The organism is Gottfriedia acidiceleris, from assembly GCF_050457485.1.
GTDB classification, from domain to species: Bacteria; Bacillota; Bacilli; order Bacillales; family Bacillaceae_G; genus Gottfriedia; species Gottfriedia acidiceleris_D.
Genome location: NZ_JBCMJM010000001.1, coordinates 346029 through 403699 on the forward strand (window position 1 = coordinate 346029; position 57671 = coordinate 403699).

Below are 57671 nucleotides of genomic sequence, written 5' to 3' on the forward strand. Positions count from 1 at the left end.
TAGTTGAAGAAATGATATAATATTATAGTAGTTTAAAAAGCAAACTTATTAATTAAACTTTAAGTTGGTGATTCAATGTTTCGTTTCTTTAAATCTAAAAAGAAGGTAAGCTTCAGTGAACAATTATGTGAACTGCTAAAGATTGGTATAGAATTAAATCCAAATTTAAATGAAGAATTAATTCTTGCTGAGTATAGTGAAGAGGAATTTGAAAGAGAACCTTACCTATTATTACTTATTGCATTAGGAAGTGAATTGGAGCTAAACGAAAATTACTGTTCAAATGAAATATGGTATTTGGATACGGAATGTATTGAGGACACAGGAGATTACGTTCGGATTGCAGAAAGAATTAGAGACTTATCAAAAAATTACTTAGATCTTAAAAATATTAAAGATAATGTAGATATTGAAAATCAAGAGGCATCAATTTCTTTTACTTTAGATGAAAAAGATTATTGTTGGAAGTTAGAAGTAAATGATGACTGGATCGATGAGAAAATTATTGTTAAGTTTAATGATTTATTAGAAATAAAAAATATGGATAAGAGAGTTTATATTCTAGATTTAGGAGGACAAGATTGTTTAGTAGGTATTTATTCTATGGAACAAGTAAGGAAGTTAAATAACTTACTTAAAGGATATAAATTTGTATCATTATAAAACAACAAAAACTTAATATTTAACTTATTTTTAAACAATATGATACATCAAGTTGTGCTAATTTATTATTGCTTGATAAAAATTTTGGATAAAAGGAAACAATGTAGTGAGTATGAGAGGAAAGGAAGTGTAAAACGGTGGAATTGGAAACGGTTATGCAGGAACTAGAAGCACTAGGTAAAGAACGGACAAAAAAGACATACATAAGTAACGGTGCACATGAGCCACTATTTGGAGTGGCAACAGGGGCAATGAAGCCGATTGCTAAGAAAATTAAAATGGATCAGCAACTAGCGAATCAATTATATGCAACAGGTAATTATGATGCGATGTATTTTGCGGGGATCATTGCAGAGCCTTTGAAAATGACTGAAGAAGACTTTGAAAGTTGGATTGATGGAGCTTATTTCTATATGCTTTCAGACTATGTAGTTGCAGTTACTTTAGCTGAAGCTGATATTGCGCAAGAGGTAGCCGATAAATGGATTGCAAGCGGAGATGAACTTAAAATGTCAGCTGGTTGGAGCTGTTACTGTTGGCTTTTAGGGAATCGTTCGGATACTGAATTTGACGAAATCAAGATTTCAGACCTGCTTGACCAGGTGAAAGATACAATCCATGAATCTCCTGAACGAACAAAATCTGCAATGAATAATTTTGTTTATACAGTAGCAATTTCATATTTACCTCAACATGAAAAAGCGGTTGAAACTGCAAAAGCAATTGGACCAGTCGAAATGAAAAAGGAAAAGAAAAAAAGCACCATTTTACTTTGCTCTGAAAAAATTCAAAAAGATTTAGATAAAGGTTTATTAGGATTTAAGCGTAAACATGTAAGGTGTTAAAGATGTATTTTTTATTAAACGCATTAAAGCAGATCGATACCTCTTTTTAAAATTGTAAAACCTTGTTTAAATAAAAAAGCCTAACTTTTACTTTAAAGAAAAAAGTTGGGCTTTTTTATTTTTTATGTTGGTTTCAGCTGTAATCGTAAAAATAATAGCCTTGCTAGACTTCTTATTTAAAAAAGGTAGCGCCGATTAAATCAGCGCTAAATTTATGCATTTTGTTTACTGAGATTTCGCTGGGCTGCCATATAGCTCCCAATTATATTTTGATAACCTGGGAGATTACTAGCAAGCAAATTGCCAAAACCTTCGACATCGTTACGCCAATCGCGTTGTAATTCGCAAGCTACGCTAAACCAGTTCAAAAGTTGCACACCACTATGGGCCATACGCGTATTAGCGGCATCTGCAACTTGTTTACTAAAAGTTCCTGAAGCATCAGTAACAGCAAATACTTCATACCCGGCATTTATAGCGGAAAGGGCAGGGAAAGCAACACAAACGTCCGTAACTACGCCTGCGATAATCAGTTGTTTTTTTCTAGTTTCTTCAATTGCTTTTACAAAATCATCATTATCCCATGCGTTAATTTGTCCAGGTCGAGCTATTTTTGGCGCGTTAGGAAAAAGATCAACTAATTCTTGCATAAGTGGTCCATTAGGTCCGTTTTCAAAGCTTGTTGTTAAAATAACTGGTAAATCAAAAAACTTAGCAGTATGAGCAAGAGCTAAAACATTGTTCTTGAATTCATCAACACCATAATCACGCACTAGTCCAGCCATCAGACCAGTTTGATGATCCACTAAAAGAACAACAGCTTCATCTTTATTAATACGAGAATAGAGATCAGACATTATGTATTCCTCCTAAAAAGTAAGTAATTGAAGAAAGTTTAAAACTGGTATATTTTCATAAATTTTTTCGTTTATAACAATCAGAAAAGATAGACTGATTGTTATAAATACTTGGTTTCCTTCTATTAATCTAAAACAGGAGTTTTATCTATCCAATTTATGAATTGGTGTAAATAACGCTGAAGATAACGTTTTGTTTGTTCGTCAGTAAGCACTTTCTGATCGGAATCAATTTTTTCATGAACTTGGGAAATCAGCATTTTTTGAAATGGTAGAACATGAGCTTGCATAGCTTCTAGTATTTCTCTGATTTGGATTTGAGCATAAACAGTACCTAATCCCCCAGGAGTTGCACCAATTAAACCAACCGGTTTTCTACTAAGAACAGCTGATTCACGAGGTCTTGATGCCCAGTCTAATGCATTCTTTAATACGCCTGGAATTCCAGAATTGTACTCTGGGCTTACAATAATGATACCGTCAACTTCCTGAATAGCAGATTTAAATGATGTCACTGCTTCTGGAACACTTATTTCTAGGTCTTCATTGAATAAAGGTAGTTCATTAAGTTCAATCCAACGAAATTGATGGGAATCATCCATCTCTGTTAACGATTGAGCAATGATTCGATTATAAGAGTTTTTTCGTAAACTACCACAAATAAGACCAATTGTATTAGACATATATTCCCTCCTTTGTTAAAATCATTTAAATATTACCATAATATTCCAAAAACTAAAAAGTGGCTTTATACCTTATTATCTTTTTTATTTAATTGGTTATATTGGCTTAAGGGTAGTGGCAGCGATCCAATTTCTTATTGTCCGGAGGTTAGAAACAGGGATTCGTATGCGAGTAGCTATTTTTTAAAGACAATAAATAACTTCGGACAAAGGAAAAAACACCCATTAACTGGATGCTTATGGGAAATCAGTTCCATATTATTGTAAGGTGACAATTACAAAAGATCATAATTTTGAAGTAAGTTACAAAATATATGATAGCAAAACAAGAAAATTAATTTTGGAAAGTAAATAGTTTATTAAAAAACTACTAATTTAGTAAAAAACTCTATGGAAATTTTACACTCGAATAATCGTTAATAAATTTTTACATAAAGAGAATTAATATTATACAGGGCTTTTAATATTAAAGAGAATAGAGCAATTATATCGAAAAGTTTAGCTTCTTCTACATGAAAGATGAACCAACGAAATTAATTGGAGCTAATGGATCATATTGTATATTGTTTAAAAATAAATAAAGCTTAGGTTGTAGAACAAAAAGATTACTAGAAATAAAAAAAATAGAGGAAGATCCTCTATTAATAGTGGAACTTATAAACCGCCAAGTGCTTTAATCGTAGCAGGTCCTACAATTCCGTCTACTTTTAAATGCCGGTCTTTTTGAAATTTGCGCACTGCTTGGTCTGTATTGTTTCCAAAGATACCATCGATCCCTTTTGTACTATAGCCGAGTGATGTAAGCTTTTGTTGAAGCTTCTTAACTGTAGTTCCACGATTTCCCTTTTTTAATACAGTTCCATTTGGGATAACAGCATTTGAACCACCACTACTACTTGTTACTTTGTATCCATTTGCATTTGCAATTGAGTCAAATGATTTACTTGAAGTTGTGATTACAACAGGAGTGCTCAATTTTACTCTATCAAAAAGCCATTCTACTTCATTATCATACATTCTCACACAGCCATGACTGACGTATTTTCCAATCGAACTTGGGTTATTGTTACCGTGGATGGCATATGTAGTTCCCCATGTACCACGAGCATTTAATCCAAGCCAACGGTTTCCGAGTGGATTTCTAGGATCCCCACCAGGAATATGTCCTGTATAGTAAGGTCTATTCACAATCTTATTTACAATTTTAAACTTACCTTCAGGTGTCAGTGATGGACTTTTACCGGTAGCAACTTTAAAAACTTTGTAGAGTTTACCATTTTCATAATAAGCTAGTTGATTTGTTGATTTATTAATTATAATGAATTGAGATGTAGCAGCCTGGCTAGGTTTAATACCAATACCCACAAACATAAGACAGGTTAAAATTAAAACAGCAAGCCATTTTCTTAACAATACCTTCCCTCCCGAACTATATTTTCAAAATCTTAATCAATTAATCCTATGACGGTAGAATTTGTCCAAGTGTCATATTTTTCAAATATGCTTAAAATTATTAAAAAACATGACAAATGTAATGGTGTTCTATAGTGCTTTTGGCTTGTGTAGTTATATTATTAAACTTGTGAAAAAATGGTATATTATTTAAGTAGTGGGGGTGAAAAGATGAAAATTAATAATTATATGACAACTATCATTACTAATCATTATTATTTTTGGTGGGACATTTCTCATTCATTTAATTAAAATGGATGAATTTTTATTAGATCAAATTATTGGATTTTCAGTAGGGATCTTAATCCTATTCTTTACTTTGATTTGGAGAAAATCTAGCAAACTTTCATAATTCTTAATATTTGAGAAATCTAATATAACAAATTTCGAGTTATATAGTAGAATGAATATAAGTTTAAGAAATTATTGTGTTCTTGAATTGTATAAGAAATTAGACTCTATATTTAAGAATTAAAGATAAATATAATAGTCTTTCAAGTATTTATTTAGGGAGGAACGATTTTGTTTAAACGTATTTCTTTCTTTATTTTTGTTAATATTTTAGTGTTAATTACAATTACAACGATTACAACATTATTAGGTGTACCACGTTATATTGGTAATGGGGGATACTGGGCACTGCTTGCATTTAGTGTAATTGCAGGTTTTAGTGGAGCGATTATTTCATTGTTATTCTCACGTATAATGGCCAAATGGGTTATGGGTATAAAATTAATTGATCCTCGTTCTCCACAAATTGATCGTTTAAATTTTGTACTAGAAGAGACTTATCGTCTAGCAAAACTTGCTGGTTTAAAGAAGATGCCACAGGTGGGCGTATATGATTCAGTTGAAGTTAATGCTTTTGCTACAGGACCTAGTAAAAGACGATCTTTAGTAGCTGTTTCTAGTGGAATGATCGAGACCATGGATCGTCCAGCGATTAGTGGTGTTTTAGCACACGAAATTGCCCATATAAAAAATGGAGATATGGTTACTACAACTTTATTACAAGGTATAATTAACACTTTTGTCATTTTCTTCTCCCGATTAGTTGCAAAAATTGTTTCTAATTTTGTAAGAGAAGAGTTATCTTATGTAGTTTATTTTCTTTGTTCAGTAGTATTTGAGATCGTATTTAGTATTTTAAGTAGTCCAATTATTTTCTGGCATTCAAGAAAAAGAGAGTTTAAGGCAGACAGGTATGCTGCAGAACTTGGTGGAAAAGATAACATGATTCATGCTTTAGAATCATTAAGTCGAAATATTAGATTAGTTGACGATCGTCAAAAATCGATTGCAGCTTTTAAAATAAGCGGAAAAGAGAAATTCGCAAGATTATTCTCAACGCATCCACCAATAGAAAAACGAATCGAGCGTTTAAAATCATTATAAAAGTTAAAGGCTTTTTACATTTAACGATGTAAAAAGCCTTTTTTTGCATGAAATTGAAAGAAGGATTTCATTTAGTTTTAGGGAATATAGATACTAAAAAGATGAGGTGTACTTTAATTTGGAGAAAGATAAAATTGAAAAATTGAAGACAGCAGCATTAATTTTAGGTACCTTTGTTATAACTCTCGGAATTATCATATCTATTTCTATAATTAATTTTAATCACGCTAAAGCACATCCCATTATTATCAAAATTCCTAAATCAGAAAGAATAATTACTCTAGTTAATAAAGAAGAATTAATGAACGTAGATTCAAATTTAAAAACTAGTGTTTGTGAAGTAATCGAAATTCCAAAAACAAATAATAAAAATCAGTATCAAAGTGTTTGTGATGATTCTGAGAAATACGGATTTACTGACAAAGAAATAATAGATAAAAATTCTCACCCTGCCTTGAAAGTCGGTGACACGGTTTACTTAACAAATTATAAAGATGGTAAATTAATGGTGAGAATAGAAAATGAATAAGGGTTATAAGTCAAAAAATGTATCTGATTTATAATATGAAGAAAGGAACTTCAGGTTAGCTGAAGTTCCTTTCTGTTTTATTTAAAGTTTTTCTCCATTTGAAGCAATTACGTCTTTGTACCAGAAAAATGACTTTTTCTTCTTTCGTTCTAATGTTCCACTACCGTCGTCATGTTTATCGACATAAATGAAACCATAACGTTTTGAGAACTCACCTGATGATGCACTAACAAGATCAATACAACCCCAGCTAGTATAACCCATCAATTTTACGCCATCTTGCATTGCTTCTCCCATAGCATTAATATGCTCACGTAAATAATCAATTCGATAATAATCATTAATTGATCCGTCATCTTCCACTTTGTCATATGCACCTAGACCATTTTCTACAACAAATAACGGCAATTGGTAACGGTCATACAATTGATTTAAACTAATTCGTAAACCTTCAGGATCAATTTCCCAGCCCCAGTCACTTGCTTTTAGGAAAGGATTTTTAACTCCGCCAATCAGATTTCCTTGTGAGCTTTCTAGATCAGATTTTTCCTTTTTCTCTGTTCTAGACATATAATAACTGAACCCAATATAGTCAACAGTGCCTTCTTTAATTAATTCTAAATCCCCATCTTGCATTTCAATATTAATATTGTTTTCTTTAAAGAAGCGATTAATAAATGACGGATATTCGCCACGAACCTGAACGTCTGCACAGAAGTAATTAAAAAAGCGCTCTTCTTCAAGGGCATACATTACGTTTTTAGGATTCGAATCAAATGAATAAACCGGAGCATATAAAATCATACATCCAATTTGAGAATCTGGAATGATTTCGTGACATGCTTTGACAGCAATACTACTTGCAACAAATTGATGATGAAACGCCTGAAATGTTGGTTGATATTTATCTTTTTCTTCTTTTATCGAAAAACCAAGACCCATAATGGGCATAATTAATCCACTATTAATTTCATTAAAAGTCATCCAATATTTTACTTTGTTTTTATAACGATTGAAGATTGCGTTCACATATCTTTCAAAGAAGGTTACTACTTCTCGATTTCTCCAACCGCCATATTGTTTTACAAGATTTACTGGCATTTCATAGTGTGAAATTGTAACAACTGGTTCAATGCCATATTTGTGTAGTTCGTCAAAAACACGGTCATAGAAAGCCAATCCATCTTCATTTGCTTCTAATTCATTTCCATTTGGAAAGATTCTTGTCCAAGCAATTGACATTCGGAAAACTTTAAAACCCATTTCCGCAAATAAAGCAATATCTTCTTTATATCGGTGATAGAAGTCGATACCTTCGTGGTTAGGATAATTATACTTTGAACGATCAATCTCAAAATTAAATCCAGGTGACTGTAAAATGTTCAGCCTTTGCTTTCCGCCTGGAAGAACATCGGCTATATTTAAACCTTTATTTCCTTCATAAAATCCGCCTTCCATTTGATTAGCAGCAGTAGCGCCACCCCATAAAAAATCTTTAGGAAACTTAAACTGATTCATTTTTTTTACCTCCTAATTTCTTTATAGTTGTTTACATAAATCGATATTTTTAAATAATGAGAATATAAACGAATCATAACGTTAACGGAGATGTTAGTAAATAAGTGAATGGAATCTAGTTTCTATTCACAAAAGTAAATAATTGTTTCATAAATGTAACGCTGTGTTTTTTATTTTGTATGTTAAGATAATAAAATAGATTAAATATATTTAGTACCTAGTTATTAAAGGAGAACTATATAAAATGTTTTCAAATGATCAAATCGCGTCTTTTAATGAGTTAGAGTTATCTTTATATAATTACATTTCACAAAATATGGAAAAAGTCGCTTATATGCGCATACGTGAAATTGCAGATGAAACCCATGTTTCAACTTCAACAATTTTACGTTTTTGTAGAAAACTAAATTGCGACGGTTTTTCTGAATTTAAAGTAAAGTTAAAAATGTATTTGGAAAAGGAGAAACGAACCTTTGTAAAAAGCGCTCAACATATGCTAGTGGAATTTTTTGAGAGATCTTTAAAAGGGGATTTAGAAGATAAAGTGAAAGAGGCTGCAATTGAAATAAACAAAGCTGAAAATGTAATTTTTATAGGAATAGGTAGCTCAGGTATTCTTGCTGAATATGGTTCGAGGTATTTTTCAAGTTTAGGAAAATTTTCACTTTATATAAAAGACCCACATTTTCCAATTCATTCCAAATTAACAAAAAATAGTATAGCAATCGCTTTGTCAGTCTCTGGAGAAACTATTTTCACAGTTAATCATCTGAATTTACTTAAACAAGAAGGTTGTAAAATTATTAGTATTACGAACAACAAATTATCAACAATTGCAAAAATTTCTGATCTAAATATTCCCTATTATGTAACAGAAGAGTATTTTGAAGAGGCAAATATTACTACGCAAGTTCCAGTAGTCTATATAATTGAATCAATAGCGCGCGAAATTTTTCGAATTAATCAATAAGTCAAATGGTCTATGAATATTTTTGCTCATTATAAGAAGGGATTTCTCCTCTTGTGAGGAATGTTATTTATTCTGAAAAAGAATAAAGGAGTATTAATATTTATGAAATTAATCGATCCCACATTACATAAAGATTGGGTAACACCACATTCAAAAATATGGTACGAACAAATAGGCAAGTTATATGGGGAATACACATATCATTGGAATTCAACAATTACAGAGCCGAATGGGGAGTTAATTTTTATTAATGAAGTATTTGAAATGATTAATAAGAAAACTGTTTTAGATGTAGGGTGTGGACATGGAGAATTTACTATTAAATGTAGTGAAAAAGCAAAAGAAATTGTAGGTTTTGATCTTACAAATGATTTTATTAAAAGTGGAAATGAATTGAAAAAACCAAATGTGTCTTTTATAGTTGGCAGCACAAAAAATGGATTAACTTTTGAATCGGAACAGTTTGATTGTGCATATAACCGAAAAGGACCTACATCAGCTTATCAAGAACTTAAAAGAGTAGTAAAAAAAGGAGGCAAAATCCTTGGACTTCATCCTGGTGATGATTTAGGAACTGAATTGCCTAAATTATTTCCTAATCTTTTTGAATCAATTAATAGTGAGAAACCAATTTTAAAAACGATAAAACAAAGAGTTGAATTAAGTAAGTTTGAAAGTGTAGAAATACAAGTTATTAATAGTTTTGAATTTTTACATACGCCACTTGATGTTTTAAAACTAAGATGCTTTGGCCAAAAACCATCACTATTAAAAGATCTAATAGAAAATAATTTATTAGAAGTAAAACGAATATTTGAACAAAATGCAACTAATGAAGGACTACGGATTACTTTTTCGTGTTACATCGTTAGAGCTCAGGTTTAAATTTATTTAAGAGGATAAAAATATCCTCTTTTTTTTGAGTTTGGAGCAACGGGAGTAACAGGTCCAACAGGTCAAAGACCAACTCTAACATTTGCAGAAAATGTAGGATCGATTGCTGTATTCCCACCACTTAATACTGAGGTAACAATTGTAAGTATCACTCAAGGCGTACTGGCAAATCAGCAGCTAAAAATTGACTACGCAACAGCGATTGAATTAGTTGTTACTGCAAACTGGGCGGTTACTTTCGAATTACGACTTTATAGAGATGCGACTTTAATAGATACAAGAACATTTAATAGTAATCAGCCTTCAGCTGGTACTCATCGATATCAATTTGCAAGCACTCAAGTTAATATAGCACCTCGAATGCAACTTCAACGTATAGTCTTAGAGTAATATTTACTGCGATTACAAATGTTACCTCAGCATCGGCAATTAATAGAGATATGAATATCATCACATTTACACCTTAAGTACAGTTAAATTAATAGATTAATTTCCCTTTATAATAGACAGTTTAAAGTGTTAATGCTGTCTATTATAAAGGTTTTTTTTTGAACTAATTGGTAGCTGGATGAAGAGAAAGCCTAATCTTCAACCAAAAACATTTTATTTTTTTTCACATACTTTAATAAAAACGGAAAAAAAGGATGTGGAGAATATGAATCGCTTTAATGGCCGTAAAGTCGATCAGTTACAATTCGATCTTGAATATAGAACCCAATTTACTTTTATAGTAAATGATGAAACTTTAAGTTGTGTTTTAAAAGATATTGCAAACAATTCAGTAAATATTGTGGGGGTTTTAATGACAAAAAGTGGTAAAAATAATAATTTCGTTAGACTTGTACCTGGTACAACTGAATCGCAAAATAAACATGATTTAAAAGTAGTTAGAGAAGTACTTGAATCATTTAATGTGAAATTTAAAGAAGAAACTATTTTCGCTCTATTAAATATTCCCCCTAGTATTCCAGGAGTATTTAGTAAAATTTACGGTAGTTTATGGTGTAAGGTTGGTGTGAAATCCTTCTTTATTGGAGAAAAAGATAGTCTTTTTTTAACCGTATCAAATATAAAGAAAGCAACGGATATTTTAAAGAATGATTACTTGATACAATGCGATAATCATTGTGAATAGCCTAGATCTAGATTTCTGTAGTTTTAAAATAGGTGACTTAAATAGAGCTTAATCATCATTTTTGAATAGTATATTTCTGCAATAATTTGTTCGCTAATTCTATTCCATCCTCTGTTAAGTAAACTGATTTAGCACGATTACTAAAAAATATGAGATTATTATTCGATAATTTATTTAATGTATCGAAAGGATATCCTTTCCAACTTCTGAGTGAAGTTTCACCTAATACTGTGTTTTCTTCAAATGCTGTTAAATATAATAATAATAAAGTTAATTCATCGATCAGTTCTTGCATTTCTAATCGTTCCTTTCTATTTTATATTTAAAAATTAAATGAAATAAGAGGAGACCTTTTTAAGTATAAGGTTTCCTCTTATTTTAATTAATAAACTATAAATTAGTACCCCATATTGGCAGCGAAAATAATTTCATATTTTAATCATTTATAATTGGCATTCGATTTCTATGACCACAAACTGGACATGTAACTAGCCGTTCATTTACTTTACCTGTTTTAAATGCTAAAGCAAAATTTAATTTAGATAATTTAAAGCGACTGCTACATTGAGGACAAACAAAATGAGTAGTTCTTGTACGAATTTCTGAATATTTATAGACAAACACGAAAGCTAAAATTAATATAAGAATCGATTGAAAAAGACCAACAATAAATTGATTCATATGTTATCCCACTTTCATTTTTATTGGTGCTTACTATTTATAGAATGATACCTTTGTAGTTTTTGATTTCAAATAGTTATAAAAATTTGCCATCTGAGATAAAAAGCTAAAAAAAGAAAAATAAAAATGAGGGAAATACCAAAAATAGGAAACAATAGAAACTAAGTACTAAAATACATAAATAAAGATTGAACTAAATACGAAAGGAGAATTTTATGAATATAAAATTCTTGTTTATATTAAATGATTATATACCTACTGAACCGGCTTATGTTGCCAATACTGGTAAATATATAGATGGCTCATTAAATATCTATTTAAATGAAACTTTATTTTTTCATGATCCGAATTTAAATCTTACTGAGTTTGCGAGTCAATTAAGTGAATGGGTTCAAAAGGTAGAAAATGGATCAAGAGATAACATGAATTATGAATCGATTAATCGAAATGAAGATCTTATGAATTTCCTATATAAAGGAGATGACAAGTGGGGGATTTATTCGGTGTGGCAAATGTTTGAACCCACAGAATATATTAATACAGAGGTATTAGTTGAGTCTGTAAATAGATTTCTTGCTGCGTTAAATGATGGACTTATTGAAATCAATTATGATTATACGCTTGATAAATTTAATCAGTAATTTTTATAATAAATCAATTTTGTTTTACTAAAAAGAGTTACAAGAGTAACTCTTTTTTTAGTGCATTTGATCGGAAAAATTTACTAAAAATCTATTTCTTAATCTAGGTACAACTTCTTTAATGGTTTTTCAGATAAAATTGATGAATTTTAACGAACAAGAATGTTGGTGAAATTGTTGAAATGCCAAATGGAAGAGTGTTTAACTTTGCTGATGATGAACAAAATTATTTTGTAGTAATGGAAAAAAAGTAAAAGATTTATGTAATAAAAAAAAGCATAGTGTAAAATTTTACCTTGTGTTTTTTTTATTAATTTTAGTGGAAAAATCACTTTTACCATGAAGATAAAAGTGATGTGTACCTGTTTGCCAATGCCACCAAGAAAACAAGGTTAATACAGGGTATGTTAGGAAATAGGAATAGTTCATTTTTCTTATATGGTAATAATTTCCTTATTGGTTATTCATAAAATTTTTTAGATTGAGGTTGATCTTGGGGACTAATTGAGGTTTTTATTTTTATCAAGAAAGTATCTAATTTTCTAAGTTATCTGTTAAAATAATTCGTAAGATTAATCATAAAAGGAGAAATCAAATTTTGATGAAAGTATTTTCAAAAAAAATCGTACTAATAGTCACATCATTGATGATTCTACTAATGATAAGTGGGGCGATAATTTCTTTAACTTATATTCCTTTAAAGGTCAAAGAAAATCAAGAGAACATGAAAATAACAGAAAGTAACTGATAAATCTTTTAACAAAAAAGCTCTGAATAAGGGCTTTTTTGTACTTTCGAAATTAAAATCACTTAATTTACTGCTACTACATTTGTTGAATATGAAGTTGGAGGGAAATTTTAATGAGTCAAAAAAGAATTAGAGATTATGGTGTTAATATTGGGTACCTAGAAACTGGCAAACTAAATTCTATTACGGATGTCGAAGGGGTAACAGTAGGTCATGTCACGATCAGCGATCTAGACATCCAAACTGGTGTTACAGCAATATTTCCTCATCAAGGTAATCTATTTAAGGAAAAGTTAATCGCGTCATCTCATGTTATTAATGGGTTTGGTAAGTCAATGGGAACGATTCAGATTAATGAGTTAGGAACGATTGAAACGCCAATTATTTTAACAAATACCCTAAGTATTGGGACAGCTGCAGACGCATTAATTGAATATATGTTAGAACATAACCCAGAAATAGGTCGTACGACAGGTACTGTTAACCCAGTAATTTGCGAGTGTAATGATATGCTTTTAAATGATGTACGAGCTAGATTTATAACGAAAGAACATGTTTTTCATGCATTAAGTAACGCTTCTTCAGATGTGAAAGAAGGAACTGTTGGAGCAGGAACTGGAATGCTTTGTTATTCATTAAAAGGTGGGATTGGAACAGCTTCTCGAGTTATGAAGATGGAACATGGTACATATACATTGGGTGTTTTAGTCTTATCTAATTTTGGGATTTTAAGCGATTTAAAAGTAAGCGGAAAACCCGTTGGAGCAGAATTGCGAGATTATATCTTAAAGGAACGAGATGAACAAGATAAGGGTTCAATCATTATGATTGTTGCAACGGACCTGCCCGTATCTGAAAGGCAGCTAACTCGCATAATTAAAAGAACAGTTACGGGTTTATCAAGAACAGGCTCAATTATTACAACAGGAAGTGGTGAAGTCGTCATCGGCTTTTCAACTGCAACAAAAATACCTCATGAAAAAACAGCGCATTGCATCACGGTTCCGACTATACATGAAGAAGATATTGATCTCGCATTTAGGGCAGTAGGAGAAGCAACAGAAGAAGCGGTTTTAAACTCTTTAGTAACAGCAACACATATTGTTGGAAGAGATGGAAATGAAAGACCAGCTTTTAAAGATTTAATCGAAAAGTACAATGTTAACTTAGTATAGATTATGGAATTCAAAAATCTAACTAGAAAGAAAAGACTTCTAGTTCTAATAACGAAATAAATTTCATAAAATACTCTTAATCTTAAAGATGGACAAGCATTAAGTTAGGAGGTTACTATGAAAAAAATTGTATTTTTTGTTTCTACATTTGTAATTTGTTTAGGTGTTAGCTTTTTAGCTTTTGATCAGATTGGTTTAAAAAAGACTAATGTAACACTAAAGGCACACATTCAGATTAAAACTCAAAATAAAGCAATTGCCGATAAAAATATAAATATATTGAAGCTACCTTTGCCAAATTCAGATCAAAGAAAATATAGTGTGAAAAAATTACCAATGAATGGTAGTCAATTAGAAATTAAAGAATTAAATAATAAATCACGTAATTGACATTCGAATATTCATAATAAATGTTAGGCCTAATAGCATTGATAATTAGATCAATGCTATTTTTGTATTTTTTACTCTATTAATATTGTTTTTCTTCAAGTATTAAATATTAAAGTAATCTATTAGCTTTTTTTATAAAAAAAGTAGGACTATAACAAAACAAATAGAATAATTATTAAAAGGAATATAAAGTGTCATGGAGGGCAAATAATGAAAATTGGTTTTCTAATTATTGATATGCAAAAAATATTTTTAGAGGATAAAAAAGAATCATTGAATGTCGAAAGTGCTTGTGAATATATAAACTTTGTTGCTGACAGTATCCGATCTAAAAATCATTTAGTTATACATGTTCAAGATATCGAAGGAGCAGATGAACTAAATTCAGAATTACTTTCTTTCATCCCGGAAATTAAAGTAGAAGAGCAAGATATATGTGTTTCAAAAGAACATTCAAATGCATTTTGGAATTCTGAATTAGAGCAGATTTTGAAAGGAAATGACGTTGAGTTAGTTATAATAGCTGGATTTGCAGCAGAACATTGTGTTCTATTTACTTATAATGGGGCTAGCGAAAGGGGATTTAAACCAGTCTTATTGCAAAATGGAATATTAAGCACAAAAAGTGATGTAATAACTCAAACGTATCGTGATCGAAACATTATTTCATACAATGTTGTCCCATACATTATTTAATATAAATATAGATTGATAACATAAAAAGTGCTCTTATAAGTCTTGGTAATTTGGGCACTATTTTGAATTGGAGAACAACAAAGAAACCACAAGGTAAAATGATCTTGTGGTTCTAATTTTATCTATTGGAAATTTAGACAATATCCCTCATATTCTTCTAATGGATGCGGATTAATTCATAAATATCAGAGTCAAATCGAACTCTTGTATGCTTGGATTCAATTCGTTCTATTTCTTCTATTTCTTCTCGTAACTCTCCAAACCACCAAAATTTGATTTCAGTAAATAAATTAGTAAGCATTTTATTCCCCCTAATTTGAATAATGCCTTAACACTATTAGATTATAAATCCATTTTTTTAAGCCAAGATTAATCTGATGTAAAGGTTAGCAAAGTTTTTATGTAGTGAAAGAAGATTTATCAAATTGCTTAATTAAATAAGTGAATCTATTAATCTCCAACCGTTTTAGAATTAATTTTAAATAAAGTTGAATTTATTTAAAGGAAAATTATGGATGGGTGCAGAATACTAATCTATACCTCAAAGATTTATCCTTTATGAATAAATCCCAAAAAGGAGTTGGTAGGTATGTCTAAATTTAGATTAATTCCTTACAAGCTGGAAGAAATTAAAGGTAGTACAAATGAAGTACCACCTGGAGTTCGTTTAATTGATGCTAAATCTATTTGGGACAAAGGGTGTCAAGGGGAAGACGTGGTTGTAGCAGTTATTGATACGGGCTGTCAGACTGACCACCCTGAATTACAAGAGCGAATTATTGGTGGATATAATTTTACAGAAGATTACGGTGGGGATCCTAACGTATTCTTAGATAATAATGGTCACGGTACACATGTATGTGGAACGATTGCAGCTTCCGAAAATGGAGAAGGTGTTGTAGGGGTAGCTCCAAAAGCAAAACTTCTCGTTTTAAAAGTACTCTCTGGAGCTGGGGAAGGTAGTATTGAATCAATTGTACAAGCGATTGATTATGCGACGAATTGGAAAGGCTCTAATGGAGAAACTGTTCGAGTGATTTCAATGTCATTAGGTGGTCCAGAGGATGATTCTTCGTTACATGAAGCGATTCAAAGAGCGGTTGAACAAAATATAGCCGTTGTATGTGCAGCTGGTAACGAAGGTGATGGTGATGACACAACCAATGAATATAGCTATCCAGGTGCTTACGATGAAGTTATAGAAGTAGGTTCCGTAAGTCTTCAAAAACGATTATCCAATTTTAGTAATACAAATAACGAAATTGATTTAGTTGCGCCGGGAGAAAAGATTCTTTCGACGTATCCGACAAATCAATATGCTGTTCTTTCTGGTACATCAATGGCAACACCACATGTATCAGGGGCAATTGCATTATTAATTCAACAGTCTGAGTCTGAGAATAATGAGAAAATCACTGAACCAGATTTGTTCGAACTGTTAATAAGTCATACAGTACCAATCGGATACAGTTCGTTTGAGGAAGGCCATGGACTTTTAAATCTAGGCGTAAATATACCCTCAAAGTCTCCGAATGTAATAAAATAATAGGAAAAGTCCCGGGTAGTGTTGGTAGACTATTCGGGACTTTTTTGATGAATTGAAAAAAGTTAAAACTAATAGAGGTGAAATGAATGTTTAAAAATCAAATAACTGAACTTTTAAAGATAGAATGTCCAGTTATACAAGCTCCGATGGCTGGTGGAATCACAACCTCAGATTTTGTAGCTGAAGTTTCAAATTGTGGAGCTTTAGGGACAATTGGAGCAGGCTATATGACTCCATCACAAATACGTGAACAAATTAGAGAAATAAAAACATTAACTAATAAAAGCTTCGGAATTAATTTATTTGTCCCAAATGATTTTAGAGTAAACGAAAATGAAATTTCAAAATCCAATGATTTATTACAACCTTTTAATGAAGATTTAAATATAAAACAAAATGATCACATACAAGTTCAAAATTTTAATTCTTTAAATGATACATTTCACGAACAAATTAAAGTGATCATTGAAGAAGGTGTTCCGATTTGTTCATTTACATTTGGTATACCTTCAAAAGAAATGATAAAAGAGTTAAAGCTTCATAATATTATTTTGATTGGAACAGCCACTACTGTAAATGAAGCAATTGAAATTGAGAAATCAGGAATGGATCTAATTGTCGTACAAGGTAGTGAAGCAGGTGGACATCGAGGTAATTTCTTAAACGATCATGAGGAAAGTTTAATTGGATTAATGTCTCTAATACCTCAAGTAGTTGATCAGGTTAGTATTCCAGTAATTGCAGCAGGTGGAATTATGGACGGAAGAGGCTTAATGGCGTCTCTTTGTTTAGGGGCGAAAGCTGTTCAGATGGGTACCGCTTTTCTAACCTGTATTGAAAGTGGGGCACATGAAGTACATAAGAATGCTATTCTAAATTCTACAGAAGACCAGTTAGTTTTGACCCGTGCATTTTCAGGGAAATGGGCAAGAGGAATCGAAAATAAATTTATTACGGAAATGAAAAAAAACGAGGCAGATTTACCAGAGTTTCCTGTACAAAATACGATTACACAAACGATTAGAAAAGCGTCATCCGTACAAAATAATAAAGAGTTTATGTCACTTTGGTCAGGACAAAGTACTAGATTAGCTAAAAAGAAATCGGTAGAAAACTTAATAAATGAAATAATGGATGAAGCTAAAAAACTAATTCAAGATTTAGAAAAAAATTGAGTTGAATGCTGTGGAAATTGGTAAGTAATAATATTTCAGTTTAGGAGGTTTTTATGAATTATTGTGAAAGTATGAGAGAAAAGATTGGAAATGCTCCTTTAATTATTGTTCGTCCAAGCGTTGCCATCTTAAATGCTACAGGTGAAATTTTACTATATAGATATGGAGATGGGAATTGGGGTATACCAGGTGGGATATTACAATTAAATGAATCGGTTGAAGAGTGCATTAAACGAACTGTTCTCGAAGATATTGGACTTAAGTTAAATTCTTTATCATTAATTGGAGTATATTCCGGAGCAGAATTAATCAATAAAGTTGAAGAAAGCGGAGATGAATATCATACAGTAGCAATTGGTTATATTTGTACAGATTTCGAAAATGAAATTTGTCCAGATCAAAATCAATCAATTATAGTGCAATTTTTTCATTTAAGTCAACTACCTGAAGATATCGATCCATTTATAAAAAGTCAGTTAAAAAAATTAAAATATTAGCCAAGTAAAAAAAGGTTCTAATAGGTTTTTTTCGTAAAACCTATAATGAGAACCTTTTTTTATAGAAGTAATTAAGTTGTTACTTTAAAAGCATACGATCAATATACGATTTAATAGCTTCAATATTACCAGATACTTGTTCTTCTCTTTGTTCATCTTTTTTTATTTTATCTAATGATTTTTCTAAAATCGTTTTTGCTTCCGATTGAGGGATTACAACTACTCCATCTGCATCACCAACAATGATATCACCTGGGTTAACTGATGTACCTCCACATGATATTGGAATATTAATATCACCTACTCCAATTTTTCCACTTGCAGCTACAGTAGTTCCTTTACAGAATACTGGAAAATTTAATTTTTTAATACCGCTGATATCCCGGATTACCCCATCAACAACAATTGCACTAACACCCATTGTTTGTGCCATTCCAACAACAAAGTCTCCTGCAATTGCCCGGTATCGATCACCTTTTGCATCGATTACGATGACATCGCCTGGATTTGCTTCACGAATTGCCTTTAATACAGCTAAGTTATCACCAACAGGGATTTTAACAGTCAGTGCTCTTCCTACAAATCTATATTCTTCTTTTAAAGGCTTTATTGACGGATCCATATTATTTAGCCCATCCATTACATCTGAAATACAAGTTGTTGGTATATTTTTAAATTGATTAATAATAGAAATCACTCCCTAATAAATCATTTATTTAATGAAATTATATAAATAATTTGTTCTCGTGAGAATTTCGAAAAAATTATGAAGCTTGATAAAAAATAATTATTGAATTAAGAAAGGTTGCAATAGATTAATATCGAATAAAATAAGTTGATAATAAAAAATAGATTAATCTTTAAATATCTTGAATTTAAACATCATGTAAATAAGGATCTGATTGAAGTTGAAATCTAGATACTATCGTACACATTTTATAAAAGAAAAGTTTTATGTTTAAATATCTTGAATTTAAACATATGTAAATAAGAATCTGATTGAAGTGAAAAGTTTAGATACTATCGTACACATTTTATAAAAGAAAAGTTTTATCTTTAAATATCTTGAAGATTTAAACATCATGTAATAAGGATCTGATTGAAGTGAAAATCTAGATACTATCGTGCACATTTTATAAAGAAAATACATTCTTTTAAGTTTCACTACATTATTAATATTTAACATTAGACTATTTTTAGACCAGTCCTATTTCGAGTAAGTGAAAATACTCAAGAATGTAACATGATTGACTTCATTATTTAATATATAGATTTATCCTTGTATAGTAACATTTAATTAAGGAGTTGAGGTGCTTGAGAAACAAAACTAAATACGTCTATTTAACACACAAGGTTCAAATAGAATCCACGGAAAAACTGGAAAAGCTATCCCAACTTACAGGGAAAACTAGTGCAGAATTAATCGAAAAAATGATAGAAGAAATGTATGATCTACATATAAATTCAAAGGAAAATGAAGGGAATCTTAGTGAAGTTCTTAACGATGAAATTTTATTTGAAGAAATTACTGATCAAGAAATAAGAGATGCAGAGCTAAGATGGAGAAACTCAAAACAAGGTATTAAAGATTTTAGTCAAAGAATGGAAGATTGGAAGAAAGAAGAAAAAAGAAAAAATGCTGAGAAAGCAAAAGAATATAAAAAGAAAATAGTTGATTGGGCCAGAGTCTGGGAAGAGTATTTAAGAAATTACTCTACTTCAATCAAGAAAAATAAAAAACATAATTTCAAGTATTTCAATCCGAATGATAATGCTGAAGTTTGGAAGAAACAGATGAGAGAATATACAAAGCTTTGGCACCCGGATTATGCACCAGATCATGGAAATCCTCAAAAGTTTGGTGAAATGAAAGCTGAATATGATATTTTAAAAGGTAAAATTCCAACTGAAGAATATAGTTTATAAATTTATCGGTAATACATATAAAGATTCAAATGGTTGATTTCGATTTGTAAAAATAGTAAAAAGTAGTGGAACTAATGTCGTTCCACTACTCATTTAGCCTACTGTATCTAATCTTCTTTTGCACTATCCTCAGCAATTACTCTTAGTTCTTGATAAAAAATGTCATGATTACATTCTGGATTTTCAGCTTGTTTATACTTGTCTACAATTTCAAGTAATTCACCTGTATCACCTTTTGCATTGATAATTTCTAATAGTTGATTCATATCATCAGTGTATTCATCTTCTTTTTTCATTACAAATCCTCCATTCATATTTAGATGGTAATTAGTATTTGCAAGCATTATGAAAAAAATCGATAAATAGTAGAAATTATTTATTATCAGAAGTTACTACCTTAATTGATCTACCTTAAATTTTTAATCATTTAATGTTTCAACTATTCTTTTAATAGTTCTTAAGTCTTTCATATTTGCCTTTTTCATCATCAATGATATAAAAGGTGTAATTGCTTTAGAAAATCCTTTTGGATTTCCTTTATTTCTCAAAGTCATTAAGGTAGAAGAATCATTTACTTTTGACCAGGTATATGTGGTTTCCATTGGAAATGGACCGTTAGCTGTTCTCATTACCAGTTTTTTACCTGGGGTATATTCTATAATTTCATATATATAGGCAAGATCTTTTCCTAAAAAACGCGCTTTAAATGCAATTTTGGAACCAACTACTAAAGGTTTTTCTGTTTTCCATTCTGCCGAATTAATATTTATATACCATTTAGGAGCGTTTTCGGGGTTCGATGCAAATTCGGAAACTTTTTCTATTGGACAGTCAATTGTTATTTCAGTTATTACATCTACCATAATCTAGATTAACCTTGGTGCCAAACGACTGGATTTTTACCCTCAACATATTGTTTTAGAATATACATTAAAGTACCCCAAGTTGTATTGATCATTGCATAAGGTCCTTCCATTGATTCGAATCCTGTATGATTAAAATTTAAAATTGTGGCACCATTTTCATTCATAATTAATTCAAAACGAATCTTTGTACCTTTCCATGCAGGCATATCATGTAAAGCAGTCCATTCTAATAATTTACCATTTTCAATTTGATCAACTTGTAATTGAAAAACAGCCTGACGATTATAAAAAGCGACTTCAGTTATACTTCCTAATTGAGGTTCAGCCTTTGCATCTGTAGACCACCAAGATTTAATACCTTCAGTTGTAGTAATTGCTTCAAATACTTTCTCAGGTGTTGCATTAATTGTAATTTGATGTGGCATATTTACCATTTTAAATTCCCCTTTTCATTTTGGTTATAATTAATTATTGAAAAAAATTTTAAGCTTTTCTTCCAAGAAACTTGTCCAACCATTTGTATGATTTTTTGCTTCTTCTTCATTAGGTAGATTTGAATGAGTTACAATTACTTCCGTTTTTCCATTTATATCTAGAAAATCGACTGTTACATTTGTAATTGGAAATTCAGCTTGTTGCTCCCATTGCCATGTAAATACTAATTTTTCACTAGGTAAAATTTCTAAATATTTCCCATAAACAATATGCTCAATCCCGTTTGGTGAACTCATTATGAATTTGTAATTACCTTGAACTTCAACATTCATTTCTACTATTTTAGTTGTATACCCTTGTGGACCCCACCATTGTTTTAAAAGCTCTGGTTTAGTCCATGCGGCAAATACTTTTTCTCTCTTTACAGGGTAAACATGATTAAGTTTTAATGTGAAATTTTGTGGGTTATTCATTGTGATCATCAGAGTTACCTCCATTTTCTTCAGATAATAAAAACTGCTCCAAACTTGATAGTTGATGCTCCCATAAAGACTTTAATTCGTTAAGCCAATTGGATGCAGATGTAATTGCATTAGGAAGAAGATAATAATACTTAAATCTCCCAACTTTTTTAAAAGAAACCAATCCAGCGTTTTCTAGAACCTTCAAATGTTTTGAAAATGCAGGTAAAGACATATCAAAAGGTTCTGCTAATTTTTTAACCGTATTCTCTCCTTTAGATAGCTCTTGAATGATTGCTCTCCGTGTTGGGTCTGATAAAACTGAAAATACTTGATCAAGATTGTCATCATAATAGTTAACCATGTGGTTAACTATAGTGTAAAAATAAATAAAAATCAAGCACGAGCAGTATTCATATTTTTTCCAATTGATTTTTAAATATTAATCCATAAATGTACTGAACAGTTTATTTTAAATTGAATTATCTAGTGAAATAGTATAATTTGGATATAAATTATGTTTACGAAAATACTATTGATTAACTATCATACTGAATATGAATAATAAAATCGTAATCATAAAAGATCGAAAAATGGTGGGGGATTAAATATGAACTTTAACTTTAATGAAGAACATAATAGAAAAAATACAAATAGTACAAAGTGGGACTCAGTTGATCGAGTATTTGGATGTACGGATGTACTACCTTTATGGGTTGCCGATATGGATTTTGCTTGTGCACCCGGGATTGTAGAGGCAATAACGAAACGAGCTCAACATCCTATTTATGGTTATGGTCATATACCAGAAGAATTTTTTGAATCAGCAATGAATTGGGCAAGTAAACGTTATAATACATCGATTAAAAGAGAATGGTTAACAAATATCCCAGGAGTGGTACCAGCATTAAATTTAGCCATTGATGCTTTCACAAAACCAGGTGATGAAATCATTATTCAGCCACCAGTTTACTTTCCATTTTTCAGTACAATTAGAAATAACGGAAGAAACATCGTTGAAAATTCTTTAATAGAAGAAGATGGTTATTATTATATGGACCTAGAAGATCTAGAAAATAAAATTACTTCAAAAACTAAAATGATTATTCTATGTAGCCCTGCAAATCCTGTTGGAAGAGTCTGGACGAAAGAGGAATTATCAGGTTTATTTGATATATGTAAAAAGAATAAAATTGTTGTAATAGCAGATGAAATTCATGCGGATCTAGTCTACAAGAAAGGTAGTCACACACCTTTTTATTCATTATGTGAAGATGCAGCAAATATGAGTATTACATTTATGTCGCCAAGTAAAACATTCAATATTGCAGGCTTATTTTCGTCACTTGCTGTTATTCCAAATCAAGATTTATTTACAGAGTTTTCTCATGCAATTGCTCGTTCTAGTTTAGAAAACTTAAATATTTTCGGAATTGAGGCAGTAATAGCAGCTTATAATGAAGGTGAAAAATGGCTTGATGAATTATTGATTTATTTAAAAGGAAACGCGGAGTTTATACATAATTATTTAAAAACAAATATTCCAGAAGTAAAAATGAGAGTTACAGAAGCGACGTACTTAGGATGGCTTGATTTTAGAGGTTTAGGCTTAAGAGGTGACCAATTAAACGAATTTATGATTAATGATGCTAAATTAGGTTTAAATGAAGGTCGCGGTTTTGGAATAGATGGAGATGGTTTTATGAGATTGAATTACGCTTGTACACGTAAAACATTAGAAGAAGCCATGAAACGATTAGAGAAAGCTGTAAAAGCTAGTAAGAAATAGAGAAGGAGATGGCATTATGTCGTTAAAAATAACACCATGTATTGTTATGAGTGGGAATGCTAAAGAAGCGGTACATTTTTATGAAAAAGAACTTGAAGCAGAGGTTCTTAATATACAAACATACGGTGAGATGCCAATACCTTGTCCTGAAGCACTAAAAAATAGTGTTGCAAATGCAATTTTAAAAATTGGAGAAAGTGACCTTATGTTATTCGATGCGCCGATTCAATCGAATCCGATTAAGGACAAAGATTTTAAACAAAATACACCTAATCATGAACATAAAAAAGTAGAAGTCACAATTAATCTTTCAATCGATAACGTAGAAAAAACAAAAAGCATTTTTAATTCTTTAAAACAAGAAGGACATGTTATTGCCCCGTTAGAAGCAGTACCATTTAGTCCCGCATTCGGAACAGTTACAGACAAGTTCGGCGTTACATTCATATTGATCACTCAAAAGTAAAATACATATAATTTATTAGTTTGATAGCAAAAATGGGGAGATTAGATGGATAAAATAAATGTTGAATTAGTAAAACAATTAATTAATGAACAATTTCCAATTTGGTCTCACTTAGAAATAAAACCTGTAGAATTAAGTGGCAATGATAACAGAACGTTCCATTTAGGGGATAAAATGAGCGTAAGATTACCTAGTGCAGAATGCTACGTTCCTCAAGTTGAAAAAGAGCATAAATGGTTACCCATTTTAGCGAATAAACTAAGTTTACCAATTTCCAAACCGTTAGCAAAAGGAAGTCCAAGTAAATACTATCCTTGGCCATGGACAATCAATGAATGGATTGATGGAGAATCTTTAAATAAAGAAAATATAAGTGATTTAAGTCAATTTGCAAAAGAGTTAGGGCAATTTTTAAAGGAGTTCCAGTCAATTGATGCTCATGGAGGGCCGATTGCTGGAAAGCATAATTTCTTTAGAGGTGGAAACTTAGCTGTTTACGACCAAGAAACTAGAGATTCAATAGACCAAACGAAAGCGATTTTTAACAAAGGTTTACTAACAGAAATTTGGGAAACAGCTCTAAAATCCAAATGGGAGTATGAACCAGTATGGGTGCATGGTGATATTGCTCCTGGAAACTTACTTATTAAAAATGGAAAGCTATGTGCAGTTATTGATTTTGGAATCCTTGGAGTAGGTGATCCATCATGTGATGCAGCAATGGCATGGACATTTTTCGATACGGATAGTAGAAATGTTTTTAAAAACGTTTTAAATTTTGATGAAAATACTTGGAATAGAGCGAGAGGTTGGGCTCTATGGAAGGCTTTAATTACATTTAATGCGAATAAAGAGAATACTTCATCAATAAGGGAAGAATCCTTTAATACGATAAATCTAATTATAAACGAGTTCAAAACTGTTATTGATTGATAATGTAAATTGTGCGAGTTGCTTTCTTTGCGGCTCGTTTTTTTTGTTATCTTCGTTTGGAGTGAGGATTTTAATATGCAAGTGTTCGCTTTAATGAATGATTAATAAGGAAAAAACATGAAAGTAATAAAAAAGGTTCATACTAAAGTTGAGAGTTATGTAACAGTTAATTTAAATTTTTAAAAATTTACAAATATGTCACATATCGTTCTAAGTGCAAATCACTTATCATGTTTTAATTAATATAAGGTGATCGAATTGAGAATATATTCAAAATGTTAATTTGCACGAAATATACTGTAGGAATTAAAAAAATAGCTGTTTGTTCGGATGGTAAGAAAAGGTAGAATATTATTAAGAAAATCGTGATGAAAAAGGCTGAGAAACGCCTACGTAGGTTGCAGCGTCATGTTTCTCAAAAATATGAAATGAATAAGGAGGGAAACCGAGTTGTCAAAACGAGCAACATTATAAAAATCGAAAACAAGATCCGACACCTACATAGACTGGTATTATATATCATAAATAATGATCATCATCAAACAACAAGCGATATCGAATTGTTATGGAAACGTTGAAGTATAGTGTGATGATGAAGAATAAGCATTTTGCAAAAGCTTGCTTGATATCATTTAGCAAAAAAACACATTAAGGTTAATGCTAAAATGTAGGATTCGTTGTATCCGAATTTACGCCCTCGGAGTGTTATATCAAACGAATGTAGCTTGTAGTTTAGCGAAATCGGACACGTAGAACAGGGAAATAAACAAAATCTATAAAAATTATAGATTCTTATTGATTTTTATAAATTTTTGGCAACGGTAATCCGACTATGTTACAAAAATTACTAGCTAGTTTATTATTAATGACGCAATCAGTTGAACTTCCTGACAGCTTAACTGTTATTCAACAGGGCCATCCGATTGCCGTAGTTAATCGTGAAGATTTTACAATGACACTTCCAGGTACACCAATGATAAACGATAAAAAGTTTAATCAATTTATTGAAAAACTTGATCAACAAATTTACCGTATCCCTATAAATGCGACAATCAATGAACAAGGTAGGATTGTACCAGGACAGGTAGGATACAGACTTTATAAAAAAGAGTTTAAGGATAAATTTACTACATATTTTTATAGTAAAGGACCTTCTAAAATTGAAGTACCAGAGTTAGATATTTATCCTAAAGTTGATAGTGAATTATTAGCTCATATTAGGATTCAACAAATTGGACAATATGTAACCTACTTTAATTCGAATAATAAAAGTCGGGTCCATAATATTTCACTTGCAGCAAAAGCAATTGATAATTACGTAGTTTTCCCAAATGAAGTTTTTTCTTTTAATAAGGTAGTAGGAGAGAGAAGTGGAGCAAAGGGTTATAAACGTGCACCGGTCATTGTAAGGGGAGAATTGTCTGAAGGAGTAGGAGGAGGAATATGTCAAGTTTCCTCTACTCTATTTAATGCAGTAGATCGCGCTGGTCTAAAAATTATTGAAAGATATACCCATAGTAGACGAGTACCATATGTACCTGCAGGACGAGATGCTACTGTTAGTTGGTATGGACCTGACTTCCGTTTTCAAAATAAATACAATCAGCCAATTCTAATTCGAGCAAAACAATATGGTGGAAGTATGATTGTTACGCTTCATTCTTCCGATGTAATCAATTATGAAGTAAGAAATGTCCCTGTAGCTCCAACTCGTTTACCTGAAGAAATAAATACAGAAGAAGACAAGCATTCTTCAAATCCTTCTAGAAAAGGAAAAATAGTACCACCGCATAAGTCGGTAGGGGATTAAAAATTAATACATACTAAGTAAACCCCACAAGGGAAAATAATGATTCTTGTGGGGTTTTGTGTTTTTCATGAATAAGAAGCATTTTGAATAAAAATTAATGAAAGCCTAATCTTTTCAACACTAGACTTATAGAAACTAAGGATTTAGAATTATAAGGAAGATTTGAAAACAAAGGAGAATTGCATGACAAAAATAAATGTATTATTTGATTCGAAGGATATGGAACGAAATACATTACCTTATTACTACGATTACGGAAAGATCATTTCAACTATTCAAAGTCAGCTAATAGATACATTTGGGGTAGATTTCCAAATGTATTCAGATGAGGATACAACCAATGAAATTTGGGAAATTCTAGAAGAAGATCTTAAAGAAGAATCGAGTGAAGTTCAATTAATCAGCCATATTTATAATGAGCTTGAAACAAAAACTATTTCTTCGAATCACACTGATAAAAAATTGGAACTCATCATTAAGCCAAGGGTTGAAAATGGATTATACTATTATCCGAATTACGGAGTAGCTTTATCGAAAGCGATGATATTTGAAGCGGATAATCAATATAATAGAGACCTGATTTTTGCAAAAAATGATTCATGTCTTTCATCCTTTTTTCAATACGTACTAAAAAGAAAACGAGATTATATTAAAAATTATGTAACAGTCTATACAGATACAGATGACGGTGTCGAAACATCAATTGAAAATATTACCAAAATGGTTAATAGAGAAGATGTATTTTTAGAAGAATCATTAAAAAGAGAAATTTATCGATCAATAGACCATTTCTTTAATGAAGGTCGAGATTTCTTTAAAACATATGATATCCCATATAAACGAGGATTTTTATTATATGGAAATCCAGGAAATGGAAAAACAACATTAGTAAAATCAATTGCAAGTAGTATTAACGCACCGGTTGCATATTGGCAAATTACTGAATACACATCAAGTTACACAATTAAAGAGGTCTTTAGTTCAGTGTTAAAAATAACACCAATGGTACTAGTTATCGAGGATATTGACAGTATGCCTCCTTCGGTTCGCTCAGTATTCCTAAACACAATTGATGGTGCAACTTCTAAAGAAGGTTTATTTTTAATTGGAACGACTAATTATCCCGAAAAAATCGATCCAGCTTTAATGAATCGCTCTGGTAGATTTGATCGAGCATATGAAATTAAACAACCAACAAAAGAAATGCGTTCTGACTATTTACAAAAGAAAAAATTAAATCGAATTTTAAACAATGAAGAATTACAGTTACTAATTGATTCAACGAATGACTTCTCTTATGCTCAATTAAATGAGTTATATATTTCAATCATAATTGAGTGGGACTGTGAACAAAAAGTAGATATCATTCGACTATGTGACGAAATGAGATCCATTTTACGTAAACAAAAAAAGCAAAATTGGGAAAAGAATCAAACTGTGGGATTTTCTTTTGAATAATTGATTTTTCTTTTTCTTGTGCTAGTTATGAGTATGATATCCATCATTATAACTTTGAAAAGATAGAAGCAAGGGCTTCTATCTTTTTCTTTTTGGCTCTTTTAAAATAGATTGTTGATCTCCTTATTAAACTACCATGAAAATTAGTTTCTTCATAAATAGAAAAATGAAAATACTAAAGAAAACTCTGCTCAAATTTTAAAAATGAGTAGAGTTAACTAAAAAGCCTAGTGATTACAGTAGACTGGAAAAAAGTCAGTATTTGTATAGACACTTACCATACATTTTCATTCGCCTTGGTGCAGCGCTTGCGCTCCCATAGGTGGTTAAATGGTAGGATAGTTTCTGAGGTGTATTAATGATAAATTAAAGAACTACATACTATATACGTAGGTTTTGATATAGATAATTAAGTAGGATTACTTCAAAAATAATAAAAATATTCCAGAAGGATATACTATCTTGGTAACGAATTTGCTTTTTTGGAGGAATGTACATGAAAAACCAAACTATCAACTTACTTCAAATGTCATTTATCCTAATTGGTAGTACTGGACTTGTTAACCATGTCATTATCATTCCTATGGTTTTGGACGTTTCGGGCCGTGATTCTTGGATTACCATTTTGATTTCGAGCGTTTCTTTACTATTCTTTATACCGATTCTCTACTTTATCCAAAAACGTATGGACGGAGTACAGTTGTTTCTTTGGCTTAAAGGAAATTTTGGGAGATTTATTACATACCCATTAATGGCTATGATCATCCTATACCTATTTTCCTCGGGTGTCGTCCTTTTAAAGGAAACGTTAACCTTTTTATCGTTTTATCTCCCAATGACACCTAGAGTATTATTAGGTGCCACTTTTTCTATTATCTGTTTCTATAATGCAAAGCACGGAATTCAATCCATTGGGTTAACGGCGGGCATCCTTCTCCCAATTGTCATTTTTTTAGGTTTTTTTGTCATGGCTGCGAATTTTCCGCATAAAGACTACTCTTTATTAAAACCATATATAGAATACGGAACTTCTCCTGTTATAAAAGGCATGATTTATCCAATATCAGGATTTGTAGAGGTAGCTTTTATCCTCTTTTTTCATCAACACTTAAATGAAAAAATAAAGTTTACTACTCTGATTTGGATTGGAATCACTTTTGTAATCCTAACCCTTGGACCAACGATCGGGGCCATCACAGAGTTTGGTCCATTCGTGGCTGCTAAGCAACGATACCCAGCCTTTGAAGAATGGAGGCTAGTCTCAATTGGTCGTTATATTGAACATCTCGACTTTTTATCAGTTTATCAATGGTTTGTTGGAGCTTTCATCCGTTTGTCTCTTCTTACTTTTTTAGTCTCAGATATTCTTCAAGTTACAAATAAGAAGGTAAATAGTGGAGTAAAACTTTTTTTCCTAGGGTGGGTCACTTTGATATCCATTTTGTCCATTAATGATACTTCTTTTTATTTGTTTTTATCCCGTCAATTTTTACCGGGTACTTTTGTATTTATACTCATGATTCTTGTACTTTTAGCCATCCTCTCTATGTTTGTGAATAAAGAGAAAGGAGGTAACACCAATGAAGCACAATAAGCAACCTGATCAAGATCAGATGAAGGTCAAGTGGGATGAAGAAATTTTAAGGGGCTGGTTTGAAGGAGCGCAAGATGTCATTTTCCAAAAACAGCAAATCGACAGTGGCAAACGTTATTTTTTTATTTTATCTTTATATTGTCAAAGTCTCATAGACATAAAAGAATTGAGAAAAACAATCATGCCTCATCTTCATGAAGTGTTGGAAAATGGATTTACCGGTGATGCAAAGGATTTGGAGTCAAAACTTGATTTCCCTATCACTTTCTTTAAATCAGATTTTTCACAGGAAGACCTCGCCCAAAAAATATTTGAAGGAGAAGTTCTCTTTTTCCTCACTGCGTCTAGACTGGTTTTTTCCATAAAACTAGCGCAGCTACCAGCAAGATCTGTAGAAGCACCTAGTACGGAAGTGACACTAAGAGGGGGAAGGGACGGATTTGTAGAAGAAATTCAAACCAATATTGGTTTAATACGAAAAAGATTGAAAACATGTTCCCTTAGTTATGAAGAATTTGTTATTGGAACTAGAAGTAAAACCAGGGTTGCTGTTCTTTTTTTGAAAGATGTTATTTCACAAGATGTTTTAGAACAAGTACGATCCAAATTAAATAATATTAAAGTCGATGGCATTGTTTCATCTGATCAAATTGAAGAACTTATTACAGACCGGCCTTTCAGTCTCTTCCCTTTATTAGAATATACTGGACGACCTGATTATGCTGTAAATTGCCTACTTTATGGACGTTTCGTTTTATTAGTGGAAGGCTCACCGACTGTATCCATTGGACCTGTTACTCTTGTGTTTTTCGTGAATAATGCAGAGGACCAGCATTCGTCAGCTCCTTCCGCAAGCTTGGGAAGAGTACTGAGGATTTTCAGCTTAATTGTAGCTGTTTTTCTACCGGGATTTTGGATTGCTTTAGTCGCTTATCATCCGGATCAAATACCCTACACATTGTTGGCAACACTGGCTTTGTCAAGAGAGGGAGTTCCATTCCCTACTACATTAGAGGGATTCTTGATGATTTTTTTATTTGAGTTACTGAGAGAGGCAGGTCTTAGAATTCCTACTACTGTTGGTCAAACGTTATCCGTAGTAGGTGGATTAATTATCGGGCAAGCTGCCATCAGCGCAGGATTGGCTTCTCCTGGTATTGTCGTAATGATGGCTATTTCTGTGGTTTCGACATTTACTTTAATCAACCAGTCGCTTTCGGGAACATTAAGTATTCTCCGATATTTTGTCTATCTACTATCAAGCTTACTCGGAATAACAGGGCTTATATTTTCTGTTTTTATTATTTGTGTTCATCTTGTGAATTTACGCTCTTTCGGGGTTCCATTTATGGCCCCCTACTCTCCATTTGTACCAACTAGTTTGATTCCGGCAACAATCCGAATTCGTTTTAAAAATATGATTAGGAGACCGAAAGAGATTCATACGAACGATAGCACGAAAAAAAAGGGTGAGGAAAAAAGATGAGAAAAAAATTTTTTCAAAAAAAACTTCTTATAGTATTTCCATCTATTTTTCTGTTAACCGGCTGTTGGGACACAAGAGAAGTAGAGCATGTATGGTACATGAATTCCTTAGGAGTTGACTTTAAAAATAATCAATACGTGCTCTATCCTCAATTTATCAATTTTTCCACTTTTGCCAAACAAGAAACTACTATGCGGACACCACAGCCAATTTTTATTGGAAAAGGAACCGGGGAGATTTTAGACCATTCAGCGTTCGATTTTTATAAATCGACTCAACAAAGGGTATCTTGGGAGCACATTAATACAATCGTATTCTCTGAGAATGTATTAAAAAATGGAGATATGCGACAAATTGATGAATTCTTTGCTCGTTTCTTTCAGTTTAGAAATACGATGTGGGTATTTGGAACGAAGGAACCAGTCGAGGAGGTTTTAGCAACTGGAACCATCTTAAATCTCTCACCACTTTATACCGTGAGAGATATCCCGAATGAAATGACAAAAAACTATTCTCTTTTTAGTCCTTTGATATTTTACAAATTTCGGGCTTATTTTTATGAGCCTGCGATGACCACACAAATCCCATTCTTATCGATTACAAAAAAATGGAAATCAGACAAAAATGATTTCCCTTTATTAAAATATAGCGGGTCGGCTTTCGTAGCTTCAAAGAGCTACAAAGGGTATTTGTCTGAAAAAGAATTATCAGGTTTAAAATGGACGGGCAAAACTTTCACCCGAGCACCGATACTATTAAAACAAGATGGGGAGCCCGTTACAGAAATCGTATTGAAAAAACCAAAAATCCAAACAGTAGCCTATATAAAGAACCACAAACCGCATTTTCGAATGAAGATTCGCATAGAAGGAGATATTTTTCAGGTTGTAAAATATTTGCCTATGAAAACCGTAAAACAAATAGCTGAAAAAACATTGAAAAAGGAAGTTGAAGAAACCTACAAAAATGGGCTTAATAAAGGAATTGATGTTTATCAGCTTTCACAAATACTTTATCGAAATAATGTAAAAGACTGGAAAAAGTTTGAAAAGAACGGAGTAATTCCGCTTTCGCCGTCATCCTTAGATGTCGAGGTAAAGGTGCAAATTATGACAAGCGGCCAATGGAAGTCCACCAATTTACAGAAGCCATTCTCAAAAGAACCATAATTAGGCTAATTAAATTGATGACATTTTTCCATTTAATGAAAACCCAAAAAGAAATTTAAACTAGCATGAAAGAGCGATTGTAACTTTCATTCACTGTTGTGAATCATAGATACATTGTTGGCTAACGCATGCTTTTGTTGAACAACAAGATCGACATAAAAGTCGATTTTTTTATTGAGCTTGATGGCAGTATAGTTACTTAAGAATTATTAAAATAAATAATATTTCGTATTATGTTAAAAAGAAATGAGAAAATCTCTTTAATTACTGTCATTAGCAACAATATCTTTTTATTTAAGTACATATGTATTGTATTTAGTTTCTTCACCGATAAATATAATTGGAACAATACTAATACTAATTATCTGGGGAATTGTACTTCAATTATTTAAAAATAAATTATCAGTAAAAGAACGTAACTTTTGGTTATGTTGTATTTTATATGTAGTGATTTATCATGTGTTGCATTATGCTTTTGATCCGATAGCTTCAAAAAATATTTTTTATGCAATAATTTTTGTAATTTATACTTACGTTGGTTTGATTTCCTTTTTTGTGTATTACTTTAAGAATATAATAAAATATTAACTTTTTATATGCATTCAATAAATATCTTATGCAACTAGCGCAATGCATTAGTTGGAGATCAAGAACAGCCAAAAGCTGTTCTTTTTTATTAAAGTAAATGGCAGATTAGTTGAACAAGGATTTGGAAGTTTTTAGATAGAAATATAAAATTAAGAAGCTCGACAACCACTTTGCCTGGTTTTTATTTGTCGATAGCCACATTAACGAAAAAACAAAGCACAATATTAAACATTTCCTTTTTATCATCGTGAAATAACCGATACTTATGATAGCTTGCGGTTGTCGAAAAATGTGTTTAAGAGTTTACACAAATGTTAAGGGATGTGTGTTAATGAAAGAGTTCTATCACTCTAAAAAGAAGAAAACTCGGAAATGGAAACGGCTCAAGAAGAAAATAGAAAGATGGAGACGAAAAAGAAATGTAATTGACTTATATAGGGATCAACTTCTATATTGTAAAGAAATTTCGGCTATGAAATATTATTATCAGGATTATCACCTTAAAAAGAAGAAAATTCGGGGGTGGAAAAGGCACAAGAGGAATATAGAAAGATGGAGACAAAATGTAATCGACTTAGATAATATTGATTATTTTCGAGAAAGGTATATAAAGTATGTAAAGATAAGTAAACATCCCTTTAATGAGTCAGTTCTAACAACTCCTCCGAATTGGTATAAGCGAATATGGTTAAGCGAAATGATTGAAGTATATTTAAGGTGGTATGAAAAAATGGCTAAAGAGTCTGATGATTTTTATCTGAAAATTTTGTTTTATGAACAGAACTTTATGCATACACGAATTGTTGCTTCGTACAAATACAAAGACACTTATTTAAATGAGCCCATATTCCCCAAAAACCCTGTTACAAAAATATTCCCATTACATAAATTTGAATCTATAAAAAATAAATTAGCTTTGTTTGATTGGGAAGCCCATATTAATGTCAAAATTTATTCGGAAAATGAGGATTTCAATGTTAATATACAGGCTGAGGTTCTGACAGAGGCTGAGGTGAATGAGATAAGAAATAAATCTTATGAAATCGAAAAAATTAAAGAACAACATGGGAATTTCATTGATTATAAAATTAATATTGGAGATGTTTGGGTGGGAACACTAACAAATCGGAAGCTCCCTAAATAGGGATGTTCCCATTTGTTGGAACATTAAACCTAACAGAGCCTTACTAAAAAAGTGATGGAATTATCCTAATTCCTTATACAACTACCATGGGAGTACGATATAAACTTCCATTCACTGTTGTGAATCTGAGGATTCATGGATGGCTAACGCATGCAATAGTTATATAACAACTAGGAGGAATAATTCATGCAGTGGTCTCAATGGTTACAAGGAGGTCCTTTCCTTGAGGTTAGTTTCTTATTAGAACTTAAAAAAAGGAAAAAAGAGACTATACAAGAAATTATCTTTAATTTATCAAAAGTAAGAAATAAAATTGAGATATATGATAAAAACGTTGATGAAATTATTGATTTTTTTGATAGAGGTTATCCTTTTGACGAAGAAGACCCACAATCAATTTACATTCATTCTCTAAAATTAAGGTTATATGTCTATTTATCAAGGAAACGAAAAGCAACACTACAAATTGAAATGATTTCTTCAAATGCAATAATGGTTAACTTTTGGTTTTATGGCTCAATCTTTGATGTCATTGAGTGGGATCAGATTGGAATAGAAAATGAAGAAATAATAGACTTCACAAATTTTCTTAAAGAGTTGTATGTCGTTTATGAATTTAAAATCGGTGGAATAGCAATTGAAGAAGATATCATCTCATTATTTGGATTCGATAAAGCATTTCCTAATGAATGCTATCGATATGAGAACATTTCTCCTGATCAATTTCTTCAAGAATCATATAGTTTCATAGATGTAATTTGGAATGAAAAATACAAGAAATTATGCCAAGCTCCATACAACCACAAAAGGCTAGACAATGATGGAATCCTAATTAATATCGGTATTTTTGATGAATAATCTTATGTAACTACCATGGGAGTACGATATAAACTTTCATTCACTGTTGTGAATCTGAGGATTCATGGATGGCTAACACATGCATTAGTCGAAGATTAAGAGTTACTAAGGTGACTCTTTTTTGTTTAACTAAATGGCAGATTAGTTGCATAAGAAAGATTGGAGTGTAGTCAAAAAATAAAGGAATTTGAATATAGTTTGGTAAATATAGTAAAAGAGGAGGATGCCGAAATGAAAAAATTTATTGTAGCAATCTCATTTCTTTTATTAACTGCCTGTACAAACGGGAATAGCACATTAAATAAGCTAAAAGAAGACTACCCTACACTAAAAAAAGAAGTAGAAAAACTACCTAAAGATGTTCAAAATGAAATAGTCGTTCCTAAGGAACTACCTTTTGATGTAAAAACTGTGTCACTCGAAGTAGGAGAAAACATGGAAAATCATACATATGATCACACTTCTATTAAATATACTGATGGAAATGGTACCATATTATATATCACAACGTTCCACAATAAAAACACTGCCTTCAATGGAGACGATCAAGAACATAAAACAACTAAATTAAAAGATGGAACAAAAGTGAATATTATAAAGGATAAGGATAGTCCAAAGGAGATTCGATGGAAAAAAGATGGATTTTATCATGACATTACGTTAATTAAATTACCAAATGCTGAAACAAAGTACACGATTAATGACCTTGTTAAAACAGCAGATTCGATTGACGAGTAATTCTTCAACTATTAATCAAGGGATTCTTATGCAACTAAAGCATGCAATAGTTGAAGATCACAAGCTGCTAATATGCGGCTTTTTTTATTTAAGTAAATGGCAGTTTAGTTAAAGAAGAAAAAGGACAAATCATTTAAAGATTGTCCCTTTCTTTTATAAAATAATCTTAGTTTTCCCAAAAATTGGTTGATGCTAAAGCGTTATCAGGATCTTGATTATTTTGATGGATATGCCTATTCTCAACTTCAATTAGGTCTGAGTGGCGGAAGAACATTGTCGGTTCATTCATTTGGTCACTTCTTCTTTGACCAACAAACGATAATTCGAGTTTCTCTGCTTCTTCATCGAGGTCGCCTTTTACAAAAAAACGGAGTATATCCCCTACATTTGCACCTGCCAATAAAAATGGAAATGTTCTGTTTCTACAATTATTCGCAGGGATTATAAATTCATCATCAGGAAAAATTTCCTCTCCTGATCCAACACCTGTAACTGGATCTACATGACAAATCTCGGCAAATAACTGGATTCTAAAATCTCTAGTGGTTGGATTTTTAATAGACACACGCATTATATCTGGAGGAAGTGGAGTTGTATCACCTGTTACTCTTCCAGGAATTTTCATAGGACCTGTTGTGAGAATATCATTATTGTGATCTGACATATAATTGTTCACCTCCTTTTTAAATCTAAATTAATATATGAGAAGTTGAGAAAAATTGAATGGACAACCTTCCTAAGGGTTTTGTACATATTTCTCCAGTGGTGAAATATACAATAAAAAAGTTTGCTGGAATGTAGATCCACATTGAACTAACTGGGTGCTTGAGCCCAATTATTTCTTATTCTGTAAAAATCTCTATTCAACTTACCATTTCCTTTTGTGAAGAAGTGAACTTAAACTAATGCATGCATTAGTTTAACAAGGTTCGACTGCTTCGGCGGTCTTTTTTATTGCGCTAAATGGCAGGATAGTTAAACAATATTAGACAAGTTATTTATGTTAATTGTGTTATTCTATTTATAGAAACAAATTGTAATTATTTTCCAAAAAAGGAGGTTGGTTTATTTATGAAAAGAAAATTAGTATTATCTATTGGATTTGCAGGTGCTTTAGCATTATCAATCGGATTTACAAAAGATTTCCAAAATACAAAGGTATATGCACAGACTAATGGAGACCAATACAAATATGTGACTAGAGAGGAACAAGATTATAGAGAAGGTAATGCAGCTGAAGGAAAAAATATTACCACAGCTATAACAGTAGAAGAACAAAATATGGTGGAAAAAAGTTCATCTAAACAAGGATTTGTACCACAAGAAAATGGGACAGGCTTCTTTTTTGAAAAGAAATAAAGATAAAAATGCTATGTAACTAACGCATGCATTAGTTGCATAAGAAATATAAATGTTGTTGTAGTAAATGAGGTCATTTGTGGTACAAAAATAGGATAGAAATAGCAGATATCATTTCTGCTTTCTTATCCTTCATTTTTTGGCTTTAAAATGTGTGACATTTAATAAAAATACCTATCTATAAATATTTTTACTCATTTGCTTGACTTTCAATAAAATTTAATGGAAACAGGGTTATTTATTATCTTCTGGAACAGAAATTGGAGAATCACATACTAACCATCTGTAAATGTTACTTTCTATACGTTTTTATAATTGAGTTATCGCCTGCTGAGTTGACCATGTATCACTGCTGAATGCATGATAATTTGTAACTGCTGCTTGAAAGTCCATATCACTTGTAGTAGCAGTGGCATCATATACAACGGCAGTTTGAAACCCATTTTCGATTAAGTCTCTCATATGAGATTCAACACAAATATTTGATAGGACACCTGCTAAAATGACATTTTCTTTCCTTTGCTGACGTAACTGGTAAACTAAATCATTTGTTTGGGGGCTAGCGATTTTATGTGCGGTCGCAATGATGGTACGATTATCTAAAATATATGGGGCAAGTGATGGAACCCAGTCAGCCCCAATAGTAGGTGGAGTATAAGCACTTTGTTTTTGATAGACCCCGAGTTTTAATAACATATTTTGTTCAGCCCCAGTCAATTTCCATTTATAATCATGTGGATAAATGTAATGAGGGGATATAAAGAGTTGATACCCTTTATTCATTGCAGTTCTTATTAGAAGTTCAAGATTAACAAGAGTGTTATACTTTTCGATTATTCTTTTTGTTAAGTGGTATCCCTTACCTCCTGGTGAAAGAAAATCATTTTGAGGATCAGTTATGACAATTGCTGTAATAGCGGGATTAGGTTTAAACATTCAGTTTTCCTCCAATACAAATAATTATACATACTATCTTCTATATTCATTTGTTATTCTTTTATAAATGTATTTTTTAAGGATTGAATGTATTCTGTTTTTGAGAATTGACTTGTAATAAGACAATTCTTATCCGATATTCTTCCCTGGAACATAAATTGCCGAATCTTTTACATAGCCATTTTCAATCCCTAACGCAATCGTCCCAAGCAATTTCTCACTCGGTTTCATCTCCATAGTACAAGTAAAGAATCTAATATGATCAGATTCCTTTGTATCTTTAGTGATCACAGGACAAGCAAGAAAATTCCCCAATCGTTTTAAAACGGTATGTAATTAAAGAGAAGTTTCTTAAGCAACTAAAGCATGCTCTAGTTGAATAAGTGTTCCTAAAGGTTGTCTAATTTGACAACCTTTTTTAGTTCAAAAATCCACTTTTTAATTTAACAGCGTCTTCCTTTTATTTAATCTTGTCCTAATAATTTACTATTATAAGTTGCATTTCTCTTCTCTTTTCAATTTCATTCCAATTAATTAAGTGACTGTAATACGATCAAAAAATTTTAATACTTTTAATTCCATTTTTGAATAAAGTTAAACGAGGAATATAACTAATTTTCAGAAAAAACGATTGAAAAACGACACTAGTGTCGTTATAATTAATATAAAAACGACATAAGTGTCGGTTTTAAGGGGGTAAACAAGATGAAAGGTTTAAGGAATAATAAAGGTTTCTTAACATTAATGGTTGCTCAAGCGATTTCAAATATTGGTGATTGGTTAAGTATTGTCGCGATCATTACACTTGTAGGGTTAAAATGGAATGCTTCGCCAATCGAGGTTTCATTTATTATTTTATGTCTTGCTGTTCCGATGGCTTTATTAGGACCTGTTGCGGGAACGATAGCAGATCGCTTTAGTAGAAAGCAATTAATGGTTTTATCTGACATTGTACGTGCTGGTTTATTTGTTTTACTTGCATTAGCAAATACGTTGTGGATGGTCTATATTTGTTTGTTTACGATTGGATTGTTTTCTGCAGTTTTTAATCCTGCGAAAAATGGTAAGTTAAAGGAACTAGTTCCGAATGAAGAAATAAAGAGCGCAATGTCAATTACAGCAATGATTGACTCAGCTACAAAAATTTTCGGGCCGATTTTGAGTGGAATTCTAGTTTCGGCAGCTGGAACGACACCAGTATTTTATATTAATTCAGTATCATTTATTATCTCTGCAATCTTAATTTTCTTGCTACCAAAAGTTGCCAATCAGGTTAAAGGAGAAAAAGTGAAAGATAAAGCTAAATCTTCCTATAAAACTGAATTTATGGAAGGCGTATCATTTATTAAAACAAATACTCAAATTTTAGTCGGTATGTTATTTTTAGGTTATAGTCTCTTAATCTTGCAGTTATCAGATTCGCAAATTATAGTTTTAATAAGGGAACTTAAACATGCGTCACCAGGTTTATTTGGTTATTTAGTAACTGGTTCTGGAGTAGGAATGTTTTTTTCTAGTTTTATATTAGCGAAAAAAACAAATTATCGTGCCTATAATTTAATGTTAATTGGGGTTTGTGGAATCGGAATTGGTTTTGGTATGATGGCTTTATTCACACATTTTAATCTCGATTTTTCAATTGTTTGGGCACCATTATTAGGGTTGTTTGCAGGATTTGCAGCTGGCTTAGTGTTTGTTCCATTCCAGGCATCTGTTCAAGTCGATACCCCAGTTGAGTTAACAGGTAGAGTATTTGGCGTAATAGGAAGCGTTACCACAACAGCAACAATTATCGGACCTTTATTAGGAGGATGGCTATCAACTATAATAGGTGTCATTCCAACATTTATTATATCTGCATCACTTTTAGTATTTGTCTCACTAATAGGATTCTTAACGAAAAATAGAGTAGAGCGGGGGAAGAAAGATGTCTCCGAAAGTCAGCAAGGAGCACCAACAGCAACGTCGAACTAAAATTTTAGAAGCAGCAAAACAAGTGTTTATTGAAAATGGGTATGAAAGAACGACTATGAAGCATGTGATGGACGCATCAAATGTAAGTAGAGGTGGATTATATCAATATTTTGCTAATAAAGAAGAAGTGTTTGAATCACTTTTATATGAGTCTCTATTAAGAGTGTCTGAAGAAACAAGTAAATTATTGAATCAAAATGTTGATTCATATTGGGAATTACTTTTATTAAGAATGTTCGGTGAAAGCAGAGTGCCAAATGATCGAATGGATCCTTTGGCACCAATTACTTTAGAGTTTTTCATAACCGGTAGAAATGATGAAAGAAGAAAAAGGTATGGGAAAGAACGATATTTTTATGGTATTAAAATCTTTTCTGATGTCATAAAAGAAGGTCAAAAAAACAAAGAATTTAGTAAAAAGTATGATAGTGAAATTTTAGCAAGAATGATTGTTTCATTTATTGATGGACTTGCACTAGACTATGCAATACTATCAGCGGAAGAAATTATGATGAAAGAACAATCTGTTTTGTTTGTACAATTTTTAAAATTTTCTCTCGAAGTAGAATGAAGATTCGGGATTGTTATTAAATTAACATCCCGAATAAAATTATTTATTTAACATATTCCAGGTCTTTTCTCCAACTATCCCGTCCGGTGTTAGACCGATATGTTGTTGAAATAGCTTTACGGCATTTGCAGTCTTAGTACCGAAATGACCGTCTGGCGTAATGCCTAAAAGCTGTTGAATGGTAATGACATAAATATTTGAATCTCCTATTTTTATAACATGACCAGGGTATTTTAATGAGTGATTCAATAAATGCCCTACATTTATTTTGAAATGATTAAAAATTTCGCTATGTTTTACAAATGTGTATGGACACGGTTTTCTAGTAATATCAAAATGACGGACAATATCTTTTTGAGTTAAATTAAACATTGAACATAAATCATTCACAACCATCACTGTTCGATTGATGGTCGTATTTGAAATACGATTATCTTTTTCTACACACATTTCAACGGCAATTGATAATAAATTGGCATTGGGCTTTAATGCTTCAACTCCACGAAATGGTACACTATCCACAAAAGTATATTTTTCATTTGCATGGAATGTCACCTCATTTAAAGGGATAATACAAATTGCCTCTTTAAGATCCACAAAAATATGTGCTGAAGCATAAGCTGGTTTTCGCCCTTGACTAATTGCCTCAGCATTTTGTTGGGGTAAAACCTCGCCAAAATACTTATAATGTCCGTTAGCACTCGCACCTGGATTTGCAGTCCAATGAATAACGATTTTTTTAACTCCATTTAATTTTTGACCTGATCTTGTATATTGATTAATTGGGATGAATTTATTTTTCCAACTTGGCATGATAAAGCCTCCTTATATAAACTTTTAAGGATTTTTTAGTAAATAAGCCGTTAAATTCCATTTGTCACTACTATTAGATTATGAAACCTAAATTTTCATCATGTTAAAAACGGCTAGATAAACTAAGAAGATCCAATTTAAGGTTAAAAGAAGGTAAACGGTTATAATGATAGAATTTACATAGTAAGAGGAGCAAAAGTGGAAGGAATTCTCGGTACGTGACTAAGACAGACATGTAATTGGATTTCGGTACATGGCATAAAATTGAAAACTAAGAAAATGGCTATACTAATCGTGACCAAAGGAGTGATTAGATGAATTTTCGATCAAAGGAACAAATTTTAACGGAGCAGCCGTCTATAGAAAGAAAAATAGAATTTAGGGGTAATAAATACAAATTAGTTGATACAGTTCATGATGTTTCACACGGTGGGTTTGAGGATCTTACATGCTACACTTACCGAAATGAAACGGAAAACGCGGAAATATTATTATATGTGCAAAAAGGAAAAATTGTAATTGTTGAACCTTAAGAATAGGATTTATGACTGTCCTGTATATACAGGCAGTTTTTATTTGTTTTAGGACTAATATGATGACATTTAGAAATATTAAGTGAAACGATAGATTTGGAAAAATAGGAGGCATGTGGATTGAAAAAAGTTATTCTTTTATTCTCAATTCTTTTCTTAACAGCTTGTTCGCATGGTGCCAGTGCAGTTGAATCATTAAAAAAAGAATATCCTAAAACTATAAAGCAAGTAGTAGATCAATTACCTAAAGATGTACAAAAAGAACTAGTGGTACCGGAAAAGATACCGTTTAGAGCAAAGGATGTCACAATGGATGTACAAAAAAATCAAAAAAATGGAACTATTAATGCTACCTCTTTTAATTACTCAAATGAAGAAGTAGAGGTCACGATGTTTGTCATCACTTATCATAATAAAAAACCTTCCTTCCCAGATGAACAACAACCATTAAAAACAACCAAATTAAAAGATGGTACAAAAGTTTTGATTGTTGCTGATGATGATAATACAAAAACAATTCGTTGGAAGAAAGGCGGGCTTTATCATTCAATTTCACTTCTTTTTTCAGAAGAAACTGGTAAACAATACACTATTCGAGATTTAGTAAAAACTGCGAATTCGATGAGAAAATAATTAAAAGAGACCGCCAAAGAAATGACGGTCATTTTTTACACATTAAGAAAGTGTAAATAGGCAAACGGAGAAGAAAAATCGACTGAGATGCCAATTTTTAGGTATAAGCATAAATGCAACTACGCCTCTGACTTCCCCTAAACGGCTCGCCAATCGGCGAGTTTTCTTTATGAATTTTTAACTTCATTAAGAGCTTCAGTATTTGATTTACTTGGAGCAAAATAGCCTTCTGAATTAACTGCAGCTGGTATAGGTTGCCCTTTATTTTTGTTCTTCTTTTTTACATGTGGATTTTGATTGTGACCCATGAATATCACCTCCAAATTTAGTATGTGCTATATTTCCTACTTACTTTCGGAATTGTGATTAACAATAAGTGGGAAGTGGTTGCTAGGCAATTTTCTTCTCTTTTTGGGTATGTTTTCTTGAACGGTTAAGAATTAGTAAAGCTAATATTGAAAAGAAGATGGGACCTGCAATCATCCAAATTGTTGAGTTGTAATCTCCTTCGATAGCCGGTTGAATGATCGTAAAAAAGTTTGCAAATCCAACTACTAATATAACGAGAATGCTCGCAAATAAAGCAGATGAATTTGATTTTAAAATTTGGAATGGTTTATCGATTTGATCATTCCTTTTAAACATCGGATAGGCAATGCCTAAAAAAATATAAGGTAAAGTCATTGAAACATTTGTCATTAAAGTTATTTTATTAAAAAATGCAGATGCACCTTGACCACCAAAGGATGTTAGGACAATAATGATTGAAACAATTGCAAATTGTACCCACATTGCATTGACAGGCATTCCTTTTTCATTTGTGTCTGAAAATTTTGTCGGCCATAAGTATTTTGGTGTGCCCTTGATGATTGTTTTTAATGGTGCATAAATTAATGTGAAAAATGCTCCGGTATATGCAAGAAACATTGATAAACCGGTAATTCTTGCAAACCAAATTCCAATTAGATCGGCAGTGTGTGTAGATAAAGAAAAAGCTTTTCCAAGTTCTAATCCTAAATTGTACATTAGAACATATGTTATGTTCCCTAAATTCGTTGTGCTAGCACTTAAATCATTTGACCAGTTAATAAAAATACCTACTAAAAAAATACCTAACGAATATCCTACTGAGATAATAATTGCTGAAATCGTAATCCCTTTTGGAAAATTACGTTCGGCGTTTTCCGTTTGATCAACTAATCCGCCGATTGCTTCTAAACCGCCATATGCAAAGATTGCAAATACAACAAATGATAAGATAGCGAGGGTAGATAGATAATTTGGATTAGGTGAGTGAGTAAATGCTGATGAAAAGCTTTTAATTGGTTGAGCAAATTTTCCTCCATTGAATATAAAAATAAGGATACTTGTGATTAGCAATACTACATTTAATGAGAAAACTGTAACCCCACCAATCGTTGTAACCTTACTAATACTTTCAATCCCTTTTGAAGCGAAATATGTCACTACTAACATCCAAAGTAAAGCTAATATGCCAATTGATTGAGTAGATGAAAGTCCAAATAATGAAAGAGATTGCGTTTTGTCTCTTCCAAAAATAAAGGTTGATAGGGGAATCCAAACCTTTGAAGAGACACTAACCATATAAATTACATAGGAAGAGAACCACATAAAGGTTCCAATAAAAGCGAATCTAGGTCCAACTGAATCAGCCATCCATGTATAAATTCCACCTTCTGAATGCTTATATGCAGCTCCGAACTCAGCCATCATAAAAGCAAATGGAATAAAAAACGTAATAGCTGAGAGTAAATACCATGGAATTGCACTATATCCCATTAAATAAAAAGCTGTAGGTATATTTCCAAAGCCATATACAGTTGTAAATACCATTAATATTAAGCCAACAAGTGAAAGTTTTTTACTCAAGATCTCACCTCAAAAAATAGTCGATTATAAATGAATAGTAATATTTTCTTCAATAATCGGTAAATTATGAGGACATAACAAACGGCCTTAGTTTTACTAATTTTTTAGAAATAATAAGGAATAGTTTCTTTCTATTTTTCAAACGCTAAGTTGATAATAAATACTTAATAACTGTTTGTTCCAAAAAGAAAGGATGAACTAAATGAGCTTTAATGAAGTAGTATTAAGAGTTATATGCTCATTTTTTGTTTTATTTATTTTAACGAGATTAATGGGAAAGAAGGAAATTAGTCAATTAGATGTTTTTACATTTATAACAGCCATAACTATAGGAAATATAGCAGCATCAATTTCGGCAGATAAAACATTAACTATTGGGAATGGTATTATTGGTTTAGTTGGCTGGGCAGTTTTAACCATCATCATGGGGTATTTAAGTTTAAAATCAAAGACTGCACGTCGGTTTATTCTTGGGGAGCCAATTATCTTAATTAGACAAGGAAAAATAATGGAAAATGCATTAAAAAAAGCTAGATTAGATACGGAGCAATTTCAAGGAATGCTTCGTAATGAGAATATTTATTCGTTGAAAGAGGTAGAGTACGCTATATTTGAAATCGATGGCAGTCTATCCATTATGAAAACAAAAGATGTTAAAACGAAAAAAAATAAAACGTGGAAAAAAACTTTGTTATTTCCAACATCAACAGCAGTGGTAACTGACGGGGAAGTAAATGAAGATGCATTATCAAATTTAAACTTGGATAAAAAATGGTTAATGGCTCAACTCGAAAGGGTAGGTATAAAATCAGTTTCAGATGTGTTTTTTGTTGAAGTACAAACCGATGGGTCGTTATATATCGACTACCGAGAAGATCATTTTAATGAAGAAGAAAATTAATTGACTCACATCCTAAACTGGATATGAGTCAATTTAGTTTTTATCAAATTATTCGTAAATCGGCACCCAACCTTCAGTAGTAACAAACAATCGAACAGCAACTACTTTACGATCCTCTGCTAACGTGAAGTAGTGGCGTACATTTGGTGGTACAGAAATTAAATCTCCAGGATTCAAATTAACATGGAAAAAGCCTTCATTTCCTTCGATAATAAACGTACCGTGACCACTAACAATGAAGCGAACTTCGTCATCCGTATGATGATGCTCACGGTTGAAGTTTTTAAGTAATTCATCAAGATTTGGAGTTGCTTCTGAAAGAGTAATAATATCACTCGCTAAATAGCCACGTCTTGATGAAATACTGTCGATTTCAGCTTTAAATGTTTCAAGAATCGCTGCTTTTTCATCATCTGATAAAATAAATTTTTCTTGTAACGAACTATGTAATTGTTCGATATTCCAATTTTCGTAAATGACACCTTGTTCTTCTAAATATGCTTTTACTTCAACATCACTTGTAATATGATAATCTTTTTTTTCTACCCAAATTGTTGCCATTCTTCATTCCTCCAAATTAGTTCTTAATAAATGTATTTTTTTGTATACCTTGTAATGCGTATTGGAATAGAAACTCATAAGCTTCTAAATGTTTCTTAGCCTCAAATGCTGATTCAGCCCATACTGTTATACCATGATTATGAATTAATACAGCACCATGATCATTCTTAATATGTGGAAGAAATTCATTTGCAAGAGTAGGGATATGCGCATGATTTTTTATAATTGGAATTGTAATTTCTGCATCTTCTTCCCATAGTCCTAATGCTTTAATTATTTCGATACCAGAAAAAGATAACTCATCTTGATATGGAAAATCCTTTGTTATAAAGTTATTTGCTAAAGTGTGTACATGTAGAACGCATTTTGCATTTGTGTGTTGATAAATTAGACGATGTAAAATGGCTTCAGCTGATGGTTTTTTTGATTCATCCCACACAGATTGGTCAAATTCATTAACGAGTAAAAAATCGTCATAAGTATGTTTGGTTTTATCTTTACCACTAGTTGTAACTAAAAAGTTCAAAGGCTCCTCATTTACTTTAATTGATAAGTTTCCGCTAGTTCCTAAAAACCAATCTCGATCAGCAAGTACTTGTTTTACTTCACGGATTTCATCATAATGTTTGAAAAAGTCCTTCATACTAGTACCTCTCTCTCTAATGAAGCTCGAATATCATCGAAATTTTCAAAAGGAATAAAAGGTAAAGATAGTTCTTCGCATTTATCTTTTAAGAAATCTCGAGCAAAAATTAAATTGGCTTCTTTTGCAATTTGTAAGTCAGTAATTGAATCGCCAATGACAATGATAAAATCATTAGATTCACTAAATTTTCTTTTAACAGATGGTTTACACATTCCACAATCATTCGTACAGTTTTCATCACAAGAGTGATCCCAATGAATTTTTACAGTTTGACCTGTAAAGTCAGTACGATTACATAAAATATCCGAAGATGGAAGGTAATCCGCTAATATTGGATGAACGAAAAAATCTAGTCCGCCACTTACAACTTTTAACTCATATTGTTGAGCGCTTACAAATTGAATAAAATCGCTAAAACCATTTCGTATGACAGTACGATCGATTACAAAATCGGTCATTTCCTGTTTTTTCGTTGAAGGAATCGTAGCAAACATTTTCTCTACGCCTTCTCGAATCGATAGATTCCCATTTAATACTTCACTTGTTAATTCACTTACTGAAGGGGGAGCAAATTCTTTAATTAAATTAACGATATTGTCACCCTCCGTAATTGTTCCATCAAAATCACAAAAAATCTTTATTGCCATTGTTGTTTACCCCCAAAGTTGTAATGCTTTTTGTAGTGATGTATTTGGAAGTGCGTAGTCTTTTAGCTCAACTCCAGATAATGTTGCTGAAATTGCTTCTCTAAATGCATTACCTCCACCGATTGGTCCATCCGGATGACCATGAACACCGCCGCCGGCGTTAATGACTTGCTCAATTCCAAAATCTTGAATTAATTGAGGCACAAGTCCTGGGTGTATTCCAGCAGATGGTACTGGGAATGTCTCTTTTAATCCATTTGATACTGTTAAATTCTCAGCGATATTTAAAGCTGTCTCTTTTTGTAATGCTACTGATCCATATGGAGAAGGGAATAGACTAAAATCTGCACCAGCAATTCGTAAAATTTTCCCTAGTAATAATCCTGCGTCAATTCCATAAATTGGTGATGCTGTAAACGCACCCGATACAGCAGGATGAGCCATAATTGGAACATTAATTGATGGATCTTCCGCCAATCCTTGCAGTACATCAATTCCATACGAGAACACATTTAATAAAAATACATCAGCACCAGCTTCAGCAGCACGTAATGCTTTTTCTTTTAACTCATATGTACGGCCAGTTAAATTCACGGCGTATAATGTTTTGTGTCCCGTTTTTTCATAAACTTTGTTCAAAATATTTTTTCCGTAAGTTACGCGATCCGTAATAGAGGTAACCGTGTCAAAAAGAATCTCGTCATCTTTTATTAAATCTACGCCACCTAGAGCTTGTTTTTTTAATTCCTCTGAAATGTATTGAATATCTCTGCCGATAATTGATTTAAAAATGCTCATTAGTAAAGGTCGATCATATACATCCAATTTCTCTCGAATGCCTTTAATACCAAATTTTGGACCTGGAAAAAGATTTAAAATGTCATCAGTAAAATTTAAATCAATCAGTTTAATTTCACCATCAAGGGATAGCTTACCGAAAACGGTTGTTAAAATGGCTGGTAGATCAGCTGAAAAATTTAAGCTAGGATAATAGATTTCAATAATCCCTTTTGTCGGTTTATAGCCTAAAAAGTTAACGACATTTTCTTCGCATTCTATTTCACGAACTGAAAGAACTTTGCCTTTATGCTTTTGTAATTGAATTTGATCATTTTGAGGTAAAGTCGTCCAAGAACCAACCGTTAAACCTAGCGCGATTGACTCTGCCTTTTTTTCTAAATGATGATTTTTATCATAAACTTGGTAAGTTGCAATTACTCCACTCATTTCAAAACCTCCAAAAAGTTTTAATAAAACAAAAAACCTCTCCACTAAGGAGAGGTTTACCTACACCTTATCTGTCAGCAAATGCTGCGAGAATTAGCACCGTACTAGTTAACTAGCCGGTTGCCGGGTTTCATCGGGCTCGGTCCCTCCACCTACTCTGAATAAAGTTTTATTTAATTTTGAATTCTTAATCTAATCGCATTATTTCATGAACAATCACAATTGTCAAACATTAAATTTTGAAAATATTTCAATCTCTTTTAATCTAGAAACTGCTTCCTTCAATCGATCAGTATCTGATAGTAGGCCGACTCTTACATAACCTTCGCCATATTCTCCAAATCCATTTCCTGGAGCGACTGCAATATGAGCCTTTTCAAGTAAAAGATCAGCAAATTCCTGTGATGTAAAACCTGTTGGGATTTTTAACCATGCAAAAAATGAACCTGCAGGTGCAGTTACTTCCCATCCAATTTCGTGACAGCCGCTAATAAATACATTTCTACGCTCTTCATAAAGTGCTAATAGTTGTTTGACACTTTCTTGAGATTCAGTTAGTGCAACAGCGGCAGCTTCTTGAACAGCAGGGAAAATGCTAACATAAAGATGATCCTGTAATAGATTAATTGCTGAAATAACTTCTTTATTTCCAACTGCAAAACCGATTCTCCAACCAGCCATATTATAAGTTTTAGAAAGGGTATAAATTTCAATCCCGCATTCCTTTGCTCCTGGTGTTTGAAGATAACTTAAAGGTTTTTTGCCGTCAAAACCAAATGCACCGTAAGCAAAATCATGACAAACGGTAATCTGATTATTTTTTGCAAGCTCAACTGTTTCTTTAAAAAATTCTTCTGTTGCTATAGCCCCTGTGGGATTATTTGGATAATTGATAAATAATATTTTACTAGCATCCAAAACATCCTGAGGAATTAATTTATAATCTGGTAAAAATTGATTTTTTTCAAGTAATGGAAGCATATATGGTACTGTTTTTGAAAGAGATATACCAGATAAATAGTCTGGATACCCTGGATCTGGAACTAAAATTGTATCTCCTTCATCGCATAAACAAAGTGGTAGTTCAACTAATCCAGCTTTTCCACCGAATAAGATCGCTACTTCTTCCTCTGGGTCTAAATCAACATCATACTCTCGTTTATAAAATTCTACAACAGCATTTTTTAAAGAGCTCATTCCTCTAAACGGAGAATAACGATGAGTTAAAGGATTTTCAACAGATTGCTGTAATGCTTTTATAATATGGTCGGGTGTAGGTTGATCGGGATTTCCTTGACCAAGATTAATGACATCATGACCATTACCTATTGACTGATTCACTTTTTGGACTAGTGAAGCAAAAAATTGTTTTGGTAAATTGTTTAATAGTTTACTATGATTCAAGTTAATCACTCCAAAATATAATAAAATTAATTTGAATAGATCGTTTCTTAATCGAATGATTTTCATGAACGACTGTTGCAATAACTTTCACCATCATATATGCTCGATTTAAAAATGTCTATAAAATTTAGAATAGGGTGAATAAATTGTGATTAAAATTGCGTGTATTCAATCTGATGTTATTTTAGGTGAATCAAAAGCTAATTTAGAGAAAATGAAAACTCAAATAAACGAAGCTGTTAAAGAAAATGTTCGTGTAATCGTATTGCCAGAGCTATGGACAACAGGCTATTGTCTAGAAGAAATTGGTTTGCACACAGGTGAACAAGAAGCGGTTATTTCTGAACTTCAGTCAATCGCAAAATCAAGTAATGTAATATTGATTGCTGGTTCGTTCCCGATTGCAAGAGAAAATGGTGTTACGAATAGGTTAATTGTTATAAGCAATACTGGCGAATTAGTAAAAACTTATGATAAAGTTCATTTGTTCCAGTTAATGAACGAGCATCACTATCTTCAATCAGGGGAAACAGATGGTCTTTTTGAAATCGATGGATTAACGGCTGCAGGTTTTGTTTGCTATGATTTGCGTTTTCCTGAATGGATTGGAACTCATTCTCAAAAGGGTGCAAAAGTTTTATTTTTTGTTGCCGAATGGCCAATTCAAAGAATGAATCATTGGGAAATCTTATTAAAAGCAAGAGCAATCGAAAATCAATGTTATGTCGTTGCTTGTAATCGAGTAGGAAAAGATTTAGCGAATACATTTGGTGGAGGATCAATGATTATTGACCCTTGGGGAGAAGTAGTGACTAAAGGCAGCACGAATGAAGAAATCGTCTTTGGCGAAATTGATCCGAAAAAAGTCGATGAAATACGCGGTACAATCCCTATTTTTGAAGACAGAAAAGAAGAAATTTACAAAAAGTTTCAAAAAAGTAATTGACAAATTAAAAATCTATAAACTAAAATACGATTATAAAATCAAATATGCGAACTCTTATTTCGAGTAGGCGGAGGGATTTGGCCCGACGATGCCCAGCAACCGACCGTAATACCATTGTGAAATGGGGCGTATTGTATACGCCTGAGCTTAAATGCTCAGTAAGGCACGGTGCTAATTCCAACAGAAAAGTAATTTTCTGGTAGATAAGAGACGAAAGTCAATTAGTATTGCCTCTTTTCGTCTCGGAAAAGAGGCTTTTTATTTTGCAAAATTCAAGGGGGATGAATTTAGTGACTGTCATTGAACGAAAAGAATATAGACCATTAACAGAAGCAACTGCAATTACTTATTTACAAAAACTTGGCTATTTTAAAAATGAACTATGTGAAAGTATAGAAATCGGGGATGGGAATTTAAATTTAGTGTTTAAAGTTAATCCAGTAGGAAGCGAGAAAGGGTTAATTATAAAACAGGCTCTGCCATACGCAAAAGTTGTAGGTGAAAGCTGGCCACTTACATTAAAGCGAGCTACGATCGAGAGTAATGCGACAAAAATATACAATGAGCTAATCCCATTACATGCACCGAAAATTTTAGAACATGACGAAGATCAAGCCGTAACTGTAATGGAGGATCTTTCACACTTACAAATTTTACGAAAAGGTTTCATTGAGAAAAAGAGCTATCCGTTTTTAGCTGAACATATCGGTGAATTTTTAGCAAAGTCATTATTTTTCACTTCAGACTTCGGAACTTCACCAGCTAAGAAAAAAGAGCTAGAGTATCTTTTTAATAATCCTGACTTATGTGATATAACAGAAAATCTTGTTTATACAGATCCGTTTTTTAACAGTGAAACAAATAGTTTTGAAGAAGAATTAACAGATGTAATTCAAGAACTATGGAATGATGCAGATCTACAAATTGAGGTTGCGAAACTAAAATTAGATTTCTTATCGAAAAAAGAAGCTTTATTACATGGTGATTTACATACGGGAAGCATTTTCGTATCTGAAACAGAAACAAAAATAATTGACCCGGAATTCGCATTTGTAGGACCAATCGGATTTGATTTAGGGCAAATTCAAGCAAATTTATTATTTCAACTTTTCAGCCGTACTGAACTAAAAGACGAAATTATCGAACACATCTTAAACATTGAAAAAGTTTTTAATGAAACATTTATTCGACTTTGGGAAGAGCATAGTGTTAGACCATTTAACCAAAAAGCTCTAATTAACGAAAAACTAGAAGGATATTGGGTGGATGCAATTGGGGTAATTGGATGTGAATTAATCCGAAGAAGTATCGGTCTTGCTCACGTTGAAGATATTGATTCACTGGAACATAATCAAAAGATTGAAGCAAAGAAAAAAGTCTTAAAATTCGGAGTTTATTGTATAAAAAATAGATTTACTATTATAAATATTGGAAATTTAATTAATGGATTGGAGTAATAATCGATGACTACATTACAGCAAATACCTGAATCATTACAATGGAACGGTGAAAGTTTAAAAATTTTAGATCAAACTAAACTACCAACTGAAATATATTATTTTGATGCAACGACATTATTAGATGTACGTGAAGCAATCGTAAAATTACAAGTAAGAGGAGCACCAGCGATTGGTTTAGCAGCAGCATATGGACTTTATTTAGGCGTTCGAGAAATTGAAACTGAACAAATTGATGAATTTCATAAACAAGCAAGATTATTAGCGGATGTACTAATTAGTGCTAGACCAACTGCAGTAAATTTAGCATGGGCTGTTGAAAGACTAATTGGATCTAGTAAAGAAGCAGTGACTGTATCTGAAGCTAAATTAATCATCATGGAAGAAGCGATTAAATTACATTTAGTAGATGAGGCAACTTGCAAGGAAATCGGCGAAAACGCTTTAACATTATTACACGACGGTGCTGCAGTATTAACTCATTGCAATGCAGGGAGTATAGCGACAAGTCGATACGGTACAGCTTTAGCTCCACTTCACTTAGCAAAAGAAATAGGTTGGGAAATTTCAGCTTATGCAACTGAAACAAGACCAGTATTTCAAGGTGCAAGACTGACATCTTGGGAATTGAACCAAAGTGGTATCCCAGTTACTTTATTAACTGATAATATGGTCGGCTACTTATTACAAAATAAAAAAGTTGATGCAGTCATTGTTGGTGCTGATCGCATTACTGCTAATGGAGACACTGCAAATAAAATTGGAACATTACAATTAGCGATTTTAGCAAACTTTTACCAAATCCCATTTTATGTAGCAGCTCCTTTATCAACAATTGATTTATCAATTGAATCAGGTAGTGAAATTGTCATCGAACAACGTGATCGATCTGAAGTAACGCATATCGGAAATATTCAAATTGCACCAGATGGAATCAACGTACTTAACCCAGCGTTTGATGTAACACCGAATGAATTAATAACGGCGATTATTACAGAAAAAGGAATTGTTTCAAGTAATTATAAAGAAACGTTTAAAAGTTGGGAGAAAGAGTAATGAAAAAAATTATTGCAACACTATCAATCGCATCAGTATTATTAACAGCTTGTGCAAATGAACAAAATGCAGTTTCAACTAAAAAATCTGAAAATGCTAGTACTGAAGTAAAGAAAGTATCCGCTAGTAGCAATGCTGAAATTCCTGAAGCAATAAAAAAGAAAACAAAAATTGCTTTAATTATGGAGTTTTCAATTGGAACTTTTTCTTCACAATATATCGATGGCGTGAAAAAACAAGTTGGGAAATTTGGCGGAGAAGTACAAGTATATAATGCTGATAATGATTTAGCAAAGATGGCCTCCAATTTAGATACAGCCGTCAATTCAAAGGTTGATGGAATTTTAATCGATCATGGGAGAAAAGAAACATTAGAAAAAGGTGTGAAAAAAGCGTTAGCTGCAGGCATTCCAGTTGTTTCTTTTGATAGTGATCTAAATATTCCTGGTGTTACAGTAATTGACCAAGATGACTACAGTTTAGCATGGAAAAGTTTAAAGAGTTTAGCAGAAGGATTAAACGGAAAAGGGAATATCGCAACAATTTGGGTAGGTGGTTTTACACCGATGGAACGCAGAAAAGTTATTCTTGATGCATTTTATAAACGTTACCCGAATATAAAAGAGGTTGCTAGATTCGGAAAAGCAAGTAGTAATACGATGCTAGATACACAAGCTCAGGTAGAAGCATTATTAAAGAAATATCCTAAAGGTCAGCTTGATGCTATTTTTGCAACTTGGGATGAGTTTGCAAAGGGGGCTACAAAAGCAATTCAACAAGCTGGGCGTAATGAAGTAAAAGTTTACGGAATTGATTTAAGTGATGAAGATCTTCAATTAATTCAAGAGAAAAATTCACCTTGGGTTACTTCAGCTGCAAGTGATCCGGGAGAGATTGGAGAAGTTCAATCTAGATTCCTATATCAAAAAATAGCTGGAGAAGAAACGCCAGATATTTATTCTTTAGAACCTAAATTAATAGAGAAAGAGGAGCTTCCGAATAATCCAATTAAAGTTAGTGATCTAAGAAAATATAGTAAAAACTGGATACCTTCACAAGCTGCAACTTCACCATGGATGGAGAAGTTAGATAAGGGGAACTAAAGATGACTATTCAACTAGAATCTGTATATTTTAGTTATGGAGAATCAGAGGTACTGAAAGATATTAATTTTACAGTCAAATCTGGAAAAATAGACGGCCTGGCTGGTTTAAATGGTGCAGGTAAAAGTACGCTAATGAAGATTCTAGCTAATAGAATTCAGCCAACAAATGGAAAGTGTAAAGTAAGTGGAAATTCAACAATAGCATATGTCCCTCAAGAAGTTGATGAGGGACTTGTGCAAGGATTAACTGTAATTGAAAATTTAACGATTGCATTGAATCGAGAAAATAAGAATTTCTTCTTTTCAAAAAAGAAAAGTGTTGAATTGGTTCAAAATCGACTTTCAAAATGGAATTTGTGTTTACCATATTACAAACAAGTAAGTGACTGTTCTATTTATGAAAAACAATTTATTTTAATTGCAAAAGCACTTCTTAATGATGCATCTTATTTTCTATTTGATGAGCCTACTTCTTCCCTAGGAAATACTGAAAAAGAGAAATTTTTCTCATTCTTATATGATTTGAAAAAAATGGGGAAAGGTATTGTCGTCATTTTACACTCAATTGATGAACTTGTTAAATTTACAGATGAATTAACGGTACTAAGAAGTGGGGAAATCGTGTATCAAGGTAGTTCATCGACATTAACTGTAGATGAAATAATCGGACAAATGTCATCCGTTGAATTTTCATTTGAAAAAAACATAAAAGAGCGCAATGAACCAGCTTTTCAGTTTCGTAATATCCGATTAATTGAAACGAAACCTTCTATTAATATAGAAATAAATAAAAATGAGGTAATTGCCATTTATGGTGCAAATGGAAATAAGAAAACAAGTTTGGCAAAAACAATATGGGGCGATCGAAAACAATATGAATTAATAATAGGAAGAAACTCATTTTTGATCAAGTCTCCTCAGCATGCATATAAACAAGGCATTGCATTTGTACCAGAGGATCGAAGAAAAGAAGGTTTATTTCTAAATCACTCGATTAGAGAGAATATCTCGTTCAACAAAAGTGGTTGGATAAACAAAAATCTCGAAATTGAGAGTTCTCAATCCTTAATTAATACTTTAAGTATTTATCCAAAGGACACTGAAAAAGAAATTTTACATCTTAGTGGAGGAAATCAGCAAAAAGTAAGTATAGCAAAATGGATTTCACCGAATTTGAAGTGTCTTATTTTAGATGAACCACTAAAAGGTGTTGATATTTATGCTAAACAACATATTTTTCAATACATAGATGAATTTTGTTCTAACGGTGGTTGTGTTATTTATTTCACGAATGATATTGAAGAAGCTAATGTGATAGGTGACAAAATTTATACAATTATACAAGGTGAGTTATTGGAGGGTATACAATGACGCAATGGGCACAAACACAAGGTAGAAGATTATTTTTAGATTTTGGAGCGGTATTGCTACTACTAGTCGTTATTGCATTTTTTTCAATGACATCGAATTCCTTCTTATCTTATAGTAATATTTCTGATATTTTAAGATCGATTTCAATCGTAACATTACTGGCGATTGGAGTTACGTTTAGTTTAATCATTGATGGTTTAGACTTATCAGTTGGATCAACCGCGAGTTTAAGTACGGTTACAGCAGCATATTGTTTAATTGTTTTTAGACAAGAGTTATTAATTACACTATTAATTCCAATTGTTTTTGGTTTAATAGTTGGATTATTAAATGGTCTGTTTATAACGAAAGGGAAATTACCGGACTTATTAGTTACTCTTGCTATGATGTTTGTTGTAAATGGTTTACATTTAACCTTAACAAAGGGTTCCTCGATCTATGAAGGAATGACAATTAATAATGAAGCAACTACAGGTCATTTTATTCCTTCGTTTTTATATCTTGGGCAAGGGTCATTTTTTAATATCCCAGTTGCAGTCATAATAATGATAATTTGTATTTTGATTACACACTTATTTTTAGAAAAGACTACTTGGGGAAGAGTATTCTTCTTTATTGGAGGAAATAAAACTGCTGCACACTTATCAGCAATACCCGTAAACAAGTATCGAGTTTATGCTTATATTATTAGTGGGCTTTTTGCATCACTTGGTGGGATTTTACTTGCTAGTCGAGTTGGTACAGGGCAAGTTTCAGCAGGTACACCATTATTAATGGATAGTATTACAGCGGCATATATAGGAATCGCTATGTTTGGAAAAGGGAAACCAAATATAATCGGAACATTTTTAGGTGCGTGCTTAATGGGGATCCTTCTAAACGGATTCACGATGTTGAATGTACCATACTATGCGCAAGATATTATTAAAGGTATTTTATTATTAATTGCAATTTTGTTAGCAAAAAAAATTAAGAATTAGCTTTCATACTGACCGAATTCGGATTAGCGATGATTGATAAATTGTCATATCGAAGGATAAGTCAAATAGCCTAATATTTGAATACAAACTGTAATAATCTCCAAACTAATGGAGATTATTTTTTTTTATTAAAATAGTAGAATTTTAACTAATATTGCATAGAATAAAAAACAAATATTTTCATGTTAGATTTTCTAACATCGTATTGACAGATTATCTAACATGAAATAAAATACTTATAGATGAACGAAAGGAGCATTGCTATGAATGATCAAGTAAGACGCTCAACGCCACTTTTCCCAATCGGAATAGTCATTTCGTTAACTGAATTATCTGCAAGACAAATTCGATATTATGAAGAGCATGATTTAATTCGTCCTGCTCGTACTGAAGGTAATCGTAGATTATTTTCTTTCAATGATGTCGATCGATTATTAGAGATAAAAACTT

62 protein-coding genes, 2 pseudogenes and 2 riboswitches (1 of these 66 only partly in view) are annotated in these 57671 nt (G+C 32.0%); of the genes and pseudogenes, 41 read left to right on the top strand and 23 right to left on the bottom strand.

Going from position 1 to position 57671, the window contains the following annotated elements:
* Positions 1-75: 75 nt before the first annotated feature.
* Together ABEY15_RS01560 and ABEY15_RS01565 are read left to right on the top strand one after the other, a co-directional pair.
* Complete coding sequence (locus ABEY15_RS01560) at positions 76-663, top strand: hypothetical protein (RefSeq protein ID WP_429887992.1); 588 nt, start codon at positions 76-78, stop codon at positions 661-663.
* Between the two features lie 137 nt (positions 664-800).
* A complete protein-coding gene (locus ABEY15_RS01565; RefSeq protein ID WP_429887993.1) occupies positions 801-1508 on the top strand; it encodes a DNA alkylation repair protein in 708 nt (235 codons plus the stop codon).
* Positions 1509-1720: 212 nt separating this feature from the next.
* Here the strand turns inward: ABEY15_RS01565 and ycaC are convergent, their stop codons facing one another.
* The 3 genes from ycaC to ABEY15_RS01580 form a co-directional block, all read right to left on the bottom strand.
* On the bottom strand, positions 1721-2365 hold the full coding sequence (gene ycaC, locus ABEY15_RS01570; protein ID WP_429887994.1) for an isochorismate family cysteine hydrolase YcaC: 645 nt from the start codon (positions 2363-2365) through the stop codon (positions 1721-1723).
* A 125-nt stretch (positions 2366-2490) separates the two neighbouring features.
* The gene (locus tag ABEY15_RS01575; RefSeq protein ID WP_429887995.1) at positions 2491-3048 is read right to left on the bottom strand and encodes an NADPH-dependent FMN reductase; all 558 of its coding nucleotides are present in this window, start codon (positions 3046-3048) and stop codon (positions 2491-2493) included.
* A 654-nt stretch (positions 3049-3702) separates the two neighbouring features.
* Positions 3703-4461 carry a L,D-transpeptidase family protein gene (locus ABEY15_RS01580; protein ID WP_429887996.1) on the bottom strand — a complete coding sequence of 253 codons (759 nt, stop codon included), beginning with the start codon at positions 4459-4461 and terminating at the stop codon, positions 3703-3705.
* Positions 4462-5022: 561 nt separating this feature from the next.
* Between ABEY15_RS01580 and htpX the strand changes: the two genes are divergently transcribed.
* Together htpX and ABEY15_RS01590 are read left to right on the top strand one after the other, a co-directional pair.
* Entirely contained in the window at positions 5023-5895 is an 873-nt protein-coding gene (gene htpX / locus ABEY15_RS01585; RefSeq protein WP_429887997.1) for a protease HtpX, read from the top strand.
* 118 nt (positions 5896-6013) lie between these two features.
* On the top strand, positions 6014-6424 hold the full coding sequence (locus tag ABEY15_RS01590; protein WP_429887998.1) for a hypothetical protein: 411 nt from the start codon (positions 6014-6016) through the stop codon (positions 6422-6424).
* 81 nt (positions 6425-6505) lie between these two features.
* Here the strand turns inward: ABEY15_RS01590 and ABEY15_RS01595 are convergent, their stop codons facing one another.
* Positions 6506-7942 (bottom strand): glycoside hydrolase family 1 protein, encoded by a 1437-nt coding sequence (locus ABEY15_RS01595; RefSeq protein ID WP_429887999.1) that lies wholly within the window; start codon positions 7940-7942, stop codon positions 6506-6508.
* A gap of 244 nt (positions 7943-8186) precedes the next feature.
* On the opposite strand from ABEY15_RS01595, the gene ABEY15_RS01600 reads away from it, so the two are divergent.
* The 3 genes from ABEY15_RS01600 (at position 8187) to ABEY15_RS01610 (ending at position 10941) form a co-directional block, all read left to right on the top strand.
* On the top strand, positions 8187-8912 hold the full coding sequence (locus tag ABEY15_RS01600; RefSeq protein ID WP_429888000.1) for a MurR/RpiR family transcriptional regulator: 726 nt from the start codon (positions 8187-8189) through the stop codon (positions 8910-8912).
* Between the two features lie 102 nt (positions 8913-9014).
* Positions 9015-9797 (top strand): class I SAM-dependent methyltransferase, encoded by a 783-nt coding sequence (locus ABEY15_RS01605; protein WP_429888001.1) that lies wholly within the window; start codon positions 9015-9017, stop codon positions 9795-9797.
* Positions 9798-10461: 664 nt separating this feature from the next.
* The gene (locus tag ABEY15_RS01610; protein ID WP_429888003.1) at positions 10462-10941 is read left to right on the top strand and encodes a hypothetical protein; all 480 of its coding nucleotides are present in this window, start codon (positions 10462-10464) and stop codon (positions 10939-10941) included.
* 55 nt (positions 10942-10996) lie between these two features.
* Here the strand turns inward: ABEY15_RS01610 and ABEY15_RS01615 are convergent, their stop codons facing one another.
* Together ABEY15_RS01615 and ABEY15_RS01620 are read right to left on the bottom strand one after the other, a co-directional pair.
* The gene (locus ABEY15_RS01615; protein WP_429888004.1) at positions 10997-11236 is read right to left on the bottom strand and encodes a DUF6429 family protein; all 240 of its coding nucleotides are present in this window, start codon (positions 11234-11236) and stop codon (positions 10997-10999) included.
* A gap of 140 nt (positions 11237-11376) precedes the next feature.
* On the bottom strand, positions 11377-11622 hold the full coding sequence (locus tag ABEY15_RS01620) for a hypothetical protein (RefSeq protein WP_429888005.1): 246 nt from the start codon (positions 11620-11622) through the stop codon (positions 11377-11379).
* Between the two features lie 215 nt (positions 11623-11837).
* On the opposite strand from ABEY15_RS01620, the gene ABEY15_RS01625 reads away from it, so the two are divergent.
* From ABEY15_RS01625 to ABEY15_RS01645, 5 genes and pseudogenes are all read left to right on the top strand, one after another.
* The gene (locus ABEY15_RS01625; protein ID WP_429888006.1) at positions 11838-12263 is read left to right on the top strand and encodes a hypothetical protein; all 426 of its coding nucleotides are present in this window, start codon (positions 11838-11840) and stop codon (positions 12261-12263) included.
* A 97-nt stretch (positions 12264-12360) separates the two neighbouring features.
* Positions 12361-12517 (top strand): annotated as a pseudogene (locus tag ABEY15_RS01630) (VOC family protein); the annotation flags it as partial.
* A gap of 607 nt (positions 12518-13124) precedes the next feature.
* Complete coding sequence (locus ABEY15_RS01635; RefSeq protein WP_429888007.1) at positions 13125-14186, top strand: P1 family peptidase; 1062 nt, start codon at positions 13125-13127, stop codon at positions 14184-14186.
* Positions 14187-14303: 117 nt separating this feature from the next.
* Positions 14304-14576, top strand: a complete 273-nt coding sequence (locus tag ABEY15_RS01640; RefSeq protein WP_429888009.1) for a hypothetical protein — start codon at positions 14304-14306, stop codon at positions 14574-14576.
* Positions 14577-14786: 210 nt separating this feature from the next.
* The gene (locus ABEY15_RS01645) at positions 14787-15272 is read left to right on the top strand and encodes a cysteine hydrolase family protein (RefSeq protein ID WP_429888011.1); all 486 of its coding nucleotides are present in this window, start codon (positions 14787-14789) and stop codon (positions 15270-15272) included.
* Between the two features lie 157 nt (positions 15273-15429).
* Here the strand turns inward: ABEY15_RS01645 and ABEY15_RS01650 are convergent, their stop codons facing one another.
* Positions 15430-15573 carry a hypothetical protein gene (locus tag ABEY15_RS01650; protein WP_429888012.1) on the bottom strand — a complete coding sequence of 48 codons (144 nt, stop codon included), beginning with the start codon at positions 15571-15573 and terminating at the stop codon, positions 15430-15432.
* A gap of 288 nt (positions 15574-15861) precedes the next feature.
* Here ABEY15_RS01650 and ABEY15_RS01655 point away from each other — a divergent pair, with 288 nt between their 5' ends.
* From ABEY15_RS01655 to ABEY15_RS01665, 3 genes are all read left to right on the top strand, one after another.
* Entirely contained in the window at positions 15862-16818 is a 957-nt protein-coding gene (locus tag ABEY15_RS01655) for a S8 family peptidase (RefSeq protein WP_429888014.1), read from the top strand.
* Positions 16819-16904: 86 nt separating this feature from the next.
* The gene (locus ABEY15_RS01660) at positions 16905-17993 is read left to right on the top strand and encodes an NAD(P)H-dependent flavin oxidoreductase (protein ID WP_429888016.1); all 1089 of its coding nucleotides are present in this window, start codon (positions 16905-16907) and stop codon (positions 17991-17993) included.
* Positions 17994-18046: 53 nt separating this feature from the next.
* A complete protein-coding gene (locus tag ABEY15_RS01665) occupies positions 18047-18490 on the top strand; it encodes an NUDIX domain-containing protein (RefSeq protein ID WP_429888018.1) in 444 nt (147 codons plus the stop codon).
* Positions 18491-18569: 79 nt separating this feature from the next.
* On the opposite strand, the gene ABEY15_RS01670 is transcribed toward ABEY15_RS01665, so the two are convergent.
* Positions 18570-19187, bottom strand: coding sequence for an RraA family protein (locus ABEY15_RS01670; RefSeq protein ID WP_429888020.1), 618 nt, complete (start codon positions 19185-19187; stop codon positions 18570-18572).
* Between the two features lie 617 nt (positions 19188-19804).
* Here ABEY15_RS01670 and ABEY15_RS01675 point away from each other — a divergent pair.
* Positions 19805-20416, top strand: a complete 612-nt coding sequence (locus tag ABEY15_RS01675) for a hypothetical protein (protein ID WP_429888021.1) — start codon at positions 19805-19807, stop codon at positions 20414-20416.
* 107 nt (positions 20417-20523) lie between these two features.
* On the opposite strand, the gene ABEY15_RS01680 is transcribed toward ABEY15_RS01675, so the two are convergent.
* The 5 genes from ABEY15_RS01680 to ABEY15_RS01700 all read right to left on the bottom strand — a co-directional run bounded on the left by ABEY15_RS01680 (position 20524) and on the right by ABEY15_RS01700 (position 22542).
* Entirely contained in the window at positions 20524-20712 is a 189-nt protein-coding gene (locus ABEY15_RS01680) for a hypothetical protein (RefSeq protein WP_069034362.1), read from the bottom strand.
* Between the two features lie 123 nt (positions 20713-20835).
* On the bottom strand, positions 20836-21279 hold the full coding sequence (locus tag ABEY15_RS01685; protein ID WP_429888023.1) for an SRPBCC family protein: 444 nt from the start codon (positions 21277-21279) through the stop codon (positions 20836-20838).
* Between the two features lie 8 nt (positions 21280-21287).
* Positions 21288-21716 (bottom strand): SRPBCC family protein, encoded by a 429-nt coding sequence (locus ABEY15_RS01690; protein ID WP_429888024.1) that lies wholly within the window; start codon positions 21714-21716, stop codon positions 21288-21290.
* A gap of 30 nt (positions 21717-21746) precedes the next feature.
* Positions 21747-22199 (bottom strand): SRPBCC family protein, encoded by a 453-nt coding sequence (locus ABEY15_RS01695; RefSeq protein ID WP_429888026.1) that lies wholly within the window; start codon positions 22197-22199, stop codon positions 21747-21749.
* Positions 22183-22542, bottom strand: a complete 360-nt coding sequence (locus ABEY15_RS01700) for an ArsR/SmtB family transcription factor (RefSeq protein WP_429888027.1) — start codon at positions 22540-22542, stop codon at positions 22183-22185. Before ABEY15_RS01700 ends, ABEY15_RS01695 begins: the two co-directional genes overlap by 17 nt.
* Before the next feature lie 246 nt (positions 22543-22788).
* On the opposite strand from ABEY15_RS01700, the gene ABEY15_RS01705 reads away from it, so the two are divergent.
* The 12 genes and pseudogenes from ABEY15_RS01705 to ABEY15_RS01760 all read left to right on the top strand — a co-directional run bounded on the left by ABEY15_RS01705 (position 22789) and on the right by ABEY15_RS01760 (position 36211).
* Entirely contained in the window at positions 22789-23967 is a 1179-nt protein-coding gene (locus ABEY15_RS01705; RefSeq protein ID WP_429888028.1) for a MalY/PatB family protein, read from the top strand.
* Positions 23968-23983: 16 nt separating this feature from the next.
* On the top strand, positions 23984-24433 hold the full coding sequence (locus tag ABEY15_RS01710; RefSeq protein WP_429888029.1) for a VOC family protein: 450 nt from the start codon (positions 23984-23986) through the stop codon (positions 24431-24433).
* A 45-nt stretch (positions 24434-24478) separates the two neighbouring features.
* Positions 24479-25366 (top strand): aminoglycoside phosphotransferase family protein, encoded by an 888-nt coding sequence (locus ABEY15_RS01715; RefSeq protein ID WP_429888030.1) that lies wholly within the window; start codon positions 24479-24481, stop codon positions 25364-25366.
* 299 nt (positions 25367-25665) lie between these two features.
* Positions 25666-25985: pseudogene (locus tag ABEY15_RS01720) on the top strand (RNA-guided endonuclease InsQ/TnpB family protein); the annotation flags it as partial.
* Between the two features lie 213 nt (positions 25986-26198).
* Positions 26199-27176, top strand: coding sequence for a VanW family protein (locus ABEY15_RS01725; RefSeq protein WP_429888032.1), 978 nt, complete (start codon positions 26199-26201; stop codon positions 27174-27176).
* Positions 27177-27359: 183 nt separating this feature from the next.
* Positions 27360-28634 (top strand): ATP-binding protein, encoded by a 1275-nt coding sequence (locus ABEY15_RS01730; RefSeq protein ID WP_429888033.1) that lies wholly within the window; start codon positions 27360-27362, stop codon positions 28632-28634.
* A 496-nt stretch (positions 28635-29130) separates the two neighbouring features.
* Positions 29131-30228: a GerAB/ArcD/ProY family transporter gene (locus tag ABEY15_RS01735; protein ID WP_429888035.1), complete on the top strand. Its 1098-nt coding sequence runs from the start codon at positions 29131-29133 to the stop codon at positions 30226-30228.
* The gene (locus ABEY15_RS01740) at positions 30215-31714 is read left to right on the top strand and encodes a spore germination protein (RefSeq protein ID WP_429888036.1); all 1500 of its coding nucleotides are present in this window, start codon (positions 30215-30217) and stop codon (positions 31712-31714) included. Before ABEY15_RS01735 ends, ABEY15_RS01740 begins: the two co-directional genes overlap by 14 nt.
* Positions 31711-32883, top strand: coding sequence for a Ger(x)C family spore germination protein (locus ABEY15_RS01745; protein ID WP_429888037.1), 1173 nt, complete (start codon positions 31711-31713; stop codon positions 32881-32883). The genes ABEY15_RS01740 and ABEY15_RS01745 overlap by 4 nt, the downstream gene beginning before the upstream one ends.
* Positions 32884-33802: 919 nt before the next feature.
* Complete coding sequence (locus ABEY15_RS01750) at positions 33803-34615, top strand: hypothetical protein (protein ID WP_429888039.1); 813 nt, start codon at positions 33803-33805, stop codon at positions 34613-34615.
* A 186-nt stretch (positions 34616-34801) separates the two neighbouring features.
* Positions 34802-35473 carry a hypothetical protein gene (locus tag ABEY15_RS01755; protein ID WP_429888040.1) on the top strand — a complete coding sequence of 224 codons (672 nt, stop codon included), beginning with the start codon at positions 34802-34804 and terminating at the stop codon, positions 35471-35473.
* 231 nt (positions 35474-35704) lie between these two features.
* A complete protein-coding gene (locus ABEY15_RS01760; protein WP_429888042.1) occupies positions 35705-36211 on the top strand; it encodes a hypothetical protein in 507 nt (168 codons plus the stop codon).
* Between the two features lie 166 nt (positions 36212-36377).
* On the opposite strand, the gene ABEY15_RS01765 is transcribed toward ABEY15_RS01760, so the two are convergent.
* Positions 36378-36875 (bottom strand): hypothetical protein, encoded by a 498-nt coding sequence (locus tag ABEY15_RS01765; RefSeq protein ID WP_429888043.1) that lies wholly within the window; start codon positions 36873-36875, stop codon positions 36378-36380.
* A 407-nt stretch (positions 36876-37282) separates the two neighbouring features.
* Between ABEY15_RS01765 and ABEY15_RS01770 the strand changes: the two genes are divergently transcribed.
* The gene (locus ABEY15_RS01770; RefSeq protein ID WP_429888044.1) at positions 37283-37570 is read left to right on the top strand and encodes a hypothetical protein; all 288 of its coding nucleotides are present in this window, start codon (positions 37283-37285) and stop codon (positions 37568-37570) included.
* A 309-nt stretch (positions 37571-37879) separates the two neighbouring features.
* Here the strand turns inward: ABEY15_RS01770 and ABEY15_RS01775 are convergent, their stop codons facing one another.
* Positions 37880-38506, bottom strand: a complete 627-nt coding sequence (locus ABEY15_RS01775) for an isochorismatase family cysteine hydrolase (RefSeq protein WP_429888045.1) — start codon at positions 38504-38506, stop codon at positions 37880-37882.
* 705 nt (positions 38507-39211) lie between these two features.
* Between ABEY15_RS01775 and ABEY15_RS01780 the strand changes: the two genes are divergently transcribed.
* Positions 39212-40480 (top strand): MFS transporter, encoded by a 1269-nt coding sequence (locus tag ABEY15_RS01780; RefSeq protein ID WP_429888047.1) that lies wholly within the window; start codon positions 39212-39214, stop codon positions 40478-40480.
* Positions 40434-41051 carry a TetR/AcrR family transcriptional regulator gene (locus ABEY15_RS01785; RefSeq protein WP_429888048.1) on the top strand — a complete coding sequence of 206 codons (618 nt, stop codon included), beginning with the start codon at positions 40434-40436 and terminating at the stop codon, positions 41049-41051. The genes ABEY15_RS01780 and ABEY15_RS01785 overlap by 47 nt, the downstream gene beginning before the upstream one ends.
* Before the next feature lie 39 nt (positions 41052-41090).
* Here the strand turns inward: ABEY15_RS01785 and ABEY15_RS01790 are convergent, their stop codons facing one another.
* Positions 41091-41864, bottom strand: a complete 774-nt coding sequence (locus ABEY15_RS01790; RefSeq protein WP_429888050.1) for a peptidoglycan recognition protein family protein — start codon at positions 41862-41864, stop codon at positions 41091-41093.
* A gap of 314 nt (positions 41865-42178) precedes the next feature.
* On the opposite strand from ABEY15_RS01790, the gene ABEY15_RS01795 reads away from it, so the two are divergent.
* The gene (locus tag ABEY15_RS01795) at positions 42179-42397 is read left to right on the top strand and encodes a hypothetical protein (protein WP_429888052.1); all 219 of its coding nucleotides are present in this window, start codon (positions 42179-42181) and stop codon (positions 42395-42397) included.
* 120 nt (positions 42398-42517) lie between these two features.
* A complete protein-coding gene (locus ABEY15_RS01800; protein WP_429888053.1) occupies positions 42518-43030 on the top strand; it encodes a hypothetical protein in 513 nt (170 codons plus the stop codon).
* Positions 43031-43197: 167 nt separating this feature from the next.
* On the opposite strand, the gene ABEY15_RS01805 is transcribed toward ABEY15_RS01800, so the two are convergent.
* Together ABEY15_RS01805 and yjeM are read right to left on the bottom strand one after the other, a co-directional pair.
* Entirely contained in the window at positions 43198-43338 is a 141-nt protein-coding gene (locus tag ABEY15_RS01805; protein ID WP_180233036.1) for a hypothetical protein, read from the bottom strand.
* Positions 43339-43420: 82 nt separating this feature from the next.
* On the bottom strand, positions 43421-44920 hold the full coding sequence (yjeM, locus tag ABEY15_RS01810; protein WP_429888055.1) for a glutamate/gamma-aminobutyrate family transporter YjeM: 1500 nt from the start codon (positions 44918-44920) through the stop codon (positions 43421-43423).
* Between the two features lie 202 nt (positions 44921-45122).
* On the opposite strand from yjeM, the gene ABEY15_RS01815 reads away from it, so the two are divergent.
* Complete coding sequence (locus ABEY15_RS01815; RefSeq protein ID WP_429888056.1) at positions 45123-45821, top strand: DUF421 domain-containing protein; 699 nt, start codon at positions 45123-45125, stop codon at positions 45819-45821.
* A 48-nt stretch (positions 45822-45869) separates the two neighbouring features.
* Here the strand turns inward: ABEY15_RS01815 and ABEY15_RS01820 are convergent, their stop codons facing one another.
* From ABEY15_RS01820 to ABEY15_RS01840, 5 genes are all read right to left on the bottom strand, one after another.
* Positions 45870-46382, bottom strand: coding sequence for a cupin domain-containing protein (locus ABEY15_RS01820; protein WP_335474224.1), 513 nt, complete (start codon positions 46380-46382; stop codon positions 45870-45872).
* Positions 46383-46398: 16 nt separating this feature from the next.
* Positions 46399-47025, bottom strand: coding sequence for a methylthioribulose 1-phosphate dehydratase (locus ABEY15_RS01825; RefSeq protein WP_429888057.1), 627 nt, complete (start codon positions 47023-47025; stop codon positions 46399-46401).
* Complete coding sequence (locus ABEY15_RS01830; protein WP_429888058.1) at positions 47022-47675, bottom strand: 2-hydroxy-3-keto-5-methylthiopentenyl-1-phosphate phosphatase; 654 nt, start codon at positions 47673-47675, stop codon at positions 47022-47024. The genes ABEY15_RS01825 and ABEY15_RS01830 overlap by 4 nt, the downstream gene beginning before the upstream one ends.
* A 6-nt stretch (positions 47676-47681) precedes the next feature.
* Entirely contained in the window at positions 47682-48902 is a 1221-nt protein-coding gene (locus ABEY15_RS01835; RefSeq protein WP_429888060.1) for a 2,3-diketo-5-methylthiopentyl-1-phosphate enolase, read from the bottom strand.
* Between the two features lie 64 nt (positions 48903-48966).
* Positions 48967-49070, bottom strand: a riboswitch (SAM riboswitch).
* 57 nt (positions 49071-49127) lie between these two features.
* Positions 49128-50315 carry a pyridoxal phosphate-dependent aminotransferase gene (locus ABEY15_RS01840; protein ID WP_429888247.1) on the bottom strand — a complete coding sequence of 396 codons (1188 nt, stop codon included), beginning with the start codon at positions 50313-50315 and terminating at the stop codon, positions 49128-49130.
* A 142-nt stretch (positions 50316-50457) separates the two neighbouring features.
* Here ABEY15_RS01840 and ABEY15_RS01845 point away from each other — a divergent pair, with 142 nt between their 5' ends.
* From ABEY15_RS01845 to ABEY15_RS01875, 7 genes are all read left to right on the top strand, one after another.
* Positions 50458-51252, top strand: a complete 795-nt coding sequence (locus ABEY15_RS01845) for a carbon-nitrogen family hydrolase (protein ID WP_429888249.1) — start codon at positions 50458-50460, stop codon at positions 51250-51252.
* Positions 51253-51303: 51 nt separating this feature from the next.
* A riboswitch (SAM riboswitch) is annotated at positions 51304-51462 on the top strand.
* A 71-nt stretch (positions 51463-51533) separates the two neighbouring features.
* Entirely contained in the window at positions 51534-52709 is a 1176-nt protein-coding gene (mtnK, locus tag ABEY15_RS01850; protein ID WP_429888061.1) for an S-methyl-5-thioribose kinase, read from the top strand.
* A gap of 6 nt (positions 52710-52715) precedes the next feature.
* Positions 52716-53765: an S-methyl-5-thioribose-1-phosphate isomerase gene (gene mtnA / locus ABEY15_RS01855; RefSeq protein WP_429888062.1), complete on the top strand. Its 1050-nt coding sequence runs from the start codon at positions 52716-52718 to the stop codon at positions 53763-53765.
* Positions 53765-54868, top strand: a complete 1104-nt coding sequence (locus ABEY15_RS01860) for a substrate-binding domain-containing protein (protein WP_429888063.1) — start codon at positions 53765-53767, stop codon at positions 54866-54868. The genes mtnA and ABEY15_RS01860 overlap by 1 nt, the downstream gene beginning before the upstream one ends.
* 2 nt (positions 54869-54870) lie before the next feature.
* On the top strand, positions 54871-56241 hold the full coding sequence (locus tag ABEY15_RS01865; RefSeq protein ID WP_429888065.1) for an ATP-binding cassette domain-containing protein: 1371 nt from the start codon (positions 54871-54873) through the stop codon (positions 56239-56241).
* Positions 56238-57221 (top strand): ABC transporter permease, encoded by a 984-nt coding sequence (locus ABEY15_RS01870; RefSeq protein ID WP_429888067.1) that lies wholly within the window; start codon positions 56238-56240, stop codon positions 57219-57221. The genes ABEY15_RS01865 and ABEY15_RS01870 overlap by 4 nt, the downstream gene beginning before the upstream one ends.
* Positions 57222-57484: 263 nt before the next feature.
* On the top strand, positions 57485-57671 hold the 5' portion of the coding sequence (locus tag ABEY15_RS01875) for a MerR family transcriptional regulator (RefSeq protein WP_056470089.1). Its footprint extends 215 nt past the window's final position; only the first 187 of its 402 coding nucleotides appear in the window; the start codon lies at positions 57485-57487; its stop codon lies beyond the right edge, outside the window.

Coding starts and splice junctions, on each gene's coding strand:
- ABEY15_RS01560 (WP_429887992.1), top strand. CDS start 76: ATGTTTCGTTTCTTTAAATCTAAAAAGAAGGTAAGCTTCAGTGAACAA.
- ycaC (WP_429887994.1), bottom strand. CDS start 2,365: ATGTCTGATCTCTATTCTCGTATTAATAAAGATGAAGCTGTTGTTCTT.
- ABEY15_RS01575 (WP_429887995.1), bottom strand. CDS start 3,048: ATGTCTAATACAATTGGTCTTATTTGTGGTAGTTTACGAAAAAACTCT.
- ABEY15_RS01595 (WP_429887999.1), bottom strand. CDS start 7,942: ATGAATCAGTTTAAGTTTCCTAAAGATTTTTTATGGGGTGGCGCTACT.
- ABEY15_RS01600 (WP_429888000.1), top strand. CDS start 8,187: ATGTTTTCAAATGATCAAATCGCGTCTTTTAATGAGTTAGAGTTATCT.
- ABEY15_RS01605 (WP_429888001.1), top strand. CDS start 9,015: ATGAAATTAATCGATCCCACATTACATAAAGATTGGGTAACACCACAT.
- ABEY15_RS01610 (WP_429888003.1), top strand. CDS start 10,462: ATGAATCGCTTTAATGGCCGTAAAGTCGATCAGTTACAATTCGATCTT.
- ABEY15_RS01615 (WP_429888004.1), bottom strand. CDS start 11,236: ATGCAAGAACTGATCGATGAATTAACTTTATTATTATTATATTTAACA.
- ABEY15_RS01620 (WP_429888005.1), bottom strand. CDS start 11,622: ATGAATCAATTTATTGTTGGTCTTTTTCAATCGATTCTTATATTAATT.
- ABEY15_RS01625 (WP_429888006.1), top strand. CDS start 11,838: ATGAATATAAAATTCTTGTTTATATTAAATGATTATATACCTACTGAA.
- ABEY15_RS01635 (WP_429888007.1), top strand. CDS start 13,125: ATGAGTCAAAAAAGAATTAGAGATTATGGTGTTAATATTGGGTACCTA.
- ABEY15_RS01640 (WP_429888009.1), top strand. CDS start 14,304: ATGAAAAAAATTGTATTTTTTGTTTCTACATTTGTAATTTGTTTAGGT.
- ABEY15_RS01645 (WP_429888011.1), top strand. CDS start 14,787: ATGAAAATTGGTTTTCTAATTATTGATATGCAAAAAATATTTTTAGAG.
- ABEY15_RS01650 (WP_429888012.1), bottom strand. CDS start 15,573: ATGCTTACTAATTTATTTACTGAAATCAAATTTTGGTGGTTTGGAGAG.
- ABEY15_RS01655 (WP_429888014.1), top strand. CDS start 15,862: ATGTCTAAATTTAGATTAATTCCTTACAAGCTGGAAGAAATTAAAGGT.
- ABEY15_RS01660 (WP_429888016.1), top strand. CDS start 16,905: ATGTTTAAAAATCAAATAACTGAACTTTTAAAGATAGAATGTCCAGTT.
- ABEY15_RS01665 (WP_429888018.1), top strand. CDS start 18,047: ATGAATTATTGTGAAAGTATGAGAGAAAAGATTGGAAATGCTCCTTTA.
- ABEY15_RS01680 (WP_069034362.1), bottom strand. CDS start 20,712: ATGAAAAAAGAAGATGAATACACTGATGATATGAATCAACTATTAGAA.
- ABEY15_RS01685 (WP_429888023.1), bottom strand. CDS start 21,279: ATGGTAGATGTAATAACTGAAATAACAATTGACTGTCCAATAGAAAAA.
- ABEY15_RS01690 (WP_429888024.1), bottom strand. CDS start 21,716: ATGGTAAATATGCCACATCAAATTACAATTAATGCAACACCTGAGAAA.
- ABEY15_RS01695 (WP_429888026.1), bottom strand. CDS start 22,199: ATGATCACAATGAATAACCCACAAAATTTCACATTAAAACTTAATCAT.
- ABEY15_RS01700 (WP_429888027.1), bottom strand. CDS start 22,542: ATGGTTAACTATTATGATGACAATCTTGATCAAGTATTTTCAGTTTTA.
- ABEY15_RS01705 (WP_429888028.1), top strand. CDS start 22,789: ATGAACTTTAACTTTAATGAAGAACATAATAGAAAAAATACAAATAGT.
- ABEY15_RS01710 (WP_429888029.1), top strand. CDS start 23,984: ATGTCGTTAAAAATAACACCATGTATTGTTATGAGTGGGAATGCTAAA.
- ABEY15_RS01715 (WP_429888030.1), top strand. CDS start 24,479: ATGGATAAAATAAATGTTGAATTAGTAAAACAATTAATTAATGAACAA.
- ABEY15_RS01725 (WP_429888032.1), top strand. CDS start 26,199: ATGTTACAAAAATTACTAGCTAGTTTATTATTAATGACGCAATCAGTT.
- ABEY15_RS01730 (WP_429888033.1), top strand. CDS start 27,360: ATGACAAAAATAAATGTATTATTTGATTCGAAGGATATGGAACGAAAT.
- ABEY15_RS01735 (WP_429888035.1), top strand. CDS start 29,131: ATGAAAAACCAAACTATCAACTTACTTCAAATGTCATTTATCCTAATT.
- ABEY15_RS01740 (WP_429888036.1), top strand. CDS start 30,215: ATGAAGCACAATAAGCAACCTGATCAAGATCAGATGAAGGTCAAGTGG.
- ABEY15_RS01745 (WP_429888037.1), top strand. CDS start 31,711: ATGAGAAAAAAATTTTTTCAAAAAAAACTTCTTATAGTATTTCCATCT.
- ABEY15_RS01750 (WP_429888039.1), top strand. CDS start 33,803: ATGAAAGAGTTCTATCACTCTAAAAAGAAGAAAACTCGGAAATGGAAA.
- ABEY15_RS01755 (WP_429888040.1), top strand. CDS start 34,802: ATGCAGTGGTCTCAATGGTTACAAGGAGGTCCTTTCCTTGAGGTTAGT.
- ABEY15_RS01760 (WP_429888042.1), top strand. CDS start 35,705: ATGAAAAAATTTATTGTAGCAATCTCATTTCTTTTATTAACTGCCTGT.
- ABEY15_RS01765 (WP_429888043.1), bottom strand. CDS start 36,875: ATGTCAGATCACAATAATGATATTCTCACAACAGGTCCTATGAAAATT.
- ABEY15_RS01770 (WP_429888044.1), top strand. CDS start 37,283: ATGAAAAGAAAATTAGTATTATCTATTGGATTTGCAGGTGCTTTAGCA.
- ABEY15_RS01775 (WP_429888045.1), bottom strand. CDS start 38,506: ATGTTTAAACCTAATCCCGCTATTACAGCAATTGTCATAACTGATCCT.
- ABEY15_RS01780 (WP_429888047.1), top strand. CDS start 39,212: ATGAAAGGTTTAAGGAATAATAAAGGTTTCTTAACATTAATGGTTGCT.
- ABEY15_RS01785 (WP_429888048.1), top strand. CDS start 40,434: ATGTCTCCGAAAGTCAGCAAGGAGCACCAACAGCAACGTCGAACTAAA.
- ABEY15_RS01790 (WP_429888050.1), bottom strand. CDS start 41,864: ATGCCAAGTTGGAAAAATAAATTCATCCCAATTAATCAATATACAAGA.
- ABEY15_RS01795 (WP_429888052.1), top strand. CDS start 42,179: ATGAATTTTCGATCAAAGGAACAAATTTTAACGGAGCAGCCGTCTATA.
- ABEY15_RS01805 (WP_180233036.1), bottom strand. CDS start 43,338: ATGGGTCACAATCAAAATCCACATGTAAAAAAGAAGAACAAAAATAAA.
- ABEY15_RS01815 (WP_429888056.1), top strand. CDS start 45,123: ATGAGCTTTAATGAAGTAGTATTAAGAGTTATATGCTCATTTTTTGTT.
- ABEY15_RS01820 (WP_335474224.1), bottom strand. CDS start 46,382: ATGGCAACAATTTGGGTAGAAAAAAAAGATTATCATATTACAAGTGAT.
- ABEY15_RS01825 (WP_429888057.1), bottom strand. CDS start 47,025: ATGAAGGACTTTTTCAAACATTATGATGAAATCCGTGAAGTAAAACAA.
- ABEY15_RS01830 (WP_429888058.1), bottom strand. CDS start 47,675: ATGGCAATAAAGATTTTTTGTGATTTTGATGGAACAATTACGGAGGGT.
- ABEY15_RS01835 (WP_429888060.1), bottom strand. CDS start 48,902: ATGAGTGGAGTAATTGCAACTTACCAAGTTTATGATAAAAATCATCAT.
- mtnK (WP_429888061.1), top strand. CDS start 51,534: ATGAATTTAGTGACTGTCATTGAACGAAAAGAATATAGACCATTAACA.
- mtnA (WP_429888062.1), top strand. CDS start 52,716: ATGACTACATTACAGCAAATACCTGAATCATTACAATGGAACGGTGAA.
- ABEY15_RS01860 (WP_429888063.1), top strand. CDS start 53,765: ATGAAAAAAATTATTGCAACACTATCAATCGCATCAGTATTATTAACA.
- ABEY15_RS01865 (WP_429888065.1), top strand. CDS start 54,871: ATGACTATTCAACTAGAATCTGTATATTTTAGTTATGGAGAATCAGAG.
- ABEY15_RS01870 (WP_429888067.1), top strand. CDS start 56,238: ATGACGCAATGGGCACAAACACAAGGTAGAAGATTATTTTTAGATTTT.